This is a genomic window from Pseudomonas sp. PvP089 (genome assembly GCF_017875165.1).
GTDB lineage: Bacteria > Pseudomonadota > Gammaproteobacteria > Pseudomonadales > Pseudomonadaceae > Aquipseudomonas > Aquipseudomonas fortuita.
On record NZ_JAGGME010000001.1, the window covers coordinates 1,193,716 to 1,249,587 of the forward strand.

53 protein-coding genes and 1 pseudogene (2 of these 54 cut by a window edge) are annotated in these 55,872 nt (G+C 62.1%); 30 read left to right on the forward strand and 24 right to left on the reverse strand.

Translation table 11 applies throughout. The features are described from left to right. Nucleotides 1-752: the 3' portion of a UDP-3-O-acyl-N-acetylglucosamine deacetylase gene (gene lpxC / locus J3A71_RS05495; RefSeq protein WP_016488957.1), read on the forward strand. 160 nt of this gene lie to the left of the window's left edge; the window shows 752 of its 912 coding nt (coding positions 161-912); its start codon lies off the left edge, out of view; its stop codon occupies nt 750-752. Between the two features lie 80 nt (nt 753-832). On the opposite strand, the gene J3A71_RS05500 is transcribed toward lpxC, so the two are convergent. Continuing rightward, the gene (locus J3A71_RS05500; RefSeq protein ID WP_016488956.1) at nt 833-1,789 is read right to left on the reverse strand and encodes a hypothetical protein; all 957 of its coding nucleotides are present in this window, start codon (nt 1,787-1,789) and stop codon (nt 833-835) included. Between the two features lie 90 nt (nt 1,790-1,879). Continuing rightward, a complete protein-coding gene (locus J3A71_RS05505; RefSeq protein WP_096426725.1) occupies nt 1,880-2,356 on the reverse strand; it encodes a DciA family protein in 477 nt (158 codons plus the stop codon). A 331-nt stretch (nt 2,357-2,687) separates the two neighbouring features. Here J3A71_RS05505 and secA point away from each other — a divergent pair, with 331 nt between their 5' ends. The 4 genes from secA to J3A71_RS05525 all read left to right on the forward strand — a co-directional run bounded on the left by secA (nt 2,688) and on the right by J3A71_RS05525 (nt 8,563). Then, nucleotides 2,688-5,423, forward strand: a complete 2,736-nt coding sequence (gene secA / locus J3A71_RS05510) for a preprotein translocase subunit SecA (RefSeq protein WP_016488953.1) — start codon at nt 2,688-2,690, stop codon at nt 5,421-5,423. A gap of 193 nt (nt 5,424-5,616) precedes the next feature. Beyond that, entirely contained in the window at nt 5,617-6,834 is a 1,218-nt protein-coding gene (argJ, locus tag J3A71_RS05515) for a bifunctional glutamate N-acetyltransferase/amino-acid acetyltransferase ArgJ (RefSeq protein WP_096426724.1), read from the forward strand. Between the two features lie 155 nt (nt 6,835-6,989). Then, nucleotides 6,990-7,622, forward strand: a complete 633-nt coding sequence (locus J3A71_RS05520; RefSeq protein ID WP_209952699.1) for a glutathione S-transferase family protein — start codon at nt 6,990-6,992, stop codon at nt 7,620-7,622. After that, nucleotides 7,619-8,563 (forward strand): Nudix family hydrolase, encoded by a 945-nt coding sequence (locus J3A71_RS05525; RefSeq protein ID WP_016488950.1) that lies wholly within the window; start codon nt 7,619-7,621, stop codon nt 8,561-8,563. Before J3A71_RS05520 ends, J3A71_RS05525 begins: the two co-directional genes overlap by 4 nt. Before the next feature lie 141 nt (nt 8,564-8,704). Here J3A71_RS05525 and J3A71_RS05530 read toward each other — a convergent pair whose 3' ends face one another. The 3 genes from J3A71_RS05530 to J3A71_RS05540 are packed head-to-tail and all read right to left on the reverse strand — an operon-like array spanning nt 8,705 to nt 12,253. After that, nucleotides 8,705-9,271: a cob(I)yrinic acid a,c-diamide adenosyltransferase gene (locus J3A71_RS05530; RefSeq protein WP_016488949.1), complete on the reverse strand. Its 567-nt coding sequence runs from the start codon at nt 9,269-9,271 to the stop codon at nt 8,705-8,707. A 1-nt stretch (nt 9,272) separates the two neighbouring features. Further along, nucleotides 9,273-11,297 (reverse strand): ATP-binding protein, encoded by a 2,025-nt coding sequence (locus tag J3A71_RS05535; RefSeq protein ID WP_016488948.1) that lies wholly within the window; start codon nt 11,295-11,297, stop codon nt 9,273-9,275. Nucleotides 11,298-11,335: 38 nt separating this feature from the next. Beyond that, entirely contained in the window at nt 11,336-12,253 is a 918-nt protein-coding gene (locus J3A71_RS05540) for a putative 2-dehydropantoate 2-reductase (RefSeq protein ID WP_209952700.1), read from the reverse strand. A 100-nt stretch (nt 12,254-12,353) separates the two neighbouring features. Between J3A71_RS05540 and J3A71_RS05545 the strand changes: the two genes are divergently transcribed. From J3A71_RS05545 to J3A71_RS05555, 3 genes are all read left to right on the forward strand, one after another. After that, nucleotides 12,354-12,839, forward strand: a complete 486-nt coding sequence (locus J3A71_RS05545; RefSeq protein WP_016488946.1) for a YajQ family cyclic di-GMP-binding protein — start codon at nt 12,354-12,356, stop codon at nt 12,837-12,839. A gap of 114 nt (nt 12,840-12,953) precedes the next feature. After that, on the forward strand, nt 12,954-13,796 hold the full coding sequence (locus J3A71_RS05550; RefSeq protein WP_016488945.1) for a mechanosensitive ion channel family protein: 843 nt from the start codon (nt 12,954-12,956) through the stop codon (nt 13,794-13,796). 188 nt (nt 13,797-13,984) lie between these two features. After that, nucleotides 13,985-15,229, forward strand: coding sequence for an MFS transporter (locus tag J3A71_RS05555; protein WP_096426722.1), 1,245 nt, complete (start codon nt 13,985-13,987; stop codon nt 15,227-15,229). Between the two features lie 131 nt (nt 15,230-15,360). Here the strand turns inward: J3A71_RS05555 and J3A71_RS05560 are convergent, their stop codons facing one another. Together J3A71_RS05560 and J3A71_RS05565 are read right to left on the reverse strand one after the other, a co-directional pair. Continuing rightward, nucleotides 15,361-16,908, reverse strand: a complete 1,548-nt coding sequence (locus tag J3A71_RS05560; protein WP_016488943.1) for an AmpG family muropeptide MFS transporter — start codon at nt 16,906-16,908, stop codon at nt 15,361-15,363. Between the two features lie 43 nt (nt 16,909-16,951). After that, nucleotides 16,952-17,305, reverse strand: a complete 354-nt coding sequence (locus J3A71_RS05565; RefSeq protein WP_016488942.1) for an MGMT family protein — start codon at nt 17,303-17,305, stop codon at nt 16,952-16,954. Between the two features lie 151 nt (nt 17,306-17,456). Here J3A71_RS05565 and J3A71_RS05570 point away from each other — a divergent pair, with 151 nt between their 5' ends. The 5 genes from J3A71_RS05570 to groL all read left to right on the forward strand — a co-directional run bounded on the left by J3A71_RS05570 (nt 17,457) and on the right by groL (nt 22,049). After that, complete coding sequence (locus J3A71_RS05570; protein ID WP_016488941.1) at nt 17,457-18,467, forward strand: DUF481 domain-containing protein; 1,011 nt, start codon at nt 17,457-17,459, stop codon at nt 18,465-18,467. Nucleotides 18,468-18,558: 91 nt separating this feature from the next. After that, entirely contained in the window at nt 18,559-19,290 is a 732-nt protein-coding gene (locus J3A71_RS05575) for a HugZ family protein (RefSeq protein ID WP_023047346.1), read from the forward strand. A 67-nt stretch (nt 19,291-19,357) separates the two neighbouring features. Continuing rightward, nucleotides 19,358-19,819, forward strand: a complete 462-nt coding sequence (locus tag J3A71_RS05580) for an FxsA family protein (protein WP_096426721.1) — start codon at nt 19,358-19,360, stop codon at nt 19,817-19,819. Nucleotides 19,820-20,063: 244 nt separating this feature from the next. Beyond that, the gene (locus J3A71_RS05585) at nt 20,064-20,357 is read left to right on the forward strand and encodes a co-chaperone GroES (RefSeq protein ID WP_016488938.1); all 294 of its coding nucleotides are present in this window, start codon (nt 20,064-20,066) and stop codon (nt 20,355-20,357) included. Nucleotides 20,358-20,405: 48 nt separating this feature from the next. Then, the gene (gene groL / locus J3A71_RS05590; RefSeq protein WP_016488937.1) at nt 20,406-22,049 is read left to right on the forward strand and encodes a chaperonin GroEL; all 1,644 of its coding nucleotides are present in this window, start codon (nt 20,406-20,408) and stop codon (nt 22,047-22,049) included. Nucleotides 22,050-22,234: 185 nt separating this feature from the next. Here groL and J3A71_RS05595 read toward each other — a convergent pair whose 3' ends face one another. Further along, nucleotides 22,235-22,963, reverse strand: a complete 729-nt coding sequence (locus J3A71_RS05595) for a phosphatase PAP2 family protein (protein WP_096426720.1) — start codon at nt 22,961-22,963, stop codon at nt 22,235-22,237. 183 nt (nt 22,964-23,146) lie between these two features. On the opposite strand from J3A71_RS05595, the gene colR reads away from it, so the two are divergent. From colR to J3A71_RS05620, 5 genes are all read left to right on the forward strand, one after another. Beyond that, complete coding sequence (gene colR, locus J3A71_RS05600; RefSeq protein WP_016488935.1) at nt 23,147-23,830, forward strand: two-component system response regulator ColR; 684 nt, start codon at nt 23,147-23,149, stop codon at nt 23,828-23,830. Beyond that, nucleotides 23,820-25,130 carry a HAMP domain-containing sensor histidine kinase gene (locus tag J3A71_RS05605; protein ID WP_016488934.1) on the forward strand — a complete coding sequence of 437 codons (1,311 nt, stop codon included), beginning with the start codon at nt 23,820-23,822 and terminating at the stop codon, nt 25,128-25,130. Before colR ends, J3A71_RS05605 begins: the two co-directional genes overlap by 11 nt. A gap of 108 nt (nt 25,131-25,238) precedes the next feature. After that, entirely contained in the window at nt 25,239-25,919 is a 681-nt protein-coding gene (locus J3A71_RS05610) for a class I SAM-dependent methyltransferase (protein ID WP_016488933.1), read from the forward strand. Nucleotides 25,920-25,925: 6 nt separating this feature from the next. Further along, the gene (locus tag J3A71_RS05615; RefSeq protein WP_016488932.1) at nt 25,926-26,624 is read left to right on the forward strand and encodes a lipopolysaccharide kinase InaA family protein; all 699 of its coding nucleotides are present in this window, start codon (nt 25,926-25,928) and stop codon (nt 26,622-26,624) included. Beyond that, a complete protein-coding gene (locus tag J3A71_RS05620; protein ID WP_023047343.1) occupies nt 26,624-26,857 on the forward strand; it encodes a hypothetical protein in 234 nt (77 codons plus the stop codon). The genes J3A71_RS05615 and J3A71_RS05620 overlap by 1 nt, the downstream gene beginning before the upstream one ends. Before the next feature lie 89 nt (nt 26,858-26,946). Here the strand turns inward: J3A71_RS05620 and J3A71_RS05625 are convergent, their stop codons facing one another. The 12 genes from J3A71_RS05625 to J3A71_RS05680 all read right to left on the reverse strand — a co-directional run bounded on the left by J3A71_RS05625 (nt 26,947) and on the right by J3A71_RS05680 (nt 43,136). Next, the gene (locus J3A71_RS05625) at nt 26,947-28,134 is read right to left on the reverse strand and encodes an MFS transporter (RefSeq protein WP_095116036.1); all 1,188 of its coding nucleotides are present in this window, start codon (nt 28,132-28,134) and stop codon (nt 26,947-26,949) included. A 619-nt stretch (nt 28,135-28,753) separates the two neighbouring features. Next, the gene (locus J3A71_RS05630) at nt 28,754-31,798 is read right to left on the reverse strand and encodes a multidrug efflux RND transporter permease subunit (protein WP_016488929.1); all 3,045 of its coding nucleotides are present in this window, start codon (nt 31,796-31,798) and stop codon (nt 28,754-28,756) included. Between the two features lie 12 nt (nt 31,799-31,810). Continuing rightward, nucleotides 31,811-32,959: an efflux RND transporter periplasmic adaptor subunit gene (locus J3A71_RS05635; protein ID WP_016488928.1), complete on the reverse strand. Its 1,149-nt coding sequence runs from the start codon at nt 32,957-32,959 to the stop codon at nt 31,811-31,813. Nucleotides 32,960-33,194: 235 nt separating this feature from the next. Next, a complete protein-coding gene (locus J3A71_RS05640) occupies nt 33,195-34,292 on the reverse strand; it encodes a DUF1513 domain-containing protein (protein ID WP_016488927.1) in 1,098 nt (365 codons plus the stop codon). Nucleotides 34,293-34,294: 2 nt separating this feature from the next. Then, nucleotides 34,295-35,359 (reverse strand): imelysin family protein, encoded by a 1,065-nt coding sequence (locus J3A71_RS05645; RefSeq protein WP_096426719.1) that lies wholly within the window; start codon nt 35,357-35,359, stop codon nt 34,295-34,297. Between the two features lie 20 nt (nt 35,360-35,379). Next, nucleotides 35,380-36,807 (reverse strand): di-heme oxidoredictase family protein, encoded by a 1,428-nt coding sequence (locus J3A71_RS05650; protein WP_096426718.1) that lies wholly within the window; start codon nt 36,805-36,807, stop codon nt 35,380-35,382. Between the two features lie 110 nt (nt 36,808-36,917). Further along, the gene (locus J3A71_RS05655) at nt 36,918-37,304 is read right to left on the reverse strand and encodes a hypothetical protein (protein WP_096426717.1); all 387 of its coding nucleotides are present in this window, start codon (nt 37,302-37,304) and stop codon (nt 36,918-36,920) included. 13 nt (nt 37,305-37,317) lie between these two features. Further along, complete coding sequence (locus tag J3A71_RS05660) at nt 37,318-37,800, reverse strand: hypothetical protein (RefSeq protein ID WP_024717456.1); 483 nt, start codon at nt 37,798-37,800, stop codon at nt 37,318-37,320. Between the two features lie 142 nt (nt 37,801-37,942). Further along, nucleotides 37,943-39,280, reverse strand: coding sequence for an imelysin family protein (locus J3A71_RS05665; protein WP_016488921.1), 1,338 nt, complete (start codon nt 39,278-39,280; stop codon nt 37,943-37,945). Between the two features lie 158 nt (nt 39,281-39,438). Beyond that, nucleotides 39,439-41,493, reverse strand: a complete 2,055-nt coding sequence (locus J3A71_RS05670; protein ID WP_016488920.1) for a GGDEF domain-containing phosphodiesterase — start codon at nt 41,491-41,493, stop codon at nt 39,439-39,441. A gap of 250 nt (nt 41,494-41,743) precedes the next feature. After that, complete coding sequence (locus J3A71_RS05675; protein WP_016488919.1) at nt 41,744-42,340, reverse strand: Fe-Mn family superoxide dismutase; 597 nt, start codon at nt 42,338-42,340, stop codon at nt 41,744-41,746. 196 nt (nt 42,341-42,536) lie between these two features. Further along, a complete protein-coding gene (locus tag J3A71_RS05680) occupies nt 42,537-43,136 on the reverse strand; it encodes a LysE/ArgO family amino acid transporter (RefSeq protein WP_096426716.1) in 600 nt (199 codons plus the stop codon). 103 nt (nt 43,137-43,239) lie between these two features. Between J3A71_RS05680 and J3A71_RS05685 the strand changes: the two genes are divergently transcribed. The 4 genes and pseudogenes from J3A71_RS05685 to J3A71_RS05700 all read left to right on the forward strand — a co-directional run. Next, nucleotides 43,240-44,130 carry a LysR family transcriptional regulator ArgP gene (locus tag J3A71_RS05685; RefSeq protein ID WP_016488917.1) on the forward strand — a complete coding sequence of 297 codons (891 nt, stop codon included), beginning with the start codon at nt 43,240-43,242 and terminating at the stop codon, nt 44,128-44,130. 49 nt (nt 44,131-44,179) lie between these two features. Further along, the gene (locus J3A71_RS05690; RefSeq protein ID WP_060517495.1) at nt 44,180-45,175 is read left to right on the forward strand and encodes an NAD(P)-dependent oxidoreductase; all 996 of its coding nucleotides are present in this window, start codon (nt 44,180-44,182) and stop codon (nt 45,173-45,175) included. Between the two features lie 87 nt (nt 45,176-45,262). After that, nucleotides 45,263-46,132 carry a hypothetical protein gene (locus tag J3A71_RS05695; protein ID WP_016488915.1) on the forward strand — a complete coding sequence of 290 codons (870 nt, stop codon included), beginning with the start codon at nt 45,263-45,265 and terminating at the stop codon, nt 46,130-46,132. A gap of 89 nt (nt 46,133-46,221) precedes the next feature. Further along, nucleotides 46,222-46,455: pseudogene (locus tag J3A71_RS05700) on the forward strand (ATPase); the annotation flags it as partial. 140 nt (nt 46,456-46,595) lie between these two features. Here J3A71_RS05700 and J3A71_RS05705 read toward each other — a convergent pair. Continuing rightward, on the reverse strand, nt 46,596-47,645 hold the full coding sequence (locus J3A71_RS05705) for an alkene reductase (RefSeq protein ID WP_209952703.1): 1,050 nt from the start codon (nt 47,643-47,645) through the stop codon (nt 46,596-46,598). A 17-nt stretch (nt 47,646-47,662) separates the two neighbouring features. Next, the gene (locus tag J3A71_RS05710) at nt 47,663-47,965 is read right to left on the reverse strand and encodes a helix-turn-helix transcriptional regulator (protein ID WP_016488913.1); all 303 of its coding nucleotides are present in this window, start codon (nt 47,963-47,965) and stop codon (nt 47,663-47,665) included. A gap of 150 nt (nt 47,966-48,115) precedes the next feature. Between J3A71_RS05710 and J3A71_RS05715 the strand changes: the two genes are divergently transcribed. Continuing rightward, nucleotides 48,116-48,703 (forward strand): ACP phosphodiesterase, encoded by a 588-nt coding sequence (locus J3A71_RS05715; RefSeq protein WP_095116029.1) that lies wholly within the window; start codon nt 48,116-48,118, stop codon nt 48,701-48,703. 68 nt (nt 48,704-48,771) lie between these two features. Here the strand turns inward: J3A71_RS05715 and J3A71_RS05720 are convergent, their stop codons facing one another. Then, nucleotides 48,772-49,560 carry a lysophospholipid acyltransferase family protein gene (locus tag J3A71_RS05720; protein ID WP_016488911.1) on the reverse strand — a complete coding sequence of 263 codons (789 nt, stop codon included), beginning with the start codon at nt 49,558-49,560 and terminating at the stop codon, nt 48,772-48,774. Further along, nucleotides 49,560-50,315, reverse strand: a complete 756-nt coding sequence (gene olsB / locus J3A71_RS05725) for an L-ornithine N(alpha)-acyltransferase (protein WP_016488910.1) — start codon at nt 50,313-50,315, stop codon at nt 49,560-49,562. The genes J3A71_RS05720 and olsB overlap by 1 nt, the downstream gene beginning before the upstream one ends. Before the next feature lie 159 nt (nt 50,316-50,474). Here olsB and J3A71_RS05730 point away from each other — a divergent pair, with 159 nt between their 5' ends. From J3A71_RS05730 to J3A71_RS05760, 7 genes are all read left to right on the forward strand, one after another. Next, nucleotides 50,475-51,362, forward strand: a complete 888-nt coding sequence (locus J3A71_RS05730; protein ID WP_095116027.1) for an acyl-CoA dehydrogenase — start codon at nt 50,475-50,477, stop codon at nt 51,360-51,362. 75 nt (nt 51,363-51,437) lie between these two features. After that, a complete protein-coding gene (locus tag J3A71_RS05735; protein WP_096426715.1) occupies nt 51,438-52,520 on the forward strand; it encodes a serine hydrolase in 1,083 nt (360 codons plus the stop codon). Then, on the forward strand, nt 52,517-52,813 hold the full coding sequence (locus J3A71_RS05740; RefSeq protein WP_016488907.1) for a hypothetical protein: 297 nt from the start codon (nt 52,517-52,519) through the stop codon (nt 52,811-52,813). Before J3A71_RS05735 ends, J3A71_RS05740 begins: the two co-directional genes overlap by 4 nt. A gap of 44 nt (nt 52,814-52,857) precedes the next feature. Further along, nucleotides 52,858-53,439 (forward strand): YceI family protein, encoded by a 582-nt coding sequence (locus tag J3A71_RS05745; RefSeq protein ID WP_016488906.1) that lies wholly within the window; start codon nt 52,858-52,860, stop codon nt 53,437-53,439. A 1-nt stretch (nt 53,440) separates the two neighbouring features. Beyond that, nucleotides 53,441-54,598 carry a phosphatidylserine/phosphatidylglycerophosphate/cardiolipin synthase family protein gene (locus tag J3A71_RS05750; protein ID WP_209952705.1) on the forward strand — a complete coding sequence of 386 codons (1,158 nt, stop codon included), beginning with the start codon at nt 53,441-53,443 and terminating at the stop codon, nt 54,596-54,598. Between the two features lie 51 nt (nt 54,599-54,649). Continuing rightward, nucleotides 54,650-55,228: a DJ-1/PfpI family protein gene (locus J3A71_RS05755; protein WP_016488904.1), complete on the forward strand. Its 579-nt coding sequence runs from the start codon at nt 54,650-54,652 to the stop codon at nt 55,226-55,228. 233 nt (nt 55,229-55,461) lie between these two features. Continuing rightward, a protein-coding gene (locus tag J3A71_RS05760) for a GNAT family N-acetyltransferase (RefSeq protein WP_016488903.1) crosses the window boundary here: on the forward strand, nt 55,462-55,872 show its 5' portion. 180 nt of this gene lie beyond the right edge of the window; only the first 411 of its 591 coding nucleotides appear in the window; it begins with the start codon at nt 55,462-55,464; its stop codon lies beyond the right edge, outside the window.

Below are 55,872 nucleotides of genomic sequence, written 5' to 3' on the forward strand. Positions count from 1 at the left end.
CGGCCAACGTCGGCGAGACAACCATGTCGACGACGCTGGTCAACGGTGACGTCAAGGTCGATACGGTCGAGCACCTGCTCTCCGCCATGGCGGGCCTGGGCATCGATAACGCCTACGTCGAGCTCTCCGCCTCGGAAGTGCCGATCATGGATGGCAGCGCCGGACCCTTTGTATTCCTGATTCAGTCTGCCGGCCTGGAAGAGCAGGACGCAGCCAAGAAGTTCATCCGCATCCTGCGTGAGGTAACCGTGGAAGAGGGCGACAAGCGCGCCACGTTCCTGCCTTTCGAAGGGTTCAAGGTGAGCTTCGAGATCGACTTCGATCACCCGGTGCTTCGCAACCGGACCCAGAGCGCCAGCGTCGACTTCTCCAGCACCTCGTTTGTGAAGGAAGTCAGCCGCGCGCGTACTTTCGGCTTCATGCGTGACATCGAGTACCTGCGCAAGCACAACCTTGCATTGGGTGGCAGTGTCGAGAACGCCATCGTGGTCGATGAGGACGGCGTGCTCAACGAGGACGGCCTTCGTTACGAAGACGAATTCGTAAAGCACAAGATCCTCGACGCCATTGGCGACCTTTACCTGCTGGGCAACAGCCTGATTGGCGAGTTCAAGGGCTTCAAGTCCGGCCACGCGCTGAACAACCAGCTGTTGCGCAAGCTGATTGCTGAAACCGATGCCTGGGAAGTGGTCACGTTCGAAGATGCCAGCACGGCACCGATCTCTTATATGCGCCCTGTTGCGGCCGTGTAAGTTCGAGCACTCTCTCTAGTGATTAAGGCCACCCTCGGGTGGCCTTTTTTATTCGCTGAGTTCCCCAAGCGTGCTTGGGGTTATGCGTCGTGGCTATCTCTGTCGTAGGCACTCAGGACAGCATGGGTTTTCAGCAGGATGAAATCGATGTAACTGTGGTCTGTCGAGGTGCACTCCACGCGTGTGATTGGCTTGCCGTACGGCGACCGGAAACTCACCAGAAAGTGCTTGGGTGTGCCGTCGCTCGCCAAGTTGATCGTTTTCAGCGGGTCTGGCTCAGTCGAGGTGAAGAAACTCACGGACCCCTCGTAATGAATCAGGCTCCAGGCGAACTGCATGTACCCGTACTCACCGTTCAGATCCAGTGCGATTTTATTGCTGTCGGAACTTTGGCCTTTGGAAAGTACAATTGCCTTTCCCTCAGCCATGTTTTCGACGGTTTCATTGACTTTCTCAATGCCTGTTTTAGAGCCATAATTGCTACTAAGATGGTGCAGCGTAAAATGCGGAAGTACGAGTGATTGCCCGGGTAGAATGAGCTGCTCGCCAGGTTGCTCCTCGAAATTGATATGCAGTACGTGCGGGTAAATGCGGATATCGTCGAAAGCGAAATGCACATGCGTATTGTCAGGCTCGAAACTGCCAAGTGTCAGGGTATGAGTCGGGGATGTCGCTCGGAAGTCGACAACGAAACGTTGCCAGTCCTGGTGGTTTTCAAGCTTTGAGCGATGCTGGACAGTATCGTCTATGTACCAGGTGAGGTGTGGGACGGGGTCCTTGGGGAATCGCTTGACACGCAAGCTGATAGAGTAGAGGTGTCCCTGGACCAGACCGCTTATCGTCTTCTGGATCAGCAGCACGCCATCGTGTCGGGGAAGCGGTGGGAGGTTTGGCGGCGAGTCATATTCAACATAAATGTTGCTTTGATTTGCGGTGTTGAATGTTAATGAGTGTCCGCTGCGTATTGCGTTCCAGCCGTTGTATGCCTTGTCAGTGAAAGTTGTATGTTCGCTATAGTCAGTCGTGGGCAGGGTCATGATGCAGTTCCTGGGTTAAGAACGCTCAATAAACCATCTCCAAAATCTACCGGCTACTGGTAAAATTGTCAGTCTTAAAGTGCAGGTTTTTTAGCTTGTTTTATTCTGAAGGCTTTTTTTGCGCGAAGCATTGTTAGCCAAACGCTCCAATGCGGCGCGCAGCTTCTCGTCGGTAATGCCTTCAGCGGAACCGCGAATACTCTGCGCGGCATTGGCCGACAGCTCGGTGGTGTTTAGGCCACGCTTGGTCGGCACCAGCGGTGGCTGCACCTTGAACAGGATGCGCCTGAGGTTGCCGAACGCCTCCATGGCCTGCAATGCCGCCAGCAGGCGCTTCTGCTGGTAGCGCAGGCGGGTTGCCCAATGGCCGTCGGTCACAACCAGCAGCAAGGTGCCATCGCGCCATGACGCGACATGGCAGTGCTCGCGGGCAGCGGGTTGCAGCTGGCTTTCCAGCAGGCGTTGCAGGTGCTCCAGGCGCTCGGCCTGGTTCAGCAGCAGGCGCAGCGGGCGGACCTGGCGCAGCAGTGCGGAGGGCGGCTGGGCAGGGGAGGGTTTGTAGGCCATGGGACTGTGCATGAGGTTCAAGGTCAGCAGTTTAACACCTCTGTAGCCGGTGCCGGCCTCTTCACGGGCTTGCCCGCTATTACAGGCATTCCCCAGTGCAGGCCAGATAAGACCAATTCTCGATAGCTTTCATGTTGCCAAGCCTTGAACTCACGGAGAATGCCCCTATCTAAGACAAGCCCCTGCCAAAACGCTGTAATAGCATCGTGGAAATCCACCACTTTCCTCACCATCGTTTCCGGGTAGAATGCTCGTTCGCATGCGGCCTCAGGGCTGCACGGGCGACTCATGGGGCCGCCCTCCATCCCTACGTGTGGAAGATCCTGCCGATATGTTTGCGCCTTTGTTAAAAAAACTTTTTGGAAGCAAGAACGAGCGTGAAGTGAAACGCATGCTCAAGACGGTGAGTATCGTCAATGCCTTCGAAGAGAAGATGGTGGCCCTCTCCGACGAGCAACTGCGGGGCAAGACCGCAGAGTTCAAGGAGCGCCTGGCCAAAGGCGAGACACTGGACCAATTGCTGCCTGAAGCTTTCGCCGTGGCCCGAGAGGCCGGCAAGCGTGTGATGGGCATGCGCCACTTCGATGTGCAGCTCATCGGTGGCATGACCCTGCACGAGGGCATGATCGCAGAAATGCGCACCGGTGAAGGCAAGACCTTGGTCGGTACCCTGGCCGTGTACCTGAACGCACTGTCCGGCAAGGGCGTGCACGTGGTCACCGTCAACGACTACCTGGCCCGCCGTGACGCCAACTGGATGCGTCCGCTGTACGAGTTCCTCGGCCTGTCGGTCGGTATCGTCTCGGCCTTCCAGCCGCCAGAAGAAAAGCGTGCCGCCTATGCGTCCGACATTACCTACGGCACCAACAACGAATTCGGGTTTGACTACCTGCGCGACAACATGGCGTTCAGCCAGGAAGAGAAGTTCCAGCGTGAGCTGAACTTCGCCGTGATCGACGAAGTCGACTCCATCCTCATCGACGAAGCACGCACCCCGCTGATCATCTCCGGCCAGGCTGAGGACAGCTCCAAGCTGTACATCGAGATCAACCGCCTGATCCCGCGCCTGACCCAGCACATCGAAGAAGTGGAAGGCCAGGTCACCCAGGAAGGCCACTTCACCATCGACGAGAAGAGCCGCCAGGTCGAGCTCAACGAAGCCGGTCACCAGTTCATCGAAGAAATGCTCACCCAGGCCGGCCTGCTGGCCGAGGGCGAGAGCCTGTACTCCGCGCACAACCTGGGCCTGCTGACCCACGTTTACGCTGGCCTGCGCGCGCACAAGCTGTTCCACCGCAACGTCGAGTACATCGTCCAGGACGGCCAGGTCCTGCTGATTGACGAGCACACCGGCCGCACCATGCCGGGCCGTCGCCTGTCCGAGGGCCTGCACCAGGCCATCGAGGCAAAAGAAAACCTGAATATCCAGGCCGAGAGCCAGACCCTGGCTTCGACCACCTTCCAGAACTACTTCCGCCTGTACACCAAGCTGTCCGGCATGACCGGTACCGCCGACACCGAAGCGTTCGAGTTCCAGTCCATCTACGGCCTCAACGTGATGGTGATCCCGCCGAACAAGCCGCTGGCACGTAAAGACTTCAACGACCTGGTGTACCTGACCGCCGACGAGAAATACGCCGCGATCATTGCCGACATCAAGGAAAGCATGACCCAGGGCCGCCCGGTGTTGGTGGGTACTGCGACCATCGAAACCTCCGAGCACATGTCGAACCTGTTGCTCAAGGAAGGTATCGAGCACAAGGTCCTGAACGCCAAGTACCACGAGAAGGAAGCCGAGATCATCGCGCAGGCTGGTGCTCCAGGCGCACTGACCATCGCCACCAACATGGCCGGCCGTGGTACCGACATCCTGTTGGGTGGTAACTGGGAAGCCGAAGTGGCCACCCTGGAAAACCCGACCGCCGAACAGATCGCCCAGATCAAGTCCGACTGGCAGAAGCGTCACCAGCAAGTGATCGAGTCGGGCGGCTTGCACGTGATCGCCTCCGAGCGCCATGAGTCGCGCCGTATCGACAACCAGCTGCGTGGCCGTTCGGGCCGTCAGGGTGACCCGGGCTCCAGCCGCTTCTACCTGTCGCTGGAAGACAGCCTGATGCGCATCTTCGCCTCTGACCGGGTGAAGAACTTCATGAAGGCACTGGGCATGCAGTCGGGCGAGGCCATCGAACACCGCATGGTCACCAACGCGATCGAGAAAGCCCAGCGCAAGGTTGAAGGCCGCAACTTCGACATCCGTAAGCAATTGCTCGAATACGACGACGTGGCCAACGAACAGCGCAAGGTGATCTACCACATGCGCAACAGCCTGCTGGCCGCCGAGAACATCGGCGACACCATCGTCGAATTCCGCAAGGAAGTGCTGGACGCTACCATCAGCCAGCACATCCCGCCGCAGTCGCTGCCAGAGCAGTGGGATGTGGCCGGTCTGGAAGCCTCGCTGGCCAGCGATTTCGCCATGAAACTGCCGATCCAGCAGTGGCTCGACGAGGACGATCACCTCTACGAGGAAACCCTGCGCGAGAAGCTGCTGAACGAGATCACCACTGCCTACACCGAGAAGGAAGACCAGGCCGGTATCGAAGCCCTGCGTACCTTCGAGAAGCAGATCCTGCTGCGCGTGCTGGACGACCTGTGGAAAGACCACCTGTCGACCATGGACCACCTGCGCCACGGTATTCACCTGCGTGGCTATGCGCAGAAGAACCCGAAGCAGGAGTACAAGCGCGAGTCGTTCAGCCTGTTCCAGGAGCTGCTCGAGTCGATCAAGCGCGACACCATCCGCGTGCTGTCGCACGTTCAGGTTCGCCGCGAAGATCCGATCGAGGAGGAAGCACGCCTTCGCCGCGAGGCCGAGGAACTGGCCAGCCGCATGCAGTTCCAGCATGCCCCTGCCCCAGGGTTGGAAAGCGAGCAACTGAGCGAGGAGGGCGCCGAAGTGGCGGTGGCCGCAGCGCCAGTGCGTAACGACCAGAAACTGGGCCGCAACGAGCCGTGCTGGTGTGGTTCGGGCAAGAAGTTCAAGCATTGCCACGGGCAGATCGAGTGATCTGATTCATTGCTGTAACGTGACAAACCGGGGCCGCTTTGCGGCCCATTCGCGGCACAAGGCCGCTCCTGCAGGGACCGCGCCCGACCGGAAGGCTGCGATGCCCTTGTGGGAGCGGCCTTGTGCCGCGAATGGGGCGCGAAGCGGCCCCGCTCTTCCATCATCACTTCACCGTTTTTCTAGGAGCGCTCTAATGGCTGTTGGTCTTGGTCCTTTGCCCACCCTGCACCCGGTACCGGGTTTTGAACTCGGCATCGCTTCTGCCGGCATCAAGCGCCCGGGGCGCAAGGATGTGGTGGTCATGCGCTGTGCCGAAGGCTCCAGCGTGGCTGGTGTGTTTACCCTCAACGCCTTCTGCGCAGCACCGGTGATCCTAGCCAAGCAGCGTGTACAGGGCACCGTGCGCTACCTGCTGACCAACACCGGTAACGCCAACGCAGGCACGGGCGCGCCAGGCTTGGCCGCAGCCGAACGTACCTGCGCCAAGCTGGCCGAGCTGGCTGGCGTGCCGGCCGAGTCTGTACTGCCGTTTTCCACCGGCGTGATCGGCGAGCCACTGCCGGTCGAGAAGATCGAAGGTGCACTGCAGGCTGCCCTCGACAACTTGTCGGAAAACCACTGGGCGGAAGCTGCCACCGGCATCATGACTACCGATACCCTGCCCAAGGGTGCCAGCCGCCAGTTCCAGCACGATGGCGTGACCGTTACCGTCACCGGCATCAGCAAGGGTGCAGGCATGATCCGCCCGAACATGGCCACCATGCTCGGCTACATCGCTACCGACGCCAAGGTTGCCCCGGCGGTACTCAAGAACCTGATGCTGGACGGCGCCAACAAGTCGTTCAACCGCATTACCATCGATGGCGACACCTCGACCAACGATTGCTGCATGTTGATTGCCACCGGCAAGGCCAACCTGCCAGAGGTCACCGAAGCCAGCGGCGCGCTGTTCGAAGCCCTGAAAAAGGCGGTGTTCGAAGTGTGCATGGAAGTGGCCCAGGCCATCGTCCGTGACGGCGAAGGCGCCACCAAGTTCGTGACCGTGCAGGTCAACGGTGGTGGCAACCACCAGGAATGCCTGGATGTCGGCTATGCCGTGGCCCACTCGCCATTGATCAAGACCGCCCTGTTCGCCTCCGACCCGAACTGGGGCCGCATCCTGGCCGCCGTTGGCCGTGCTGGCGTGCCGGAGCTGGATGTAAGCCTGATCGACGTGTACCTGGACAGCGTGTGCATCGCCAGCAAAGGTGGCCGCGACCCGAGCTACACCGAAGCACAGGGTTCGGCAGTGATGGCCCAGGAAGAGATCACCATCCGTATCGAACTGGGCCGCGGCCAGTGCAGCGAAACCATCTGGACCACCGACCTGTCCCACGAGTACGTGAAGATCAACGCTGAATACCGTACTTGATCTACTGATCCGAAGGCCTCTTCGCGGGCAAGCCCGCTCCCACAGGTTTTGCAAGGCCTGTAGGAGCGGTGCGGTCCTTGTAGGAGCGGGCTTGCCCGCGAAAGGCTGCGCAGCAGCCTGCGGGTTTTGCAATACAAACCTGATGGAGCCGAACCATGAGCTATCACCTGATCATCGGCGACAAGCTGTATTCCTCCTGGTCGCTGCGTGGCGCCCTGGCCCTCGAGCTGGCCGGCGTGCCCTACGAAGAAACTGTGATCAAGCTGAACCAGCCTGATACTCGTCAGCGTATCCTTGCATTTTCCTCCACTGGCAAGGTGCCGTTGCTCAAGAGCGAGCACGGTGTGATCGCCGATTCTCTGGCCATCGCCGAATACCTCAACGAACAGCACCCCGACGCTCAACTGTGGCCTGCTGACGCAGCCGCCCGCGCCCAGGCCCGTTCGGCTTGCGCGCAGATGCACAGCGGTTTCTTTGCCCTGCGCGCGGCCATGCCGTTCGACCTGTCGCGTGACCAGGCCCTCGACACTGTGCCGCTGGACGTGCAGGTCGACATCGACCGTATCGTCGCGCTGTGGTCCGAATGCCGCGTGGTGGCCAAGGACAGCGGCCCGTTCCTGTTCGGCAAGCCGACCCTGGCCGACGCCTTCTTCGCCCCGGTGGCCGTGCGCCTGCGCAGCTACCGCGTGGAGGTGCCGGCAGAGGCGGCAGCCTATATCGAAACCATTTATCAGTGGCCAGCCTTCCAGGCGTGGCAGCAGGCCGGCCTGGCGGAGCGTGAAGGGTGAAACGGATACATGTTGTAGCGGCGGTCATTCGAGGTACTGACGGCCGCATTCTGATTGCACGCAGGGCCGATACCCAGCACCAGGGCGGCCTGTGGGAGTTTCCCGGCGGCAAGGTGGAAGAGGGCGAAGGCGTTGAAGCGGCCCTGGCCCGTGAGCTGCGCGAAGAGTTGGGCATCGAGGTGACCCGTTCGCGTGCACTGATCAAGGTCAGCCATGACTACCCGGACAAACAGGTGCTGCTGGACGTGCGCGAGGTCGAAGCGTTCACGGGCGCACCTCATGGCGCAGAAGGGCAGCCGCTGGAGTGGGTGGCCCCGCGGGATCTGTCGCACTATGAATTTCCTGAAGCCAACAAGCCCATCGTTGCTGCGGCGCGGCTGCCGGATCAGTACCTGATTACCCCGGATGGCCTGGAAGTGCCACAGATGCTCAAGGGCATCCAGAAGGCGGTGGCCAACGGTACTCGCCTGATCCAGCTGCGGGCGCCGGACATGTACGACCCCAAGTATCGCGATGTCGCGGTGGATGCAGTCGGGCTGTGTGCAGGCAAGGCACAGCTGATGCTCAAGGGGCCACTGGAGTGGCTGGGTGACTTCCCTGCGGCCGGCTGGCACCTGACGGCCGCGCAACTGCGCAAGTACGCGGCCAAGGGCCGGCCATTTCCCAATGAGCGCTGGCTGGCAGCGTCCTGCCATAGCGCCGAGGAGCTGGCGCTGGCGGAGCAGATGGGCGTGGACTTTGTCACCTTGTCGCCGGTGCAGGCGACCCAGACCCACCCTGAGGCAGTGCCGCTAGGGTGGGATGAGGCGCAGCGGTTGATAGCCGGGTTCAACAAACCGGTCTACCTGCTGGGTGGGGTAGGGCCTGATCAGCGCGAGCAAGCCTGGGAAGCCGGGGCACAGGGTGTTGCCGGGATCCGGGCGTTCTGGCCCGAGAGGTGAGTTGCCTGTAACAGGGGCGGCTGCGCGGCCCATTCGCGGGGCAAGCCCGCTCCCACAGGTAATGCGCCGAACCTCAGGGCAGTGAGATACCTGTGGGAGCGGGCTTGTCCCGCGAATGGGCTGAAAGCAGCCCCAGAAATATCAGCCTTTGGGTTTCTCGGCAGGCTGCCACAAAACCTCATCCACCCCCTGGCGCCGCCCGATGATCCGCGCCGCCACGAACAACAGATCGGAAAGCCGGTTGATATACGCCAACCCAACGCCTTCCAGTGGCTCCACGGCATTCAACTGCTGACAACGTCGCTCTGCACTGCGCGCCAGGCTGCGGCACACATGCGCTTGCGCCACCAGCGCCGAACCACTGGGTAAAATGAAGTTCTTCAACGGCCCCAGCTCTTCGTTCCACACATCGATGGCTGCTTCCAGGCGTTCCACCTCCGCCAGGGTCAATGCCTGGTAGCTCGGCATCGCCAGCTCACCGCCCAGGTCGAACAAGCGGTGCTGACACGGCATCAGTACGGCGCTCACCTCGTCCAGGCCTTGCTCGTCCAGCCCCGCAAGCAGCAAGCCCAACTGGCTGTTCAGGCTGTCCACCTCGCCAATTGCCTCGATCCGCGGGTGGTCTTTGGGCACCCGGCGTCCGTCGCCCAGGCCGGTTTCGCCCGTGTCGCCGGTGCGTGTGTAGATCTTCGACAGGCGGTAGCCCATGTCACTTCTCCGTGTTGGCCGGTGTCGCCGGCTGGCCAAGGGGCAGGCGCAGGGTAAAGCAGGTGCCCTGGCCGGGCGTGGACTGCACTTCCATCTGCCCCTTGTGGTTGTTGGTGATGATGAAATACGAAACCGACAGGCCCAGGCCGGTGCCTTGGCCGATTTCCTTGGTGGTGAAGAACGGCTCGAAGGTGCGTTTGCGCACCGCCTCGGGCATGCCGACGCCATTGTCCTCGACCTGGATTTCCGCCCATGGCGGGTTCAGCCGGGTGCGCAGGGTGATGCGCCCGGGCTCGCTGGGCTGTGGCCGCACGTGGATGGCCTGAGCCGCATTTTTCAGCAGGTTGAGCAGTACCTGTTCCAGTTCGTTGGCGGTGCATGGCACAGGGCCCAACTCCGGGTCGAATTGGCGCACGATGGCCTGGCCCTTGAAGTCGAAGCCGATGGCCAGGTCAAAGTCATTGCCAGCAATTTCCACCGCCTGGTCGATCAGTGCCGGCAGGTCGCACGGCGCCAACTGGCGGTTGCTGCGGCGGCTGAAGCTGAGCATGTGGGTAACGATCTTCGCTGCCCTGGCACCGGCCTGCTGAATGCCATCGAGCAACTGTGGCACCTCACGGCTGTCCAGGTAGCGGTTGACCGTGGCCAGGTCGATGCCCAGCTCTTCGGCCTGCTCCTGGTTGCGCGGCAGCTCGGACGACAGGCGCCGGCGAATGTTTTGCACGTTGTGCAGGATGGCGCCCAGCGGGTTGTTGATCTCGTGGGCCATGCCCGCCGCCAGTCCACCGACCGAGAGCATCTTTTCGGATTGCACCATCATCTCTTCCAGCGACAGGCGCTGGGTAATGTCATCGATACGGATCACCACGCCGCGCCCACCGCCGCCGGTCAGGGGGTAGAAGGTCAAAGCGTAGTGGCGCAGGTCATCGCCTTTGGGCCAGGTGACCCGCTCGATTTTCGCGACGCGGTGCTTTTCCACGGTTTCCTTCAACTGTGGCAAGAACGGCTTGAGCGGCTCGAAGGCAATGAATACTGGCTGGTTCAGCGCTTCGTCCAGTGGCGTACCGGAAAGCACCGTGGCTTCGTGGTTCCACTGGGTCACGTAGAGCTGTTCGTCGAGGGCGATCAGCGCCGAGGGCATCGAGTCGATGATGCTGTTGAGGTAGTTCTGGAAGCCTGTGAGTTTTTTCTCGATCTTGCTGCGCACCTGCACTTCCAACTCAAGTTTGCGGTTGGTATGGCGGGTTTCCTCGGCCAGGCCCTGGGCCTGGTCGTAGGCGCTCTGGAATTCGTCTCGTGCGCGTTTTAGCTGCTGCTCGCGGCCTTCGATGCGCGAGAGCATGGTGTTGAAGGCTTCGGCCAGGCTGCCGATTTCGTCGTCGTTGCCGCGCTTGGCCCGCAAGGCGTAGCTCTCTTCGCGGGTGACCTGGCGGCTGAGCTCTTCGAGCTGGTTGATCGGCTGGGTGATCAGGCGTTTTATCTGCCGGGCGACCACAATCCACAGCAGGATGCTGAACACCAGTATGCCCAGGCTGGCGCTCAGTGTGCCGGTGTAGAACGCCATGGGCAGCTCGCTGCTGGCCACCAGCAGCAGGTGTGCAGGCGGGTTGGCGTCGCGCGGTATGCGGATCAGCTGGGTGCTGCGAAACTCCATCAGGCGCCAGCCGTCTATGTTGCGAAAACGCTTGGGCAGGGCCAGCGGCTCGCCATGCTGCAGCTGTGCCAGCATACGCCCGTCGCCGCCGTAGACAGCGGCGGCGCGTAGCGGCGTGTAGCTGTCCAGTTCCTTGAGCAGGGCACTGGCGGTTTCCGGGGTGTCGCCAGCGCGGGCCGCCAGCTGCGGGTTGGCCACCAGCCGGCCGATGGTCTGCAGTGCCTGCGGCGCCATGCTTTCCTGGGTGATCCAGTAGGCGGCGCTAATGAAGGTGAGGTTGGCCACCAGCAGGATGGTCACCAGCAATACCAGCAGGGCCGCCAGCAGCTTCTGCCCGACCGGGAGGTTTTCCAGGCGTTGGCGCAAGGTCATGGGCTAGGCAATGTCCGTATCCGGTTGAAAGGGGCGCGTCAGTCGCAGGGCAAGCCACGCATGCGCAAGTTATCGACCAGGCGCTGCAGCAAGTGTTCAAGCTGTGGCAGTTGCAGGCCGTGGCGCCCGGCCGCCCGACAGGCATGGCCGAGCAGGTAGTGCACCTCGGTGCGTCGGCCCGCGCGCACATCCTGATACATGGAAGAGTAGTTGGCTGCGGTGGCAAGGATCACCCGCTGCACTTCTTCGCTGAGCTCATCTGCCGCTTGCGGCTGGCCGCAGCGCCGCAGCAACTGGACCAGTTCGGCGCACAGCGCATCGACTTCAGCCAGGTGCCCAAGCAACCCGCCGTTCTGGCATTCGTGTAGCACGGTCAGCGGGTTGATGGCGCAGTTGAGCGCCAGCTTGCGCCACAGGCGGGTGAGGATATCGACCGTCCACTCGGCGGGTATGCCGGCTTGGTGCAGGTCATCGAACCAGGCGGGTTTTGTCGGGTTGCGTGGGTCGCCCAGCCAGTTGAAACCGTGGCCGGCAAAGCGCACCTGCCAGTCCCCCTCGCGAAAGGCCCCTTCAGTGCTGGAGGCGAAGATGCAGCGTGCGTGGGGCACCAGGTCGGCCACTTCGTCCTGGCTGCCCAGGCCGTTTTGCAGCAACAGTACTTCGGCCCCCTCGGCCAGACGCGCTGCCACACTGGCGATCGCCGGGGCTGCGTCGTAGGCCTTGCAGGCCACCAGCAGGGGGTGGATGGGGCCCTGTGCCTGCGCGGTTTCGGCAGGGATGGCGTAGTGCTGGGAGTGGTCCTGTTCGACCAGTGTCAGGCCGCCAGCCTGCTGATAAGCCTGCAGCCGTTGCCCGTCACGCAGGATCAGGCGCACTGCCTTGCCTGTGCGCGCCAGGCGGCAGGCCCATAGGCTGCCCAGGCTACCGGCGCCGAGAATATGCCAGGTGCTGCTCATATGCGTTTCGCAACCCGTTATAATGAGTCCGCATTTTAACCGTCAAACCCAGCGCGCTCCATCTTCAGCCTGAGCGCGCTTTTATTTTGGGAGAACAACCATGCCTTCGTTCGACGTGGTATCGGAACTGGACAAGCACGAAGTGCAGAACGCCGTTGATAACGCCATCAAGGAACTTGATCGCCGTTACGACCTGAAAGGCAAGGGCACCTTTGAGTTCAAGGACAAAGATCAGACCGTGATGCTCACCGCCGAGGAAGAATTCCAGCTCGAAGCGATGCTGGAAATCCTGCGCCTTGCATTGGTCAAGCGCAAGATCGACGTGAAGTGCCTGGAAACCAAGGACCCGTACCCTTCCGGCAAGGAAAAGAAGCAGGAAGCCAAATTCCGCGAAGGCATCGACAAAGACCTGGCGAAGAAGATCGTTGCCACCATCAAGGATGGCAAGCTGAAAGTGCAAGCCGCCATCCAGGGTGAGCAGGTGCGGGTCACCGGCAAGAAGCGTGACGACCTGCAGGAAGCCATTGCGCTGCTGCGCACCAAGGAATTCGACATGCCGCTGCAGTTCAACAACTTCCGCGATTGATGCGGTTGCGGGCCGGAACCCCGATGGCGCAATGATGTCCATGGGGGCCGGGGCTGTGTGAATGCGCGCAGCCTGTTCTACCGTGTACTTGCCGCTCGGCATCAGGAGATGAATATGGATTTGAACGCTGAAGTCGATCAGCTCGTCCGCCAATCCCAGACCTGGATCCCCTTGATCATGGAGTACGGCAGCCGTGTGCTGCTGGCACTGCTGACCCTGGCGGTGGGCTGGTGGATCATCAACAAAGTCAGCGCACGCCTCGGCAAGCTGGTGGGCTTGCGCAACGCCGACCTGGCGCTGCAGGGTTTCATCAGCACCCTGGCGAACATCGTGCTGAAGGTGCTGCTGTTGGTCAGCGTGGCCTCGATGATTGGCATCGAGACCACCTCGTTCGTGGCCGCTATCGGTGCTGCGGGCCTGGCTATCGGCCTGGCCTTGCAGGGCAGCCTGGCGAACTTTGCCGGTGGTGTGCTGATCCTGATGTTCCGCCCCTTCCGCATCGGTGACTGGATCGAGGCGCAGGGCGTTGCCGGGACAGTCGACAGCATCCAGATCTTCCACACCGTGTTGCGTACCGGTGACAACAAGACTGTGATCATGCCTAACGGCAGCCTGTCCAACGGCATCATTACCAACACCAACCGCCAGCCTACCCGCAAGGTGGTATTCGATGTGGGTGTGGACTACGAGGCCGATCTGCAGAAGGCCCGCAACGTGCTGCTGGAGCTGGCAAAGGACCCGCGTGTTCTGCCCGACCCGGCACCGCAGGCAGTAGTGGCGACGCTGGGCGACAGCTCGATTACCGTCTCGCTGCGCTTGTGGACCAAGACGTCCGATTACTGGGACGTGATGTTCATGCTCAACGAGCAGGCGCGTGACCGCCTGAAAGCCGAGGGGATCGACATTCCGTTTCCGCAGCGGGTGATTCGTGTGGTGCAGGAAACGGCCACGCAGTAGTACCGCGTTGTCATCAAAGGGGCCGCTGCGTGCCCCTTTCGCGGGCTTGCCCGCTCTCACAGGGATTGCTTGACCTCTGTGGAAGCGGGCAAGCCCCGAAGCGGCCCCGGTTTTACACTTGTTCACAGCAATTGCTCGACTTTTCTGGCATATACCCTGGCCCCACCTGCCACACCCGATATGCCATCATGAAACCACTGCTGTACATCACCCCGCTGCGCGCCTTGTTGTTCGGCCTGACCCTGGCCTTGTTCGAGCTGCTGACTTATTTGGCCAGCGACGCCGTCATGCCGGCCATGCCGGTGGTGGTGGGCGACCTGAACGCCAGCCCCGACTACATCCCCCATGCCCTGAACCTCTATCTGTTGGGGGGCGTGGTGCTGCAATGGCTGATCGGTCCACTGGCCGACCGTTATGGCCGGCGTCCGCTGCTTCTGGTTGGCTGCGCGTTTTTCGGCCTGGCCTGTCTGGCCACCTTCTGGGTTCACGACATTGGCCTATTCAACTTGCTGCGCCTGTTGCAGGGCATCGGCCTCGGCTTTGTCGTCACAGTCAGCTACCCGGCCCTGAACGAAGCCTTCAGCGAGGCTGACGCTGTGCGCATGATGGCCTTGCTGGCCAACATCGCCTTGCTGTCACCCCTGCTTGGGCCATTGGTGGGAACCCTGCTGCTGCAGTGGCTGGACTGGCGCTGGCTGTTCGTGGCCTTTGCCATTGGCGCGGTGCTGGTGTGGGGGCTGTTGTACCGCCTGATGCCGGAGACTCTCGGTGTGGAACGCCGCGACGGCTCGCGCCTGGCGTTCACGCCGATTCACCTGCTGCCACTGCTGGCGGGCTACGGTCAGTTGCTGACGAACCGGCGCTTTGTCGCTGGCAGCGCTGCGTTGGGCCTGGTCGGTTTGCCGCTGATTGGCTGGATCGGCCTGTCGCCGGTGCTGCTCATCCACGATGAGGGGCTGAGCACGATGGAATATGCGTTGTGGCAGCTGCCGGTGTTTGGCGGGCTGATCCTCGGTAACCTGATCATCAACCGCATCGCCGATCGCTACCCACTCCCGGCCCTGGTGCGTGGCGCGCTATGGCCTTACCTGGCCGGCTTGTGCCTGATGGTGCTGGCGACCTGGTACTGGCCGAGCGTTACCAGTGTGGTGGCGGGCATGTCGCTGTACGCGCTGGGGCTGGGTGTGGCCAACGCTGTGCTGTACCGCATGACATTGTTCTCCAGCGAACAGAGCAAAGGCCTGGTCTCGGCCATGCTGGGGATGATCACCATTGCCCTGCTGGGGTTGGGCGGTGCGGTGCTGGCGATGATCGGCGCCGGGGCCAGCTTGTTGCACTTTGCCATGGCGGCGGGTGTGGCGGGGGCATTGGCGTTGTGGCCGCTGTGCTTTGTCGTCGGTGGGCGGCCTGGGGAAGGGGCTGTTGCTCAGTAAATTCAGTTGGCTGTACCGGCCCTTTCGCGGGTAAACCCGCTCCCACAGGTACGGCACCGTCTTTGAGCGCTGTGCAGTACCTGTGGGAGCGGGTTTACCCGCGAAAGGGCCGGTACAGGGATAGAGTTCTTTCAGGGCCGCTCAGCGGCTGAACCTTCCTCTGCCACCGGCTTGCCTCGCCCGGCTTCCTGGCGCCACTGCAGGGCGATCAGAATCAGCGTAGGCACACCCAGCAATGCGGTGATCAGGAAGAAGTCGTGGTAGCCGAACTTCTCCACCATAACCCCTGAATACCCGCCGATCAGCCGCGGCAACAGCAGCATGATCGAGCTGAGCAGCGCGTACTGCGTCGCCGAGAACTTCAGGTTGGTCAGGCTCGACAGGTAGGCAACAAAGGCCGAGGTGGCCATGCCGGAGCTGAAGTTGTCCAGCGAGATGGTCACCACCAGCATTTCCAGGTTCGGCCCCATGTCGGCCAGCATCAGGAACAGGATGTTGGTGCCGGCCGAGGCTATACCGCCGATGAACAGGATCGGCATGATGCCAAAACGCACGATCAGCAGGCCGCCAACCCCGGCGCCGACCAAGGTCATGATCAGGCCGAAGATCTTGCTGACACTGGCGATCTGGTCCTTGGTGAAGCCCATGTCGATGTAGAACACGTTGGCCATCACGCCCATCACGGTATCCGACATGCGATACGTGGCGATCAGACCAAGCAGCAGCAGGGCCTGCCAGCGATAGCGGGTGATGAAGTCGTTGACCGGGGTCAGCACCGGCGCCAGGCCCCGGCGGCCCAGGCTGGACAGGCACGCCCAGCTCAGCAGCACATAGAGGATCAGGCGCAGGAAAGCGCGGTCTTCCAGCAACAGGTCGAGCGGCGTGGCATCACCGGAAATGACGCTGGACCAGCCGGTATTGAACATCTGGGTAAAGCTGGCGGGTACCGACACCAGCAGGATGATCAGTACGAACACCGACGCCAGCTGGTGCATCAGCCCATAGCGCGCTGCCGACAATTGGGTACGCATGGGCACTGGCGGCTCGCGCATGACCAGCGTGGTGAACAGGGCGGGCAGCATCATCACCCCGAACATCACATACGTGCCGGCCCAGGCCTTGTGCAAATAGCTGAAACCCGTGGAGCCGAACCATTCGGCGAAGAACAGTGCGCCTGCCGTGGCGAGCAATGCGGCCACCCGGTAACCGGCCATGTAGCTGGCGGCGAGTGCGGCCTGGCGTTGGTCGTCGGCGATTTCCAGGCGATAGGCGTCGACGGCGATATCTTGTGTGGCAGAGGCGAACGCTACCAGCACCGCCATGGCAATCAACCACGACAGGTGTTGTTGCGGGTCGCACAGGCTCATGCCAACCAGCCCGACCACCACCAGCGCTTGCGACAGCAGCAACCACGAGCGCCGGCGCCCCAGGCCGCCGAGTAGCGGCAGGCGCCATTGGTCCAGCAGCGGCGACCACACCCATTTGAAGGCGTAGGCCAAGCCGATCAGGCTGGCGTAACCAATGGTTTCGCGGGCAACGCCGGCTTCACGCAACCACACGGACAGGGTCGAGAACACCAGCATGTAGGGCAGGCCGGCGGCGAAACCGAGCAGCAAAAGTACCAAGGTTGACGGGCTGGCATAGGCAGCAAGCGCAGCGCGCCAGGTTTTACGGGGCATGGGCCAACATCTGCCTCAAGTTTACGAAAACAAAGCGCGCACTCTAACCGCTGTGCTCCATTGGGCGCCAGCCATGGCGCGACATATCCACACGATTGTTGGCTACATTCACACCCTCTGCGCGTAATCGCGCCCGCTGTTCATCCCCTGATGGCGTACCCAATGCCAGGCTCAGCCGGCCACCTGCGCCGAGTACCCGGTGCCAGGGCAGCCGGGTGTCTGCCGGCAGCTGCCCAAGGGTGCGCCCGACCCAACGTGCCGCGCGGCCAAGCCCCGCCAGCTCGGCCAGTTGGCCGTAGCTCACCACCTTGCCGGGCGGCACTTGGCCGAGTACCGAGTACAACACCGTTCGTCGGCCCTCGGCACTCCCCAGTGCGTGCTCATATCCATCAGACATCACGCCCCCCTTGGGCTGCAGATGAAACTGGACCGGTGGTCCGGCAAATGAGAGTTGAACTCAACGCCATGTGCTCGGTCTGTCCTTGCTCTGGCCGTCGGTATCTGGATAATGCCCGGCTTTTTTGTCAAATCGAACCCATAGCCCGCTTATGTATTCTAGATCGTTGTTGTGCCTGCTAGCTGCCTCCTTGTGCGCCTCTCCGGTGTTGGCCGACACCGTATGGATGAAGAACGGTGACCGGCTCAGTGGCAAGATCAAAGTCTTCGACGGCGGCAAGCTGCTGCTGGAAACCCCATACGGTGGGTCCATTGCGCTGGACTGGAAACAAGTCCAGACCTTGGAAAGCGACCAGGAAATGCTGGTCAAGCAAGACGCCTACACCGGTGAAAAAGCCAAGTCGCTGAAAGCCGCAGAGCCCGGCAAGGTGACCTTGGCCAACGGCGAGGCGCCGAAGACTGTGGAACTGGCCAGCATCGAGCAGATCATGAAGCCCAAACCGCTGGTCGAGGACTTCGTGTGGAAAGGCAACGTCGATGTGGCGCTAGACTACAAGCGCGCCGAGAACGACACCGACGATTACGACGTAGGCTTCAAGACCACCGCTCGCCATGGCCGCTGGCGGCACAATGCCGAAGGCGAATACAACCGCGAGACCAAGGACGACGTCACCACTACCGACAACTGGAGCGCCGAGTACGCACTGGACCGTTTCATTACCGAGAAGTGGTTCTGGCAGGGGCGTGCGGAATACAAGCGTGACCGCATCGAAGACCTGGCCCGTCAGCGCACTGTCGGTACCGGCCCGGGTTACCAGTTCTGGGACGATGAACTGGGGGCGTTCTCGCTGGGTTCACTGATCAACCGCACCGACTTCGAGTACCAGGACGGCGGCAAGGACAACTTCTATTCCGCAGCGGTAAAGTGGGACTACACCCGCTACCTGATCGGCAAGAACGTGCAGCTGTTTACCAACGGCGAGTTCGCCAAGCCGCTGGGTGGCGTGGCCGACTACTCGCTGGATGCCGAAGTTGGCCTGCGCTACAAGGTCACCGAGTGGGCCTCGCTCAACCTCAAGGCTGAAAAGGACATTATCACCGGCACGCGTGAAAGTGACCTGGACAAGACCCGCTATACCGCTGGCTTCGGCGTTACCTGGTAAATCGCCGGGGGCTGCACAGCAGCCCCATTGGCAGCATTGGGTGATAATGCTTATCTTGTCCCCCTCCCAGTCCGCCAGGAGCTGCCCTCAAGTGAGTACCAACGCCATCCGCCCAGCCCGGGAACTGCTGCTCAAGGAGTACCGCGGCGTGCTCTCGACCCATTCCAAGTCAATGCCGGGCTACCCGTTCGGCTCGGTCGTGCCGTATTGCCTTGACGCCGACGGTAACCCGTTGATCCTGATCAGCCGCATCGCCCAGCACACCCACAACCTGCAGAAAGACCCCAAGTGCTCGCTGCTGGTGGGTGAGCGCGAGGCCGAGGATGTGCAGGCAGTAGGGCGCCTGACCGTGATGGCCGAGGCGCACAAGCTGGTCGACGAGGCCACTGTGGAAGCGGCTGCCGAGCGCTACTACCGCTATTTCCCGGACGCGGCCAACTACCACAAGGCCCACGACTTCGACTTCTGGGTATTGCAGCCCGTGCGTCACCGCTACATTGGCGGCTTTGGCGCGATCCACTGGCTCGACCAGGTGACCTTGCCCAACCCGTTCGCCGGCAAAGCCGAGGCGAGCATGGTCGAGCACATGAACAGCGATCATGCCAACGCCATCGCCCACTATGTAGCGCTGACCGACCTGCCACAGCATGTGCCGGCGCAGATGGCCGGGGTGGACAGCGAGGGCATGCACCTGCGCATTGGCCAGGCGGTGCACTGGTTGCCTTTTCCCAGTATTTGCAATACGCCGACACAAGTCCGCGAAGCCCTTGTTTTGCTGGCGCGCGCTGACCAGTGGCCCACTGCGGCGCAGGTCGAGGGTTGAAAAACCGAGCATCTGCATCCATCTGTAGGTCTTACAGGAAGGTTGTCTTCCAACGAGGATTGCTTTGATGCGTGCTTTTCTACTGTTGTTTCTGCTGTTTCCCGTGCTGGAGCTGTTCGTCTTCGTGAAGGTCAGTGCCGCGATCGGGTTCTTCCCGGCGCTGCTGCTGATCATCGCCGGCTCCGCCTTGGGCGTGCTGGTGATGCGGGTGGCCGGGCTGGCCACCGCATTGCGTGCCCGTGAGAGCCTGCAGCGCGGTGAACTGCCCGCCGAAGACATGTTCCAGGGCATGATGTTGGCCGTTGGTGGCGGCCTGCTGCTGTTGCCAGGCTTCATCAGCGACGTGCTCGGCCTGCTGTGCCTCCTGCCGTTCACCCGTCATCTGGCTGCGCGCAAGATGCGCGAGCGTGCCGAGGCCCAGGCCATGCGCCAGCGAGCGTTCCAGGACGACCCGTTCCAGGCGCAGCCGCGTGAGGGCGGCCATCGCCCGAACGTGATCGAAGGCGAGTACGAGCGCCGCGACAAGTAGAACGCACCGGGGCCGCAAAAGCGGCCCCGGTCTTTTTCGGCCTGATGAAAAATTTTGTGTACCTAGCCTTGTAATTGATTATGGCGGCCTCATGTATGTGGTCACCGCAAGGTTTCTGGTGGCAACACCAGACATTACACAAGTGGTTCGCCCAACGCGGGCCACTTCCCGGCAACGCCGGACAGCATCAACCCGCCGGTGTCGATACCGGCCGATGAAAACCACAATTTGGGAGAGATCGACAATGAAGCTTCGTCCTCTGCATGACCGCGTAGTCATCCGTCGCAGCGAAGAAGAATCGAAAACCGCTGGCGGTATCGTCCTGCCGGGTTCGGCCGCTGAAAAACCAAACCGCGGCGAAGTTGTAGCCGTCGGCACCGGTCGCATCCTGGACAACGGCGAAGTTCGCGCGCTGGCCGTGAAAGTGGGTGACAAAGTGGTCTTCGGCCCTTACTCGGGCAGCAACACCGTGAAAGTCGATGGCGAAGACCTGCTGGTCATGGCCGAGAACGAAATCCTCGCCGTTGTCGAAGGCTGATTTCCCCGACTTCCCGTTACTCCAAAGAATTTCAAGGATTAAACGATCATGGCTGCTAAAGACGTAAAGTTTGGCGATTCCGCTCGTAAGAAAATGCTGGTTGGTGTCAACGTACTGGCTGACGCTGTAAAAGCGACCCTGGGCCCGAAAGGCCGTAACGTGGTACTGGCCAAGAGCTTCGGCGCGCCAACCATCACCAAGGACGGCGTTTCCGTCGCCAAAGAAATCGAGCTGAAAGACGCCTTCGAAAACATGGGCGCCCAGCTGGTCAAGGAAGTTGCTTCCAAGGCCAACGACGCTGCCGGTGACGGCACCACCACCGCTACCGTTCTGGCTCAGGCCATCGTCAACGAAGGCCTGAAAGCCGTCGCTGCCGGCATGAACCCGATGGACCTGAAGCGCGGCATCGACAAGGCGACCGCCGCCGTTGTTGCCGAGCTGAAAAACCTGTCCAAGCCATGCGCCGATTCCAAGGCCATTGCTCAGGTAGGCACCATCTCCGCCAACTCTGACGACTCCATCGGCAACATCATTGCCGAAGCCATGGAAAAAGTCGGTAAAGAAGGCGTGATCACCGTTGAAGAAGGCTCGGGCCTGGATAACGAACTGTCTGTTGTAGAAGGCATGCAGTTCGACCGCGGCTACCTGTCGCCGTACTTCGTCAACAAGCCGGACACCATGGTTGCCGAGCTGGAAGGCCCACTGCTGCTGCTGGTCGACAAGAAGATCTCCAACATCCGTGAGCTGCTGCCAGTTCTGGAAGCCGTTGCCAAGGCCGGCCGCCCTCTGCTGATCGTTGCCGAGGACGTTGAAGGTGAAGCGCTGGCTACCCTGGTAGTCAACAACATGCGCGGCATCGTCAAGGTTGCTGCTGTCAAGGCTCCGGGCTTCGGCGACCGTCGCAAGGCCATGCTGCAGGACATCGCTGTCCTGACCGGCGGCCAGGTCATCTCCGAAGAAATCGGCCTGTCCCTGGAAACCGCTACCCTGGAGCACCTGGGTAACGCCAAGCGCGTCATCCTGTCCAAGGAAAACACCACCATCATCGACGGCGCTGGCGTTGAAGATGACATCCAGGCACGCGTCAAGCAGATCCGTGCCCAGATCGAAGAGACTTCCTCGGACTACGACCGTGAGAAGCTGCAAGAGCGTCTGGCCAAGCTGGCTGGCGGTGTTGCCGTGATCAAGGTCGGTGCCGGCACCGAAGTTGAAATGAAAGAGAAGAAAGCCCGCGTTGAAGACGCCCTGCACGCTACCCGTGCAGCCGTTGAAGAAGGCGTAGTGCCTGGCGGTGGTGTTGCCCTGGTTCGCGCCCTGAACGCAATCGTTGACCTGAAAGGCGACAACGAAGACCAGAACGTCGGTATCGCCCTGCTGCGTCGCGCTGTTGAAGCGCCGCTGCGCCAGATCACTGCCAACGCCGGCGACGAGCCAAGCGTTGTCGCTGACAAGGTCAAGCAAGGTTCCGGCAACTACGGTTACAACGCTGCTACCGGCGAATACGGCGACATGATCGAGATGGGTATCCTGGACCCAGCAAAGGTCACCCGTTCGGCCCTGCAAGCTGCTGCTTCGATCGGCGGTCTGATGATCACCACCGAAGCCATGATTGCTGACGCTCCGAGCGAAGCCCCAGCTGGCGGCGGCATGCCAGATATGGGCGGCATGGGTGGCATGGGCGGCATGATGTAAGCCAGCCTTACCCCCTGCACCATTAAAAAGCCCCGGTTCGTGAGAACCGGGGCTTTTCATTTTCCTGTGAGGGCCTCTTCGCAGCACAAGGCTGCTCCTACAGGTATCGCGTACAGTCCGGCACCGACGCGTAACCTTGTAGGAGCAGCCTTGTGCTGCGAATGGGCCGCAAAGCGGCCCCTCTGTCAGGCGACGCTAGGTTCGACAGATGGCGCTTCCACCACGCCCCGCCGATACAGAACCAGGTAATACGACCCTAACCCGATCAACCAGCAGAACACGGCCGTCCACACGTTGTGCGACAAAAAGTGCGCCCCCTGCATCATCCGCCCCACACCCAGCACTGATCCGGCTATCAGCGCCACTACGAACGCCACCCGTGCCAACCGCGGCTTGCGATCACGCAGCATGAAGAACACACCAAACAGGCAGAACCCGGTAGCTGCATGCCCACCCGGCCAGCACAGCCCAGGCTTGTCGGTGGCCGGACGCGGCTCCAGCAGCTTGCTGTAGGTTTCCGTGCCGCCAAACTGGGTCAGGCTCCACGGGCACTGCACCTGGGTCACCTTTTTCAGCGGCGTGACAAAGGCTGTGGACAGGCCCAGGGCCAGCACCAGGCAGCCCAGTTCGCGGCGCCAGCCGAACAGGCGCTTCCAGAAGAAACTGGCGGCAAACGTCAGCAGCGACAACACACCCAGCAAGATCACCAGTTGCTTGACCCGGTCGTGCAGGATGTTTTCCAGCAGATAACTGTGGCGGCCAATGAACTGCCGGGCAGCGGGATCGAAGAACAGGTTGGCCACATCCATGTCGACCGAAGTCAGCTCCAGCAGGATCAAGGCCAGCGCAGTCGCCAAGGGTATGCCGAGGTACAGCCAGTAATTGATCGGGCGAGGGCGGGTTCGTTGCTGCATGACGGCTCCAGGGCACGAAAAAGATCGGGCATTGTCGGCCGCCCGCTATCCTGTGTCCGTGAAGGATCAGTGAAAAAACCGTCAAGTGCTGTGAATTTTGCTTGGGGCTGGCACCATGCAGGCATTGGCCTTAAGCTGCGCCTGCCGCGCACCACAGCGAGAAGCGCCGCACAGGAGAAACCGATGCGCATTCTTTTGGTTGAAGACAACCGCGATATCCTGGCCAACCTGGCCGATTATCTGGGCATGAAGGGCTATACCGTCGACTGCGCCCAGGACGGCCTGTCCGGCCTGCACCTGGCGGCCACCGAACACTACGACCTGATCGTGCTGGACATCATGCTGCCCGGCATCGATGGCTACACCCTGTGCAAGCGCTTGCGTGAGGACGCCCGCCGCGACACGCCGGTGATCATGCTTACCGCCCGCGACCAGCTGGACGACCGCCTGCAAGGCTTCCGCTCCGGTGCCGACGACTACCTGCTCAAGCCGTTCGCCCTGTCGGAGCTGGCGGCCCGCATCGAAGCGGTGCTGCGCCGTGCCCAGGGCGGTGGGCGCCGCACGCTGCAGGTGTCCGACCTCAGCTACGACCTCGACACCCTGGAGGTTACCCGTCAGGGGCGCTTGCTCAAGCTCAACCCGGTCGGTCTCAAGCTGCTGGCAGTGCTGATGCAGAAAAGCCCGCACGTACTGCGCCGCGAAGTGCTGGAAGAGGCTTTGTGGGGCGACGACTGCCCTGACAGCGACAGCCTGCGCAGCCATGTACACCAGCTGCGTCAGGTGATCGACAAACCGTTTGAAAAACCGTTGCTGCATACCGTCCATGGCGTCGGCTATCGCCTCGCCGAGGGTCGCGATGGAGTTTAAGCAAAGCCTTGCCCAGCGCATCATCATCGCCTTTGCCTTGATGAGCGCGCTGGTGGCCGGGGCGTTCGCCTTCGGCATCGTTGCCACTGTGCACCTGGTCGAAGAGCGGTTGATTTCCTCGGTATTGGGCGGTGACCTGCAGCGCCTGCTGCGCATGGACAGCGTCAGCGACTGGAGCCACCGGCCACGCCCCGATCAGCTGTTCTACTTCAGCGGCGGGCGTGACGACTTCGAGCTGCCCAAAGACCTGCGCCACCTCGACCGGGGCTTTCACGAGGTGTTTCGCGACCAGCTGTCGTACCACGCCATGGTCGAGATCGTCGATGGCCGCCGTTATGTGCTGCTGCAGGACCAGAGCGACTTCGAAGAACGCGAGCGCGTGCTGTTCGCGGTGGTGGTGGTGGGCTTCGTGCTCAGCCTGGTGCTGGCCGTTATCCTCGGCTGGCTGGTGGCGCGCCGGGTGATGGCGCCGGTGATCCGCCTGGCTCGCCAGGTACGCCACCGTGACCAGCTGCTGGGCCTGGCCCCGCCGCTGGCACCGGACTATGCCGCGGACGAAGTTGGCCAGTTGGCAGTGGCTTTCGATGACACCCTGGGCCGTCTGCGCGACGCACTGACCCGCGAACGGCTGTTCACCAGTGACGTCAGCCACGAACTGCGTACGCCTTTGATGGTGTTGGCCACGTCCTGCGAACTGCTGATGGAGAACCCCAACCTCGACGCCCGCGCGCGTAGCCAGGTGGAGCGCGTGGCGCGGGCCACCGAAGAAATGCGCGAACTGGTCAAGACCTTCCTGATGCTGGCGCGGGCGCAGCGTGACGAGGGGGCGGTGGCTTCGCAGGCGACCCTTCGCGAAGTGGCCGACGAGCTTATCGGCGTGTGGCGCGATACCATCGAGCAGAAGGGCCTTACCCTGTACTTCGATGGCCGCGTCAGCGCAAGCCCGGTGCTGTACAACGCCACTTTCCTGCAGTCAGTGATGGGTAACCTGTTGCGTAATGCTGCGCACTACACCGACAGCGGCTACATCCGCCTGAGCCTGGAAGCCAACGGTTTCAGTGTGGAGGACAGCGGTGTGGGCATTCCCGAAGAGCAGCGCGAGGCCATGTTCAAGCCGTTCGTACGCGGCGATGAGCGGCGCGGCGAGGGCCTGGGGCTGGGGCTTTCGCTGGTACAGCGGATCTGTGATGACCAAGGCTGGCGTGTCACCCTGACATCCACCTTGCCGCATGGTTGCCGTTTCCAGGTAGACCTGAGCAGTACCACGGGCAAAGGCGACCTGAACGCCATGGCCGAGTAATGGCTTGTAACAGGTCAAAGGGAGGGCAACATTTTTTTCACATTGGCGTGACCTGATTCCAACGCTTGCTTGCCTAAGGTGAGCGGCACTGGAGTCAGGAGATGCCCAATGCGTAGCCCCATCAAGCTTGAATTTTCCGAGAAGTACGACAAAGACCATGCGCGTGAGTACTTTCTCAAGCACCAGGACGGCCTGGCGCGACGCCTTTCCCACAAGCGAGATGAGCAACTGGCGCGCCGCGCCCTGGCATTGGCAGGTGAGCCTGGCCTGGTACTGGACCTGCCGTGCGGTGCGGGCCGCTTCTGGCCGCTGTTGGCAGAAAAGCCCAACAGGGTGATTATTGGTGCCGACAATTCCGAAGCGATGATCGAGACAGCGTGCGCCGCGCAACCGCCAGAAGTGGTGGCGCGGGTACGTCCTTTGCAGACGTCAGCGTTTGCCATTGACCTGCCGGATAACGCGGTGGACAGCATTTTCTGCATGCGCCTGTTCCATCACATTGGCGAATCTGCCCACCGAAAGACCATTCTTTCGGAATTTCAGCGGGTTAGCCGTGATAGTGTGATCCTTTCACTGTGGGTGGATGGCAATTTCAAGGCCTGGCGCCGGAAAAAACTGGAACACCGCCGCAGTGCCAAGGCCGAGCAGGACAATTACCAGAACCGTTTCGTGTTACCTGCCGAAACGGTTGAAGAAGAATTCAGGGCCGCCGGCTTCAGAATCCAGGAACGCCTCGACTTCCTGCCGTTCTATGCCATGTGGCGGGTCTATGTATTGCGTAAGGGGTAGTGTTTGATGGCTGTAGCCCAGAACGGGGAGTCGCGGTTCGATTTTTACTGGCGCCAACAGGGCGAGTGGGTCGAGGAGCCTAACCAGCGCCGCGGCGGCGAGAGTGGTGTGCAACGCCTCAACGATGCCAGCGGCAAGCTGCTGTATGCCAAGCGCCAGGTCGGGCATATCTATCGCAGCCTGCTGCACCCTTTCGGCCGGCCGACCGTATTGCGTGAACTCGATGCGTTGAACAGTTTCGAGCAACTGGGTGTGCGTGTACCCCGCATTGTCTTCTGTGGCGCCGAACGCGATGCCGACCACCAGTGGCGTGCGCTGCTGGTGAGCGAAGCGCTGGATGGTTTTGTCGAGCTAGACACCTGGCATGCCGAAGGTGCCCGCGAGCGCTACCCGCAGGTGGTGCATGAGCGCATGCTCAAGGACCTGGCGGATAACCTGGCGCGTATGCACCTGGGGCACTGGCAGCACGGCTGCCTGTATGGCAAGCACGTATTCATCAAGGTAATTGGCGAAAGCGAGCAAGCGCGCGTCGAAGTGGCGCTGCTGGACCTTGAGAAGTGCAGGCGGCGCATCAGTTGTCAGCGTGCGGCTGGCAACGACCTGCGCCAACTGCGCCGCCATTCGTCGCTCAATGACGCGGAATGGCAGACGCTGCTCTACTTTTACCAGATGGCGTTTGGCAGCGCTGTCAAAGGGTTAGGGTAATGAAACTAGAAATAGCTCGAGCTTTGTTCCTGGTAGCTGGCCTGGCGGTCACCACCGTGGCGGTGGCTGCCTGGGAAGAGCCCAGGCCGACCGTGTTCAGCAAGGCTGAAATGGCCGACCAGTGCGCGTTGCCGCGGGAAGCGAAACAGCAGCAGCAGGCACAGGTTGCGCCGGACCAGGACCTTTTGCTGTTCCTGTTTGGCCTGCGTCAGGGGTTACGGCCATTTGGTTGAACCCTGCGGTAGCTAGAAATGCCAGAGGCCTCGCGATTGCGGGGCCTCTGGCATTTTTGTGTCGGGCTTTCTGGCCTCTTCTGCAAAAGTTAGCAGTGCTGCAGGCTATTGCCTTTGAGGCGCGTGAGCAGCAGGAAACCGCCAAGGGCGCTGCTCAAGAACAGAATCCCCAGGCTCAATGGAAGCAGCTGTTCAGCTGACGCAATCACAGTGCCTGCGAAACCACCCCCGGCAAATAGCACTGTTGTGTTGAGCGACGCTGCTGCCCCTGCCTGCTGCGGATAGCGGGCTAATGCTTGCGTAGCCGCAGCGGGGCGTACCAACGTCGTTCCTGCTGTACATAAAATCATCGGTATCATGAGGCCTATTACTGTCAGCCCTGCTACCCACTGCCAAATCAATAGGGCCGCACCTGCGGAGCCTATCAGTAGAAATCCCGCGCAGATCTGAGCTTGTGCGCTGATGCGATTGTTCAAGAAAGTCGCGATGGCACCACCAACGACATACGCCAGCCCGTAGGCGATGAATACAACGGAAAACTGATACGGCGTAAGGCCTAGCTGCTCCATCAGTACCAGTGGTGCAACGACGATGAAGGAAAAATGGCAGGCGAACGCTAAAGTGGCCTGTAGGGAATAGGTTACATAGAAGGCGTCGCGCAACATCACAATATAACTTTGAACACCTGAATTACCCGCGCATAAAACAGGTGTTTCGTTCAGCAGAACCCATGCAAGCACGATGACTGAGATGGCTATTCCAATAAATACAGTAAAGCTGCCTGTCCAGCCGATTGATTGTTGGATAGCTGCACCGGCGACGGGCGAGATGGATATGAATAAACCACTTGCACTCGTCAACAAGATGCGCATGGTGTTGCGCTGCTTTCCACTATACAGGTCCTGTACAAGTGCTTGGCCAAGAACCAAGCTGCCACAGCCGGCGGCTTGCAACAACCGAAATGCCAAAAAAATCTCATAGTCAGTTGAAATTAGGCAGCCAATAGCCCCAGCAATGGATACCCCCAAACCAACGATTAATAGCCTTTTACGCCCAGTTCGGTCAGACAGAGGGCCAATAAATATTTGCGCCACAGCTACGCCAAACGCGAATAAGCTTACAGAGTAAGCTATTTGCTTTGGTTCTACTTGAAAGGCTTCTGAAAGCGCAGGGAACGAAGGAAGGATGACGTCCAGAGGAAAAACGCCTAATAGACATAAAAGAATCAAAAGCAATGGGCGAAGAATGGTGATTTTAAAGTTTTTGGCCTGACTCATAGAGAGACGATTCCCGCTGCCCTGAACTGTAACGTATAGCCTGAATCTTTCAATACATCGGTGCGTTTAATTGCCAACATCGTGATTTTGGATATTGCGGATATCCGAAGCATGCAATTGTCTTTTAGAGGGTCAATAACCACCTTGCCGGTAGAGGGATGGTTTTTGAAAATTATTGATTTATCCATGTGTGCGTCGCGTCATTGCGACGTTTTTGATAATAGCGTTAAGCCCAAGATGTACAAGCCGAAGAGGGTGGCGAAACTTCTGATCAAGGCGTAGGATTTTTTACCGAAGCCATTTCCAGGAGTGTTTGAATTTTGCTGGAAGACGTCTGGCTCGCGGGTAGCCTGCCATTCTGAGTCTAATAGTTACCGGGCAGAGTGGATGAGACAGTTGTTCAGTCTTTCACTGGCGAGCAGGAAGATCAGCCGTGAATCTGAATGATGTGGGAGCTTGTGAGCGGTAATTATTAGATTGTGTTGCGTAGCAGTGATTTTCTATCGGCCTTCTGTACCCATACTGCCTCTTCGCGGGCTTGCCCGCTCCCACAGGTACTGCACCCATGTCAGGCCCGATGCCCTGTCTGCGGGAGCGGGCAAGCCCGCGAAGAGGCCGGTCAGGCTATTGCAGGTTCCTTGGCATTCGTCTTGTGCGCCAACAAGGTGTAGATACAAGGCAGCACAAACAAGGTAAACAGTGTGCCAATCGACATCCCGGTGGCGATCACCGTCCCGATGTCAAAACGGCTGACCGCCCCGGCGCCGGTCGCCAGAATCAGCGGCACCATGCCGAACACCATCGCCGCCGTAGTCATCAGCACCGGCCGCAGGCGAATGGCCGCCGCTTCTTCGATGGCCTCGCGCACGCTCAGGCCGCGCTCCTCACGCAGCTGGTTGGCGAACTCGACGATGAGAATGCCGTGCTTGCTGATCAGCCCGATCAAGGTCACCAGCCCCACCTGGGTGTAGATGTTCATGCTCGATATACCCAGGAACAGCGGCAGCAGCGCCCCGCAGATGGATAACGGCACCGTCACCAGGATTACCAGCGGGTCGCGGAAGCTTTCGAATTGCGCTGCCAGCACCAGGAAGATGATCGCCAGTGCCAGGCCGAAGGTCACCCACAGCGCGCTGCCTTCCTGCACGTATTGGCGGGCCACGCCGGCATAGTCGAAGGCGAAGCCTTCGGGGGCCTCTTCGCGGGCAATGTCCTGCACGGTCTTCAGCGCTTCGCCCAGGCTGACCATGGGCACGCCCTGGATGATCGCCGAGTTCAACTGCTGAAACTGGTTGAGCTGGCGCGGGCGGGCGCGGTCGGTGAGGGTGATCAGGGTCGAGAGTGGCAGCAGTTGGCCCTGGTCGTTCTTCACGTAGTAGTTGTTCAGCCAGCCGGGGTTGTCGCGGTATGGCCGCTCGACCTGGGCAATTACCTTGTAGCTGCGTCCTTCCAGCGTGAAGCGGTTGATTTCCGCCTCGCCCAGCAAGGTGGCCAGTGTGCCGCCCAACGTGTCCATCGACACCCCCATCTGCGCCGCCTTGGCCCGGTCGATGTCGACCACCACTTCAGGCTTGTCGAAGGCCAGGTCGATGTCGAGGAAGGCGAACTTGCCAGATGCCTGGGCGCGCGTCTTGATGCGCTGGGCCACCTCCAGCAGCGCCGGGTAGTCGCCAGCGGTATTGATCACGAACTGGAACGGCAGGCCCTCGCCAGTGCCGGGCAACGAGGGCAGGTTGAAGCCGAAAATCTGCAGGCCGCCGACTTCCTCAAGTTTGGCCTGCACCAGCGGCAGCAGCTCCATCTGTGTACGTTCGCGCTCGTTCCAGGGCTTGAGCAAAAAACCACCAATGCCGCTCTGCACACCATTGAAACCATTGATCTGGAACGACGAGTAATACTCGGGGAAGGTTTTGAACAGGGGTGTGAACTGGTCGGTGTAGGCGTTGAGGTAATCGAGGTTGGCCGGCTGCGGCGAGCTGCTGATCATGAAGATCACCCCCTGGTCCTCGTTGGGTGCCAGTTCGTTCTGGGTGAACTTGAGCAGCACCGGGATCAGGCACAGCACGATCACGGCAAACACCAGCACCACCGGCCGACTGTCGAGGGTGGCGTGCAGCAGGCGCTGGTAGCGTACCTTCAGGCGTTCGAACAGCTGGTCAAGGCGATGGGCCAGGCCGCTGGGGTTCTGCTCCCGGCGCAGCAGCAGGGCGCACATCATCGGTGAAAGGGTCAGGGCCACGATGCCGGAAATGATCACCGCCCCGGCCAGGGTCAGGGCGAACTCCTTGAACAAGGCCCCTGTAAGCCCGGTGAGGAAGCCGATCGGCGCATAGACGGCAGCCAGGGTGATGGTCATCGACACCACTGGCATGGCAATTTCCCGGGCGCCCTCAAGTGCCGCGTCGAACGGCGACTTGCCTTCCTCCATGTGCCGGTGGATGTTCTCCACCACGACAATGGCATCGTCCACCACCAGGCCGATGGCCAACACCATGGCCAGCAGGGTCAGCAGGTTGAGCGAGTAGCCCATCATTTGCATGAAGAACAGCACGCCGATCATCGACAGGGGAATGGTCACCACCGGGATCAGTACCGAGCGCAGGGCGCCGAGGAACAGGAACACCACCACGATGACGATCAGCACCGCTTCACCGAGGGTTTTGACCACTTCGTCGATGGAGGCCTGGATGAACAGGGTGGCGTCGTAGGCGATCGACACCTTGAGCGCCGAGGGCAGCTGGCTTTCCAGCTCGGGCATGATGCGCCGAACTTCCTTGATCACATCCAGCGGGTTGGCTGCCGGGGTGGCCTTGATGCCGATATACACCGACGGAGTACCGTCGAACGAACTGACCGTGTCGTAGTTTTCTGCCCCCATCTCGACCCGCGCCACATCGCCCAGCAGCACACGGCTGTCACCGCTGGTCTTGACCGGCAAGGCGGCGAATGCCTCGGCCGATTTCAGCTCGGTACTGGCGTTGATACTGGTGACCACGTACTCGCCCTTCACCTCACCGGCGGCAGACAGGAAGTTGTAGCGGCGTACCGCATTGGTCACGTCAGTGGCAGACAGGCCGAAGCCGGCCAGCTTCACCGGGTCGATCCAGATCCGCATGGCAAACACCTGGTTGCCGAGAATCTCCGCCTCGGCCATGCCTGGCAACGTGGCCAGCTTGGGCTGGATGACCCGCGACAGGTAGTCGGTGATCTGCGGGTTGCTCATTTCCTTGCTGTAGAAGCTGACGTACATCAGCGCCGAGGCATCGGCGGCTTCCTTGCTGAGCACCGGGTCTTCGGAGTCCTGAGGGAGTTTGTTGCGCACTTCGTTGGCCTTGGCCAGCAGCTCGGTGAACAACCGGTCGCTGTCGGCGCCGATACGCGCGTAGATGGAAATGATCGAGAAGTTCTGCCGGCTCACCGAAGTCATGTAGTCGATGCCTTCGGCGCTGGCCAGGCTTTGCTGCAGCGGCTGGGTGATGTAGCCCTGGATGGTCTCGGCGTTGGCCCCGGGGTAGGCGGTGGTCACCGTGATCAGGGCGTTTTCCATTTGTGGGTACTGGCGGATCTGCAGCTTGTTCCAGGCCTGGAAGCCCAGCAGCAGGATCAGCAGGCTAACCACGCTGGCCAGCACCGGGCGACGGATGAACGGATCGGTAAACGCCATGCCAGCCTCCTGTCAGTCCTTGCCCGGGACGCCCTGTTCGGGCTTGAGGGCTTGGTCCTGGCCGATGCGGATCGCGGCGCCCGGGGTGAGCTTCAGTTGCCCGGCGGTGACCACCTGTTCGCCGGCCTGCAGGCCCTTGCTGACCACCACCACACCGTCGCGGCGCTCGCCGGTTTGAACCGTGCGTTGTTCGGCGACCAGCCTGGGTTGGCCCTTGTCGTCGGTTTCGGGCTGGCCATCCTTGTCCTTCTTTGGCGTGGCGACGTACACCGAGTTGCCATACAGGGTGTAGGTGATCGCGCTTTCCGGCACCACCACTTGTGATTGAGGGTTGGGCAACAAGATCAGCAGGTTGGCGAACATGCCTGGCAGCAGCTTGCCGTCGGGGTTGGCCAGGACGGCACGGACCAGCAGGTTGCGTGTGGTTTCTTCCACCTTGGGGTTGATGGCGCTGAGGCTGGCGGGGAAGGTCTGGCCCGGGTAGGCGGCCACCTGTAACAGCACCTGCTGGCCCAGGCTCAGCTTCGGCAGGGCCTGTTCCGGTACGTTGAAGTCGACGTACAGGCTGGACGTATCCTGCAGGGTGGCGATCATCGTGCCGGCGGCGAGGTATTGGCCGATGTCTACCTGGCGGATGCCGATGGTGCCGCTGAACGGGGCGTTGATGCTCTTCTTGATCTTCTGCGCCTTGAGCTGCTCGACCACCGCCTGGTTTCGGCGGTACTGGGAGCTTAGGCGATCAAACTCGCCACGGGAGATGGCCGAGTCACCGACCAGCTGGCTGCCCCGGCCAAAATCGACCTTGGCCAGGCCCAGGTCAGCCTGGGCGGTGCCGAGCAGGGCCGTTTCCTGGTCGTCGTTGAGTTGCAGCAGCAGTTGCCCGGCCTTGACCTGCTGGCCCGAGTCGAAGTGCAGGGATTTGACGATCCCTTCTACCTCCAGGCTCAGTTCCACACCCTGCAGGGCCTTGAGGCTGCCGACGGCGGGCAGGCGCTCCTGCCACTGGCGCTGTTCGGCCAAGGCTGCCGCTACGGTGATGGGCGGCTTGGGGGCAGTGAACATCTGGATCTGCTGGTAGATGGAGAAAGCCTTGTAGCCCCCCAAGGCCAGCACGATCAGCAGAACCACGGCCAACATGATCAGCATGCGGCGGCGCAGCATAGGTCCGGTTCCCTGGATACGGTTGTTATTAGCCTGGACACGACAACGGGCGATCCTGCCCACGTGTGGATGGGGGAAGTATTGACTGTTTTTTGATTGAAGGGGAGTGAATTGTCTGCACCGGCCCTATCGCCGGCAAGCCAGCTCCCACAGGTACACCGTAGGTTTCAGGACCTGTGGTGTACCTGTGGGAGCTGGCTTGCCGGCGATAGGGCCGGTGCAGGCAGCGGATCAATCAGACAAGATGCAGGTGATTGTCCCAGAAACCGGACGGCAGGTTCATCGGCTGCCCGACCAGCTCGGCCTTGCGGCAATCGTAGAAGCGGCAACGGCCCTGCCCGGAGGTGACGACAAAGCCGTCTTTCACCGCGCCAACCCCCGCGCAATCGGGCATGGGCGCGTCCAGCCGCACCGCGCCGCTGTCCAGGTCCCAGACGAACAGGCGGTTGGCCCTTGGCGCAGTCAGCGCCACCAGTCGCAGTTCGCTGTGGATGGCGACACTGGCAGTGTACTGGGCCATGGCCTGCAACTGGCGTTCCGGCACCGGGAAGGCCTTGAACGGCTCGCCCGGGCGTTTGATCGCCAACAGCTCGGCAGTTTCGTCGGCATCGCCCATGAACTGCTGGCAGGCAGCAATGGTGCCATCGCTGCCCACCGCCAGGTGGCGCACGCTGTTCATCTGCTGGGCCAAGGTTTCCTTGCTCAGCAGGGTACCGTCGCGCTGCATCAGCACCAGGCTTGGCTGCATGGCGTCGAGGTTCATCTCTACCCGGCTTTCGGCTTCGGTACGGATACCGCCATTGGCCACGATCAGTGTTTCACCATCGGGCAGCCAGGCGACCTCATGCGGGCCAATGCCGTGGGTCGGGATCTCGCCGGTGTGCACCAGGCGTTCGCCCTCGAAACGGTATACGCCAAGCACGCCGCGCCCCGGGTCGGTGGTGTCGTTCTCGGTGGCATACAGCCATTCGCCGCCCTTGTGTACCACCGCGTGGCCGTAGAAGTGCCGGTTAGGCTGCGAAACCACCGTTTGCAGCAGGCGCCCGTCGCGCAAGTCGACCAGGTAGCTTTCGGTACCGGGGCGGCGGGCGACGAACAAGGCGATCGGCTGCTCGGGGTGGTGGACGATGGCATGGCAACGCTGGGCGACCTGGGTGCTGAACACCTGGGTGCCGTCCAGGCGAAAACCGACGGCATAGTGCTTGCCGTCGCCATCGTCACGCGCCGAGAGCAGCAAAGGTTCGCTGCCTTTGTTGCGGAACAGGCTCCAGCCGCCCAAGGTGAGGGCGCTGAGCAATACGCTACCGAGTTTGAGTGCCTGGCGTCGCAGCATGATCAGTCACCGTCGTTGGCATTGAAGCCCAGCTGGATGTTCAGCGCCTTGGCCAGCTCGCCTTCGTGCAGGCGATGGACGGCGTTGAGGCTGTCGTAGAGCTGGTTGAGGGTTTGCTGGCCTGCGTCGTTGGCCAGCAGCTCACCGAGCGTTTTCTGGTTGTCGGCCAGCAGTTTGAGCGAGGTAGCGTAGGCGGCGTCGATCTTGTCTGCCAGCGCTTTCTGATCGCTGGGCAGGAGGCCGCGCAGGCCCTGGTTGTCGACCCCGACCCAAACGGTTTCGGCGGCCTTGAGGGTGGCCTCCAGGCTCTTCAGCGAATTGTGGCTGCGCCAGGCTTCGGCTTGCAGCGGCTGCGGGATGCCCTTGCTCTGGCGACCCATCGGCGCACCCAGCTTCTTCTTCAGGGTATCCAGGGCGGTGACCTGGGAGCGCAGCAGGTCTGCGATTGCCTCGTGAGAGTCTGCGTAGCGCTGGTTCGGGAACTTGGTCATCTGCGAAAGCATGCCGTCGGTGCTGTTCCAGCCCTTGAGGATCTCCTCGGCCAGGACCTTCTGGTGTTCACCGATGGCCACCAGCAGCGGGCAGTAGCGGGCTTTCTGCTCGGCAGTGGCGATGTCCGGCTTGCTGTCGAACAGGATGTACTCGTAGGCTGACAAGCCACGTACCACCACGCTGGCCTTGCCCAGAGTCGCGGCATTGACCGGCTTGTCGCCATTGACGAGCTGTTCGACCTGGCGGCCGACCAGGTTCTTCTTGTCGGGCCAGAACTGCACCTGCCAGGCGCGGTTGCCTTCGGCCAACGGGCCGACCAGCAGCGGCTGCAGCTCGGCCCAGGCCTTCTGCGCGTTGAGGAAGTCGGCGCGGGCCTTGGCCAGGTCTTCCTTGCCTTCGCAGTAGGCCAGGGCGCTGGCGGCCAGCGTGCGGTCGGCTTCGACCCAGCGGCTGTAGGTGGGCAGGATCACTTGCTTGGCGATGGCGGCGGAGGTCACGGCTTGCGGGTCCTGCGGCGAGCAGGCGCCGAGGGCGAGTGCGGCGAGGCTGGTGAACAACAGTTTGGGTCGGAACATGCCCGGCTCCTTAGCGCGTTTTAAAGTGAGTTCAGGAACGCCAGCAACGCAGTGCGTTGCTCGGCATTGAAAGTGAGTACGAAGTTGCGTGCCGCCTCGGCTTCACCACCATGCCAGAGCACGGCTTCAAGCAGGTTGCGGGCGCGGCCGTCATGCAGGAACTGGCTGTGGCCTGCCACTGTTTCGCTCAGCCCGATGCCCCACAGTGGCGCGGTACGCCAGTCTTGGCCGTTGGCGGCGAATTCGGTGCGTTCGTCGGCCAGGCCTGGGCCCATGTCATGCAGCAACAGGTCGCTGTAGGGGCGGATGACCTGGTTGGCCAGTTCTGGTTCGGTAGTCTCGGCAGCCGTGGTGAACTGCGGTGTGTGGCAACCCTGGCAGCCAGCCTGGTAGAACAGGTTCTTGCCCGCCAGCACCTGCGGCGCGCCCACAACGCGGCGGGCCGGCACGGCCAGGTTGCGGGTGTAGAAGGTCACCAGGCGCAGGATGTTGTCGCTGACTTCTTTCTCGCCGTTGGCGCCGTCGCCGTTGGGTGCGGCCAGGCAGTCGGCCTGGGCCGGGGTGCAATCATCGTGTGGCTGCAGGGTGCTGGTCAGGCCCATGTCACCGGCAAAGGCATGCACGTTCTGCTGGTTGACGTTGGGCTGACCGGCTTTCCAGCCGAAGCGGCCGATCACGGTCTTGCCCTGGGCATCGTCCCACACCCGGTTGGCCCGCCCGCGGATGCCATCGTGGTTGCGGTCGTCCGGGTCTTCGTTGGCCAGCAGGTCGGCTTCGGGAATGGCTTCGAGCAGGCCCAGGCCGATCATGGGCGGGGCGACCCGCGCCGAAAACCGCGTGTCGGGGTGCATCACGCCATAGCCGAGCTGGGTGATCTGCAGGGCAGGTTTGCGCAGTTCGACCTGGTGGCCGTCCTTGAACGACACGGTTTGCTGTGTATAGCTGACCCGCACCTTGCCTTCAGGCGCCACGCCGGGGATGGCCATGTCCTGCAGCTGGGTGCCGTACACCGGCTCCGGTACCACGCCGAGGCGCTCGATCACTTTGGCCAGGTAGGGCTGGTCGGGGATCGACAGGCGTACCAGCATGCCCACCGCGTTGCTGTCACCCGGCGCTGGCGGGTGGCCACGGCCATCGCGAACATGGCAGTTCTGGCAGGCATTGGTGTTGAACAGCGGGCCCAGCCCGTCGCGGGCGGTGGTGGTGGACGGCGCGATGACCCAGGGGTTGCGGAAGAAACTGTTGCCCACGGCGAAGTCCACGCGGCGCTCGGGCGAGAGGTTGGCCGAAGGCAGGGAATAGGCGTTGCGGTCAGCGCGCTGCACGGTCGCCTTGCCGGCCGACAATGCTTCGCCAGGCTCGGCCTGGGTGAAACGCGGGGCGTCGTCACAGGCGGCGAGGGCAAAGGCCAGCAGCAGAGGAGAGAGTCGGAACAGCGACGAGGACATCAAGGATCCTGGGCGTGAGCGAAAAACCGGCGTGCAAGCTTAGCAGGCCCAGGATCATTGAATAAGAGCAATTTGCGTTTGCTTGATGAAATCGTCGCTGCCGAGGGGGCTCAGGCCATCAACATTTTGAACTCTCTGTTGACCAGGCTGATGATCAGGTTCTTGCTACCGCCATCACGGTTGTCGCCTGGGACCTCGATGACTTCTTCGCTGGCGTACTCCATGGATGAGGCGGTGAGGCACTTGATTGCATCCTTGTGCGCGGGCTGCCAGTAATCCTGAAATACCCAGATGTTGGTCTCGGCATTCGGGCCGAGGATCAAGCGCAAGGCCTTGTGGTTTTCACTCGATTTGCCGATCCAGGGCACGGCGAGCGAGCCATTCCATGCTTGCTGGGCGCCTATTGCCAGGCTCTGGCTGCGGTTTTCACCGTCGATCAGGGTCAGGGTATAGGGCGTGTTGTTGGCGATGGAGTGCAGGTAGGTGAGGCTGGCCATTTGGCGTTTCCTTCTAGTGTTGGATTTCCGGGCGTGGCAACGGGGCCGTCGGGGTGCGGTAGACGTAGGCTGCGAGCAGGGTGATCTCGTTGAAAGGGGGCGCGAGTTCAGCGGGCACGAAGCGGCCCATTGGCTGCAGCCCCTGGGCGAAGGCAACGGCCTCGAACATTTTGCGGTCGGTTTCGTTGGGGTCGTACAGGTAAACCTTGCCGGGGCGAGCAACGACCCGGCAGATTTCCTCGGCCACATGGTGGGTGATCGGAGCGCCCATCAGCGTTACGTGAGGGACTGCGTGATCGTCGAGGGGAAAGTCCGGAGCATCGTATTCGTATACGACAATCAGGTTGGGAATATGCCTACCCGTAAACGGCCCGTTGGAGATGAGCTGGCCCGCCTTGTTCAGGTTGTAGGCATGGGTGAATCCGGTAACAAGGTTCCTCCCATTTACACGCTGGACGATTCGGCCTTCGCCCCAGACATCAAGAATCTGCAGCACTTTGCCTCCTGTTTGGGTTGCTTGAAGGGCTACAGGATGGGCACTTGCGTGTACCTCAGGCAGCAGGAAGCGCTTTACCAGGCCTACAAATGAAAACGCCCGGCACTAGGCCGGGCGTTTGCGATGAGGCGCTACAGCAGGATCAGAACTCGTGGTCCGCAGTGTCCGGGTTCAGATTGGCAATGCCCAGCTTGCCAGCGGCCTGTTCAATCGAGCCGGTCTGTTTGACCAGGGCCGCGATGGCATCACGCACGATCTGGTTGCCGGCAGCATTGTCAGCTGCAATCAACTGGTCGTAGTGCTCGCCTTTAAGGGCGTGGTCGACCATCACCTGGATCTTGGCTTCAGTGGCTTCCAGGTCGGCCTTCAGGGTGGCGTCGGCAGCAGGATCGGCTTTGGCCACCAGCGACGACAGGCTCGGGCCGCTGACCTTGGTGCCGTCCGGGCGGGTGTACTCGCCCAGGTAGACATTGCGGATGCCCTTGGCGTCGTAGAAGTGCGAGTAGTGAGTGTTGTCGCTGAAGCAGTCCTGCTCGTCTTCCGGCGAGTTGGCTTCCAGCGAAACCTTCATGCGCTCACCCGCCAGTTCACCCAGCGACAGGCTCCCCATGCCGAACAGCATCTTGCGCAGGCCGTCGTTGACAGGCTCGGCTTCCAGCTTGGCGCGGTAGTTGTCGGCCACGTTCGGTGCCCAGTTGCCGACCATCTCTTCGAGGTCGGTGACCAGCAGGTCGGTGACCGCTTTCAGGTAGGTACGGCGGCGGTCGTTGTGGCCACCGGTAGCGCCTTGGCCTTCCAGGTAGTCGGACGCCGGGCGGTTGCCAGCGCCTGGACCGGTACCGTTCAGGTCCTGGCCCCAGAGCAGGAACTCGATGGCGTGATAGCCGGTGGCAACGTTGGCCTCGGAGCCAGCCAGCTCGTTCAGGCTGGCCAGTTTTTCAGGGGTAATGTCCTTGACGTCGACCTTCTCTTCGCCCACCTGGATCTCGGTGTTGGCGATGATGTTGGCACCAGCAGCCGGGTTGCCCAGGGCGTGCTCGTAGCTCTTGTCGACGTAGTCGATCAGGCCTTCGTCCAGCGGCCAGGCGTTCACCTGGCCTTCCCAGTCGTCGATGATGGTGTTACCGAAGCGGAAGGCCTCGGTCTGCAGGTACGGTACGCGCGCGGCGACCCAGGCTTGCTTGGCGGCTTTCAGGGTTTCGTCGTTGGGCTTGGCCAGGAACGCATCGACTGCGCTCTGCAGGGTCTTGGCGGTGCTCAGCGAGTCGCTGTACACGGCGTAGACCATTTCGGCGTAGTGCTTGACCACGGCTTTGCCGGCGGCTTCGTCAACAGCCCCAGGCGCAGCAGCGGTGGTGCTGGCGGCGGCAGGTGCCTGAGCTTGCGGCGCGGCGGCTTTGTCGTCCTTGCCTTCACCGCAACCGGCGAGAGCGATGGCAATGGCCAGCAGACTGGCGGAGGCCAGAGGCATTCGAATCATTGTTGGTTTTCCTGCGTCGTGTGGTTGGACCAAGGGGTGGGCCGTGCGCCGTGGCACGCGAAAGCGCAACATCATGCGAAAGATTTGCATTTGCTGTAAAGGGGCGGGCGCGCAATTCATGTAAATGCGGGTCACAGCCTGTAACCAGGCCTGCCAGCTCAGAGCATCGAAACCTGATTGCGCTGCGCCTGCTTGAGGAAGTGGGTCAGTTCACGGGCTGACAGCGGCTTGCTGTAGTGATAGCCCTGGCCCTCGTGGCAGCCTTGGGCAATGATGTAGGTTTCCTGTTCGGCGGTTTCCACGCCTTCGGCGATCACCTGCATGCCCAGGCTCTTGCCCAGCTGGATGATGGCGCGAACGATGGTGGCGTCGTCATCGTCGTCCAGCAGGTCCTGGACGAAGCTCTTGTCGATCTTGATCTTGTCCAGCGGCAGCGATTTCAGGTAGCTGAGCGACGAATAGCCGGTGCCGAAGTCGTCGATGGCAATCAGCGCCCCGGAGCGGCGCAGGCTCAGCAGGTGCTGGGCGGCAGTGCTGATGTCTTCCATCAGGCCGGTTTCGGTGACTTCCAGCTCCAGGCTGCGTGGCGGCAGACGGTAGGCCTGCAGCAGGTTGTTGACCACCCGTGGCAGTTCACTGTGGTGCAGCTGCACGGTGGACAGGTTGACCGCCATGCGCAGCTCGCTGAAGCCCTGGTCGTGCCATTCGCGCAGTTGCCGGCAAGCCTGGTCCAGTACCCATTCGCCAATGCTGATGATGCTGCCGTTCTGTTCGGCCAGCGGAATGAACTGGTCCGGTGGCACCATGCCCAGCTCTGGATGCTGCCAGCGCAGCAGCGCCTCGACGCCGACCACACGGTGGTCGCGGTAGCTGATCTGTGGTTGGTACACAAGGTACAGCTGGTTGCGCGGAAGGGCTTCGCGCAGGTCCTTTTCCAGCTCGCGGCGGCGGCGCATCTCGCTGTCGACGCTGGCAATGTAGAACTGGTAGCGGTTGCGCGAACGGGCCTTGGCCAGGGTCATGGTCTGTTCGGCTTTCTGCAGCAGCTTCTCGGTGCTGTCGCCGTCTTCGGGGAACAGGGTGATGCCGATGGTGGCGCGCAGACGGATCTGCTGGTGGTGGTCGAGGTCGAACGGCACTTCCAGGTCGTCGAGGATGCTCTGCGCCAGTTCGGCCGCCTCGTAGGGCTGCTCGATATTGGCCTGTACCAAGGCAAACTGGTCACCACCCAGCCGCGCCAGGGCGCCCAGGCGGCCGCTGTGGGCGCGCAGGCGGTCGGCCAAGGCCAGTAGCAGTTGGTCACCAACCTGGTAGCTGAACTGTTCGTTGATGCCCTTGAAATCGTCCAGGCCCACGCACAACACTGCCACACGGTGTTGCAGGCGACCGCCATCGACGAGGATCTTGTCCAGTTGCTGCTGCAGTTGCTGGCGGTTGGGCAGGCCTGTGAGGAAATCGTACTGGGCCATGCGCTGCAGGCTGTTTTCGGCTTCATGGCGTAGGTGAGTGTTGCGCTCGATCGACGCCAGCAACTGGTTGGCCGTGTTGACCCAGAGACCCAGTTCGTTCTTCTCGTGGCCCTTGAGCAGCGGGATCTGGTGCTGGCTCGGGCGGTCGGGGTTGATCTGGGTGAGGTGCTCGATGATCTTGGACAGCGGTTTGGTCAGCAGCCAGTGGTAGACCAGGTACAACACCAGGCCCATGGCCAAGGCCCGCAGTACGCCGGAAATGAAGATGATCACCGCGTTGATCAGGAAGTCTTCGCCGTAGGACGAGGTGTCGAGGGTAATGCTCAGGTCGCCGTAGTATTCGCTATAGGGGCCGCGGCCGACCAGTTGCGTGGTGTAGGTGCGTTCCTGGCCGAGGATCGGGTCGGTCAGCCAGCGCATGGGCATGTCCTGCAGCGGGCGGGACTTTTCGGCCAGCATGGTTTCGTTGGGGTGGCCGATGGACGCCATGCGCACCGATTCGTCCTGGAACAGGCCTTCCATCACCTGCATGCCCATTTCGCGGTCGAGGCTGTATACCGCCTGGGTGGAGGGGTCGCGGAACATGTCGAGGATGCGCTGGGCATCGTTGTTCACGGCCTGGCGGGTCTTGTAGGTGTCGTAGACAATTTGCGCACAGCTGAGCACGACGCCAACCGCCAACGCCGACAGCAGCACGACCCTGAGCAACTTGACCGACAAGCTGTTCCGCAATTCCAGCTTCAATGGGGTTTCCTTAATCCATGCGCATGGCATCATTTTGCCATCAACGATGACGATACACTATCGGCCGATCATGAGCAGTGTATCGGTTGCCTGCCCCCGCAACTTGAGTGCGCTGTGTCAATCTTCCAGAGGTTTGATGTTAGCGCGCTATGCAGGCTGAGCAAGCAAAACCGTGCAGGCCTCTTCGCGTCTGATACAGGCACAAAAAAACCCGGCACATGGCCGGGTTTTTTGATCAAGGCTGGATGACTCAGGCCTTGAAGGTCTTGCCTTCGAACTGCTCGGCAACGAAGGCCCAGTTGACCAGGTTCCAGAACGCCTCGACGTACTTCGGACGCAGGTTGCGGTAGTCGATGTAGTAGGCGTGTTCCCAGACGTCGCAGGTCAGCAGCGGGGTGTCGCCGCTGGTCAGCGGGCAGCCGGCGCCGATGGTGCTGGCCAGGGCCAGGGAACCGTCAGCTTTCTTCACCAGCCAGCCCCAGCCGGAACCGAAGGTGCCAACCGAAGTCTTGGTGAACTCTTCCTTGAACTTGTCGAAGGAACCGAAAGCGGTGTTGATGGCCTCAGCCAGGGCACCGGTAGGCTGGCCGCCGCCGTTTGGCGACAGGCAGTTCCAGTAGAAGGTGTGGTTCCAGACCTGAGCGGCGTTGTTGAAGATGCCGCCCGAAGAGCTCTTGACGATCTCTTCCAGGGTCTTGCCTTCGAATTCGGTGCCTGGGACCAGGTTGTTCAGGTTCACGACATAGGTGTTGTGGTGCTTGTCGTGGTGAAACTCCAGGGTTTCCTTGGAGATGTGCGGCTGCAGGGCATCGTGGGCGTACGGCAGCGGCGGCAATTCAAAAGCCATGGTGGATCTCCTGATTCAGGTCTAGTTCGCGGTTTGCGCAGGGCCGATCACGGGCGGCCCTATGAGCGTCGGCGAGTTTGTACTCTTTGCGACGCAAGGGGCCGATCATAGCACCAGCCCCGGCGCATAACCACGCAACAAAGATAGGGAATAGAGGTTCCAGAGCGGTTACACGATACCGACCGGTGGTGTCTGTTCAGGAAAAGATCAGTTGCGCCGCCACTGCGAACATCATCACCGCCACCATGAGGTCGAGCATGCGCCAGGTCGCCGGCCGTGCCAGCCACGGTGCCAGCCAGGCCGCGCCAATCGCCAGGGTCGAGAACCACAGCAGCGAGGCACTGGCCGCCCCGGCCACATAGGCGCCAGGCTCAGTCTGCTGGGCGCCCAGCGAACCGATCAGCAACACCGTATCGAGGTAGACGTGCGGGTTCAGCAGCGTCACCGCCAGGGCACTGAGCAGCACCGCACGGCGCGAGCGTACGCCCTGGCCCTGCTGATGCTTCAGGCTCTGGCTGGCACAGGCGCTGCGCAGCGCCTTGGCGCCGTACCAGACCAGGAACACGGCGCCGCCCCAACGCGCCACCGCCAGCAAGGTCGGGTTGTGGGCCAGCACCGTGGCCAGGCCGAATACCCCGGCAGCCACCAGGAGGGCATCGCAGACGATGCACAATGCTGCTACCGGCAAGTGATGCTCACGGCGCAGGCTCTGGGCGAGGACGAAGGCGTTCTGTGCGCCAATGGCCATGATAAGGCCGAAGGCCACCAGCATGCCGTTGAGATAGCTTTGCCACATGGCGTGCTCTCCATATAGAAGGAACCTTAAAGATGCTGGCCATTGTGGTGGGTTGCGCTGTATAAGAAAAACAAATAAAGCTGATCCGGCATTAGGAAAATCGATGTTCGACTACAAGTTGCTGGCCGCCCTGGCGGCGGTGATCGAACAGGGTGGTTTCGAGCGTGCCGCGCAAGTGCTGGGCTTGTCGCAGTCGGCCATCTCCCAGCGCATCAAGCTGCTCGAAGCGCGGGTCGGGCAGCCCGTGCTGGTGCGTGCCGCGCCGCCCAGCCCAACCGAAGTCGGCCGTCAGTTGCTCAACCATGTGCAGCAGGTGCGCCTGCTGGAACGTGACTTGCAGCGCCAGGTGCCGGCGCTGGACGAGGAGGGCATGCCGGAACGCCTGCGCATTGCGCTCAACGCCGATAGCCTGGCCACCTGGTGGGCCGGTGCGGTGGGCAACTTCTGTGCGCAGCAGAACGTATTGACCGACCTGGTCGTAGAAGACCAGGAAGTGGGCCTGAAACGCATGCGTGCTGGCGAAGTGGCGGCCTGCCTGTGTGGCAGTGAACGCCCGGTAGCCGGGGCGCGAAGCCTGCTGCTGGGGGCCATGCGCTACCGGGCATTGGCCAGCCCCGGGTTCATGGCGCGGCATTTCCCCCAAGGCTTTGTCGCCAGCCGCCTGGCCCGCACCCCGGCGATCGTGTACGGCCCGGATGATTTCCTGCAGCATCGCTATCTGGCCTCACTGGGCATCGAGGATGGTTTCCTGCACCACCTGTGCCCGTCATCCGAAGGCTTCCTGCGCATGACCGAGGCCGGGCTGGGCTGGGGGCTGGTGCCCGAATTGCAGGCCCGTGAGCAACTGGCCAACGGGCAGTTGGTGGAAATCTGCAGCGATACCCCCATCGACGTGCCGCTGTACTGGCATCATTGGCGCAATGGCGGGCAATTGCTCGCGCAACTGACCGACCACCTGCGGCACACCGCACGGCAATGGCTGGTGCCCTTGTAGCCACGGCTGGCGTCAGTTGCATCTGAAATCTGGCAAGACGGAGTCTTACATGCGAATTCTGGTCACCGGCGCGAGTGGCTTCATTGGCGGGCGCTTTGCGCGCTACGCCCTGGAGCAGGGCCTGGACGTGCGGGTCAGCGGCCGCCGCGCCGAAGGGGTCGAGCACCTGGTCAAGCGCGGCGCCCAGTTCATCCCTGGCGACCTGGGCGACCCCGAGTTGGCCCGCCGCCTGTGCCAAGGCATCGAGGCGGTGGTGCACTGCGCCGGCGCAGTGGGCAACTGGGGGCGCTACCAGGACTTCTACCAAGGCAATGTGGTCGTCACCGAAAACGTGGTCGAGGGCTGCCTGAAGGAACATGTGCGGCGCCTGGTGCACCTGTCGTCGCCTTCGATCTATTTCAATGGCCGTTCGCGCCTGGACATCCGTGAAGAGCAAGTGCCGCGCCGTTTTCACGACCATTATGGGCAAACCAAGCACCTGGCCGAGCAAAAAGTGTTCGGGGCCCAGGAGTTCGGCCTCGAAGTACTGGCGCTGCGCCCGCGCTTTGTCACCGGTGCCGGCGATGCCAGCATTTTTCCGCGGCTGATGCAGATGCAGCGCAAAGGCCGCATGGCGATCATCGGCAACGGTTTGAACAAAGTCGATTTCACCAGCGTGCACAACCTCAACGAAGCACTGCTCAGCGCGTTGTTCGCCGACGAGCGTGCGCTGGGCCAGGCCTACAACATCAGCAACGGCCAGCCGCTGCCGCTGTGGGACGTGGTCAACTACGTGATGCGCCAGATGCAACTGCCACAGGTGACCCGCTACCGCTCCTACGGCCTGGCCTATAGCCTGGCCGCGCTGAATGAGGCCGCTTGCATGTTGTGGCCGGGGCGCCCGCAACCGACCTTGTCGCGCCTGGGGATGCAGGTGATGAGCCGTGACTTCACCCTGGATATCAGCCGCGCCCGGCAGTACCTGGACTACCAGCCCAAGGTCAGCCTGTGGACGGCACTGGATGAATTCTGCGGCTGGTGGAAGCATTTGCCGCCTGCGCAGTGAGGCCGTCTGGCTGACAATGGTCATCAATGCGCCGCGCTTGCGGTTTATACTCGTGCCTCTGTGCGACTACCGCGGTTGAATGTATCCATGCGTAACCATGCTCACGATGACTACGATGATGTGCCTACCTTGCGGGCGGGCACCGTTGATGATGACGAACTGATACCGGCGCACGTGGTGCGCAGCCGGCAGAAAGCCGCCCGTGGTGCCAGCACGGGGCCGTTGTGGGCGCTGCTGTGCGCTTCGTTCATCGCGTTGGCGGGCCTGGGCTGGTGGAGCTTCCAGCAGATCTCGCTGATGGAGCAGCAACTGGTGGCGACCCAGGAGAGCTTTGCCCGCATCAGTGAAGAAGCAGCCGGGCGCTTGCAGGCGATCAGTGGCAAGGTAGAGGCCAGCGAGTCCGGTGTTAATACCAGCAGCGAGGCGCTGAAGCTGCAGTTGCGCCAGTTGCAGCAAGGCGTAGCCGGGCAGACCGGCGACCTGGGTAAGCGCCTGGAGCAGGTGCTGGCCGATACCCGTGAACAGCAGAAGGCTGTGACCGAGCTGCAAAGCCAGCTGCAGGCGCAGTTGAAGCTGGTGAATGGCGAGCTGGCCGCGTTGCGTTCAGGGCAGGTTGATGGCGGCAAGCTGGATGCCCAGTTGAAGGGCCTGAACGAGCAGGTTGCCGCGCTGAAGGCCGCGCAGGTTGATGGCGGCACGCTGGACGGGCAGCTCAAGAGCCTGGGCAGCGATGTGGCGGCGCTGAAGAAGCAGGGCAACCCGAGCGCGGCAATCCAGGGCCTGGAACAGGATATTTTGGTGTTGAAGAGCCAGATCGACAACCGCCCGGCTGCGGCAGCGTCCGGTGGTGCGTCGGTGCAGGAATTCGATGCCTTCCGTGCGCAGACGACGCGCAACCTGAATACGCTGCAGAGCCAGATTCAGAACCTGCAGCAGCAGATCAACGCCCGGCCGTAACAGAGCGCGGGAGGGCTTTGCCCTCCTTTCGCGACACAAGGCCGCTCCCACAAGTTCGACGCTACCTTGAGGGCTGTGCTTATCCCTGTGGGAGCGATGTGGCGGCGCTGAGGAAGCAGGGCAACCCGAGCGCGGCAATCCAGGGCCTGGAACAGGATATTTTGGTGTTGAAGAGCCAGATCGACAACCGCCCGGCTGCGGCAGCGTCCGGTGGTGCGTCGGTGCAGGAATTCGATGCCTTCCGTGCGCAGACGACGCGCAACCTGAATACGCTGCAGAGCCAGATTCAGAACCTGCAGCAGCAGATCAACGCTCGGCCGTAACAGAGCGCGGGAGGGCTTTGCCCTCCTTTCGCGACACAAGGCCGCTCCCACAAGTTCGGCGCTACCTTGAGGGCTGTGCTTATCCCTGTGGGAGCGGCCTTGTGTCGCGATGGGCCGCAAAGCGGCCCCGGCAATCGTGATTACAACCGCGGATAATCGATGTACCCCACCGGCCCCTTGCCATAGAAAGTCTCTGGCCGCGCCTCGTTCAATGGCGCATCCGCCGCCAGCCGCGCCGGCAGGTCGGGGTTGGCGATTAACGGCACGCCAAACGCCACTGCATCGGCTTTGCCACTGGCCAGGGCCGCATTGGCGCTGGCCTTGTCAAACCGCTCGTTGACGATGTACGGGCCGCCGAATGCCTCTTTGATCAATGGGCCGATGCTGTCATCGGCTTCCCGCTCCCGCGAGCAGATAAAGGCAATGCCTCGCTTGCCCAGCTCGCGAGCCACGTAGGTGAAGGTTTCGGCGCGGTGGGCATCACCCATGTCGTGAGCATCGGCACGCGGCGCCAGGTGCACGCCTACGCGGTTTGCGCCCCACACTTCGATGGCCGCATCGGTCACCTCCAGCAGCAGGCGTGCACGGTTTTCCAGCGACCCTCCGTAGAGGTCAGTGCGCTGGTTGGTGCTGCTTTGCAGGAACTGGTCAAGCAGGTAACCGTTGGCGCCGTGAATCTCTACACCATCGAAACCGGCAGCCTTGGCGTTTTCGGCACCGCTGCGGTAGGCCTCGACGATGTCGTTGATTTCCTCGGTTTCCAGCGCGCGCGGGGTGGGGTAGTCACTTAGCGGGCGCACCAGGCTTACATGGCCCTTGGGCTGGATTGCGCTGGGGGCCACCGGCAGCTCGCCGTTCAGGTAGCTGGGGTGGGAAATACGGCCAACGTGCCACAGCTGCAGGAAGATGCGCCCGCCGGCGGCGTGCACGGCCTTGGTGACGTTGTTCCAGCCACGCACCTGCTCATCGTTCCAGATACCGGGGGTATCCGGGTAGCCGACGCCCATGGCAGTGACCGAAGTCGCTTCGCTGAGGATCAGCCCGGCGCTGGCGCGCTGTACATAGTATTCGGCCATCAGCGCATTGGGCACGCGGCCTTCGTCGGCACGGCAGCGGGTGAGCGGGGCCATGATGATGCGGTTGGGCAGTTGCAGGTCGCCCAGGGTGATCGGATCGAAAAGCGTGGTCATAGCGGTTACCTGCCTTGTCAAAGTGTTTGGCGCAGTTGTTCGAGGAATGCCTCAATGGTGGCTTCGTTGCGTTTGAAGAAGTGCCATTGGCCAATCTTCTGGCTGCTGATGAGCCCGGCGCGCTGCAAGGTGGCCAGGTGGGCGGAGACGGTCGACTGCGACAGGCCGCAGCGTTGGTCGATCTGCCCGGCACACACACCGTTTTCGGTGCTGTGGTACTGGTCGGGGAATTGCGTTGCCGGGTCTTTCAGCCAGCTGAGGATTTCTCGCCTGACCGGATGGGCCAGCGCTTTTATGATTTCGTCGAGATCAAGAGGCATGGGTGGAGGCTCGTTGTAGCGGTATATCGCGATAGAGCGAAATGTAAATCGGCTGTTCCCGATATCCAAATACCAAGAGGTTCTGAGCTGAGCGCGAATCGGTATATCGCGTTATAACGATATAAGGCGGAGCGGTGGTAGACTGCGCCCATGAACTACCTCGCACACCTGCACCTGGGCGGCCCGGCGCCGCAACAACTGCTTGGCAGCCTGTATGGCGATTTTGTCAAAGGCTCGCTGGAAGGGCGCTTCCCTCCTGCGCTGGAGGCGGCTATCCGGCTGCACCGGCATATCGACAGCTACACCGATCAGCATCCGCTGGTGCTGGCGGCACTGGCGCGCTTTCCGCGCGAGCGGCGGCGCTTTGCCGGCATCGTGCTGGATGTCTTCTTCGACCATTGCCTGGCGCGGCATTGGGGCCACTACGCCGAGCAGCCACTGGCGCAGTTTACTGGCGCGTTTTACAGGGTGCTGCTGGCGGAGCCCGAGCTGCCGGGGCGATTGGCGCGGATTGCGCCGTTCATGGCAGCGGATGACTGGCTAGGGGCTTATGGCGATTTTGCCACGCTGGAACAGGTGTTCAACGGCATTGCCCGACGCTTGTCGCGGCCTGAGGGGATGGCCGGGGTAATGGTGGAACTGGAGCGGCTGTATGAGCCGCTGCTGGCGGATTTTCGCGAGTTCTATCCCCAGTTACAGGCTTTTGCGGCGGCGCAGCGTAGGGCTGAGGACTTGTAGCGCCTGTGAGATCGAGCGCCGCCCGCGCGGCGCTCGATCTCGCAGGCGCCAGCTTGCCCACGCCAGGCTCAGGCAGCCCGCGCCGGCCGCCTTGGCACTGCTTCAACTTCTTCAACCCCGAACAAAGCCAGGTGAATCGCCTGCTGTGCTTGCAACGCCAGCACCGCACGCTCCTTGCCCACGCTGCCGATAGGTGGCAGCAAGTGAATGCACACCTCGCCTCGCGGCTGGGCAAACAGGCGCATCAGGTGCGACACCAGATCATCGTCGCCAATGAACGGCGCAATCGGATCGATCTGGCCATCACGCAGATACTGGATAGCCACCGGCTGCACCGCCGCGCCCCGGTCGATGGCACCTGCCAACAGGCGGCCATGGAAGGTGCGCAAGTTGCGACCGCAGGTAGTGGTGCCTTCGGGGAAGATCAGCAGGGGGCGCGCCAGCCCCAGTTGCCCGGCGATCTGTTCGTGCAGGCGCTGGCTGTCGCCACCACCACGGCGAATGAACAGTGTGCCGGCTTTTTCCGCCAGCCAACCCGCCACCGGCCAATGACGCACTTCAGCCTTGGACAGGAACGACAGGGGCAGCAGCATGCCGAGCAGGGGGATGTCGGTCCACGAAACGTGGTTGCTGACCCACAGCATCGGCCGCTGCGGCAGTTCGCCGACTACACGCACGTTGAAGGGCAGGGCGGCGACCAGGCGTTTCATGAACAGGCAGGTCCAGCGCTGGCGGCGCTCAAGGGGAGCCTTGAAACCGAGGCGTTCGCCGAGGGCAATAAGACTGGCCATGAACATACCCAGCAACAGCACGAGCAGCAGTCGGGTCAGGCGGGCTACTACCCGCAGCTTCTGCATCAGACCGCCGCCTTGAAGTGCCGGGCGTAGCGCGGGCAGAGATTATCGCGCTTGAGCAGGATGAATACGTCGGCCACCTGGAAGTCCTCGTCCCAGCAAGGCTCGCCGCAAATCTTTGCGCCCAGGCGCATGTAGGCCTTGAGCAGCGGTGGCATTTCGGCGATGACGTTGCCCGGCAACGCCAGGCTTGGCAGCGGGTTCTTTGGCTCGGCCCGCAGGTGCTCGTTGCACAGGTAGCGATCACGCAGGCGCTGCATCACGGCATGGGCCTGCACGCCGCCGTCCTGCATCGGGATGCTGGCACAGCCCATCAGGTAGCTGTAGCGGCCCTCGTTGAGCACCTCGGCCAGTTCACCCCACAGCACGGCGATGGTGCCGCCGTTGCGGTAGTCGGGGGCTACGCAGGTGCGGCCCAGTTCGAGGATCGGGCCCTGCAGCTGCAACAGGCCGTGCAGGCGGAATTCTTCTTCACTGTAGAAGCGGCCCAGGCTGCTGGCGGCCTGGTGGTCGAGCAGGCGGGTGGTGGCCACCAGCTCGCCTGTGCTCAGGTCGCGTACACCAATGTGGCGGCAGTGCACGTCGTAGTCGTCCATGTCCAGGCCGTGCTCGGCACCCTTGAGCTTGGCCTTGAATTCTGCGCTGAACACTTTGAAGCGCAGGGCCTGGGCCTCTTGCAGCGCCGCGGCGCCAACCAGGCGTTCGGCTTGCAGACGGCGTTCAGTGCTGTTGTCGCCAGAATGAGCGATCCGAGTCATTACGAGTCTCCATAAGCCAGCCATGAAGGGTTGCGGCCGGTCGGCTTTGTTGTGCAAAGTCAGCCTAGGTAGACGCGGTGTCACCCCTGTGAATCTTTGGTGATGCTTGCGTGACACCCCCCAAACCTTGACCAGAAAGCCCCAGCAAGGAGCCGTCCCATGGCCTGGTTGCAACGATTGAACGACCCGCTTCGCCACGCGCCGGCGGGCACTCTGGGCGAAACCTATGCCGCGCTGCTCGAGCGCCTCGGCCCGGTTGTCCCCTTCGAACTGGCGGCACTGGGCGGGCGCGCGATGGCCACGCCGGGCCTGGCTTTTCTGGTGGGTTACCAGGCCGCCTTGCGCGTGCTGTGGCCCAGTGCACCGTCCAGCCTCGGCGCGCTGTGCGCGACCGAGCGGCGCAGCGTGCGGCCGGCGGACATGCACACGCGCCTGGACGGCTTGCGCCTGACCGGCAGCAAGGACTTCGTCACCGCCGGGCTGGAGGCGGAGTGGCTGCTGGTGGCGGCGCGCAGCGAAACCGCAGGCGCGGCGCCACAATTGAACCTGGCGGTGGTGTACCCCGGGGAGCCCGGCGTGACCCTGGAGCCATTGCCGACCTTGCCGTTGATGCCGGAGGTGGGCCATGGGCGCTTGCTGCTGGAACAGGCGGCGTGCGAGCTGCTGGCCGGTGACGGCTGGGATGCTTATGTGAAGCCGTTTCGCTCGCTGGAGGACTTGTATGTGCTCACGGCACTGACGGCCTGGTTGTATGGCGTGGGGCAGGAAAGCGCCTGGCCGCAGGCTTTACGCCTGCAACTGCTTGGGCTGCTGGCCGGGTGTGCCGAGGGTAGCCGGCAGTGTGCCGACTGCACGGATGGCCATTTGCTGTTGGGTGGTTTGTTTGCGCAGTTCCAGGCGTTGCGGGGGGCGATCGACGCAGCATTGGCGGCAGGGCCGGTGCATTGGGCGCAAATCTGGCAGCGTGACCAAGGGGTGATGGCGTTGGCTGCGGCGGCGCGCGAGCAGCGCCTGAACAAGGCTTGGGCGGCTGCGGGATTGTCATGAAGGCCTGATAGGTTTTTGTGAACCGATGATCCCGGGGGGCCGCAAGGCGGCCCCAAAATTTCGAGCTGAAACACAATGCTGAAAGGTCTGCTATTGGTTCTTTGCCTGGCCTTGGCAACCGCCGAAGCCGAGGACTGGCCTGACCCTGACTGGCAGAACGATCCTGCCCGTTTCGACTGGCAAGCCGTCGACGCCTACGCCTTCCCCCCTCGCACTGCCCCCGACCGCAGCGGCATCCGCACCGACGCGCTGCTGATCATCCGCGATGGCCGTATCCTCCACGAGCGCTACACCGCCCCCACCACTGCCGCCACCGCGCACCTGACCTGGTCGGTAAGCAAGAGCGTACTCGCCACGCTGATGGGCGTGGCCCAAGGCGAAGGGCGCTTCCAGCTGGAAGATCCGGTCACCCGTTTCTATCCTGCCATGCGCGGCCATCCCGGCATACGCATGGCCGATCTGCTGCACTGGGCCAGTGGCCTGGACTGGCAGGAAGACTACGAATACGCCCCCCTCAAGTCATCAGTGGTGGCCATGCTATACACCCGTGGCCGCGAGGACATGGCGGCCTATACGGCGGCGCGGGGTGCGGCGGCCAGCCCCGGTGAGCGTTTTCTCTATTCCAGTGGTGACAGCATCCTGCTGGCGGCTGCACTGCGCGGCATGCTCGATGCCGGGCAGTACCCCGATTACCCCTGGCACGCGCTGTTCAGCCCGTTAGGTATCGACAGCGCGGTGTGGGAGCGTGACGGAGCGGGCACCTACGTGGGCTCTTCCTATCTGTACCTCAGCGCCCGCGACCTGGCGCGAATCGGCTTGCTGATGCAGCGTGACGGGCGCTGGCAAGGCCGGCAACTGCTGCCCACGGCCTGGGTGGCCTTCAACCGAACAGCGTTTACCCATGCCGAACCTGTGCCCGGTGAGGCCAACCCTGGCGGCCACTGGTGGCTCAACCGGCCGTTGGCCGGCGCCCAACGGCCTTGGCCGAGTGCACCCGAAGACGCCTACGCCGCCCTTGGCCACTGGGGCCAGGCGCTGTACGTGCTGCCCGCGCAAAAGCTGGTGATCGTGCGCTATGCCGATGACCGCGACGGCAGCTACCAGCACGACGAACTGCTCAAGCGGGTACTGGCGGCAGTGCCCCGGGAGGGCACATGAAGCGGGCCTTGTTGCTGGTGTTGCTGGGCCTTGTGTTCTGGGCCTGGCAGGAGCGTCAGGCGTTGGCTGATTTCCCCGGCATCCTCTCGGCCTACTCGGCCAAGGAATACTGCTCGTGCCGCTTCGTCATGGGCTTCGGGCAGGCCTACTGCCAAGGCTATGTAAAGCAATGGCTGCCGCTGAGCCTGCTGGAGGAAAACAGCCCGCAGCGACGAGTCACTGCCGAGGGGTTGGGGCGGCGCAATCAGGCTAGCTGGCAGGGCCCGCACGAGGGCTGCCGCTTGCTGCCATGAAGGCGGGCGGGTAAGGTTGGCGGCCTGGTTTCACGAGATCTGTCATGTTCAAGCTGCCCCGTCTGCTGCCCGCCTTGTTGCTGGCTTTGTGCCTGCCTGCCCACGCCAATTGGCACCTCGATGGCGAATCGTCGCGCCTGTCGTTCATTACCGGCAAAAACGGTGACACTGCCGAAGTGCACCGCTTTCTGGTGCTGCATGGCACGGTCGACCGCAAAGGCGTGGCGGGGCTGAGCATCGAGATGGATTCGGTGAGCAGTGGCATTGCACTGCGTGACGAGCGCATGCGTGAGGACCTGTTCGAGGTCGAGCGTTTTGCCGAAGCCAAGGTGCGGGCGCAGCTGGACCTGCGGCCGATCAACGACTTGGCCAACGGTGCCCAGATCGAACTGCGCCTGCCGCTCACCGTTACCCTGCATGGCCAGTCGCACAGCTACAACGCCCTGTTGTTGGCCACCCGCCTGGACGAGCGGCGCTTTCAGGTCGTGACACTCGAACCCCTGGTGTTGCGTGCCGAGGATTTCGGGCTGCTGCCAGGGCTGCAAACCTTGCGCAAGTTTGCCGGGCTCACGTCCATCAACCCGTCGGTGCCGGTTAGCGCGGTGCTGATTTTCACCGCCCGCTGACATGCCGGGCCCGGTCTTCCCCTGGCGGGATGGCAACCAGTTCGAACTGCTGATCGACGGCCCCGAGTTCTTTCCGCGCATGCTCGCAGCCATCGTGCGTGCCGAGTTCCAGGTTGACCTGGAGCTGTACCTGGTCGAGGCTGGCGCCTGTGCCGAGGCGGTGGTCGAGGCGCTGGAGCAGGCCGCACGGCGTGGCGTGCGGGTGCGCTGCCTGTTCGATGATTATGGCTCGCTGGCCTTCAACAGCGCCCTGCGCCAACGCTTGCTGGAGGCTGGTGTGTACCTGCGCTGGTATAACCGTCTGCGCTGGAAGCGCGGCTTGCGCAACCTGTACCGCGACCACCGCAAGCTGCTGCTGGTGGACGAACGCTGGGCGGTGGTGGGCGGCACAGGGGTTACCGACGAGTTCTGGACCCCGGGCGACGCGACCAGCGAATGGCATGAGGTGATGGTGCAGATTCAGGGGCCGGTGGTAACCGACTGGCAGTTGCTGTTCGACCGCCAGTGGGGCGCCAACAACCGCCGCACCGCCTGGCGCCCTGCCGAGGGCTTCGGCCTGCCCCGTTTGCCCAAGGTGCCTGCGCAGGGCCAGGGCATGGGGCGGGTAGCTTATGCCGACGCCCGCCAGCATCAGGACATCCTGCATTCGCTGGGGCGGGCGCTGAACAGTGGCAAGCAGCGGGTATGGCTGGCCACGCCATACTTTCTGCCGACCTGGAGCGTGCGCCGTTCTTTGCGCCGTGCTGCCAGCAAGGGGCTTGACGTGCGGCTGTTGCTGACCGGCCCACGCACTGACCACCCGTCGGTCCGCTACGCCGGGCACCGCTACTACCCCCGCCTGCTGCGCGCCGGTGTGCGGATTTTCGAGTATCAACCGTGCTTCCTGCACCTGAAGATGGTTGTAGTGGACGACTGGGTCAGCGTCGGTTCGTGCAACTTCGACCACTGGAACCTGCGGTTCAACCTTGAGGCCAACATTGAGGCGCTGGACCCGCCGTTGACGGCCGCGGTGGTGGCCAGCTTCGAGCGCGACTTTGCCTTGAGCGAGGAAGTCGACCTCGACCACTGGCATGCCCGCCCCCTGTGGCGCCGGGTTAAACAACGAATCTGGGGCTGGATCGACCGACTGGTAGTCAACGTGCTCGACCGCCGTGACTGACAGCGGCTATCGTGCATTGACTGTTTACGGTTAACCGAAGGAGTGGGTGCGATGACGGCGAAGAAGATTCTTATGCTGGTAGGCGACTACGTCGAGGATTACGAGGCGATGGTGCCGTTTCAGGCCTTGAGCATGGTGGGCCACACGGTGCACGCGGTGTGCCCGGAGAAACTGGCGGGGCAGACCGTGCGCACTGCCATCCATGATTTTGAGGGTGAGCAGACCTACAGCGAAAAGCCGGGGCACAACTTTGCCTTGAATTATGACTTTGTGCGGGTGCGGCCCGAGAGTTACGACGCCCTGCTGATCCCGGGTGGCCGTGCGCCGGAGTATTTGCGCCTGGATGAAAAAGTGCTGGCGCTGGTGCGGGCATTTGACCAGGCTGGCAAGCCGATTGCGGCGGTGTGCCATGGTGCCCAGCTGCTGGCGGCGGCGGGTGTGCTGGAGGGGCGCGAATGCAGCGCGTATCCGGCGTGTGCCCCGGAAGTGCGTCTGGCGGGCGGCACGTTCATCGATATCGCCGTGGACCAGGCCCATGTGGATGGCAACCTGGTGACCGCACCGGCGTGGCCAGCGCACCCGGCTTGGCTGGCGGCATTTCTGAAGGTGCTGGGCACCCGTATTGCCTGATACGGCGTCTTCGCGGGGGAACCCGGTATTCGCCATGCACGGTGAACGCCGCCACCGCGCGACTGCCGCCGGCGTTGAACGCGGCCTAGTAGGCGTTTACCCGCTCGGTAGCGGTCATGGAACAGTACCTGTCGTGTATGGAAAAGGCGGGTCGTTGCCTCGGATGATAGGGTTTCCCCTCAAGCCCGGCTTAGCCGAGCGCGTCATCCACATCGACAAAACGACCGCCAAGCATGGAAATACGCCTGTTGCACGGCGCCGCTATCGCGCCATACATCGATGACCTCGCTCGCCTGCGCCTGGCCGTAATGCGCGAATTTCCCTACCTGTACGACGGCAGCCCGGACTCTGACGTCGACTATCTGGCCAGCCATGTCCGCTCCGGGCGCAGCCTGGTCGTGCTGGCCGTGGACGACGGCCAGGTAGTCGGAGCCTCAACCGCTTTGCCGCTGATGGATGGAGCTCCTGAATTCCTTCAGCTGTTCCGGGCTCAGGGCCGCGATCCTGCGAGCGTCTATCTGTTCGGTGAGTCGTTTGTCCTGCCGCAGTACCGCGGGCAAGGCCTCGGGGTGCGTTTTTTTATCGAGCGTGAATCCTATGCGCACACACTTGCCGCGTTCGATTACTGCGTTTTCTGTGCCGTC

Bases quoted from the DNA above. Each gene is read 5' to 3' on its own strand.
- J3A71_RS05595 (WP_096426720.1), bottom strand. From the start codon at position 22,963: ATGCAGCAACGAACCCGCCCTCGCCCGATCAATTACTGGCTGTACCTC.
- J3A71_RS05755 (WP_016488904.1), top strand. From the start codon at position 54,650: ATGACGGCGAAGAAGATTCTTATGCTGGTAGGCGACTACGTCGAGGAT.
- groL (WP_016488937.1), top strand. From the start codon at position 20,406: ATGGCTGCTAAAGACGTAAAGTTTGGCGATTCCGCTCGTAAGAAAATG.
- J3A71_RS05615 (WP_016488932.1), top strand. From the start codon at position 25,926: ATGGCTGTAGCCCAGAACGGGGAGTCGCGGTTCGATTTTTACTGGCGC.
- J3A71_RS05520 (WP_209952699.1), top strand. From the start codon at position 6,990: ATGAGCTATCACCTGATCATCGGCGACAAGCTGTATTCCTCCTGGTCG.
- J3A71_RS05635 (WP_016488928.1), bottom strand. From the start codon at position 32,959: ATGCTGCGCCGCCGCATGCTGATCATGTTGGCCGTGGTTCTGCTGATC.
- J3A71_RS05545 (WP_016488946.1), top strand. From the start codon at position 12,354: ATGCCTTCGTTCGACGTGGTATCGGAACTGGACAAGCACGAAGTGCAG.
- secA (WP_016488953.1), top strand. From the start codon at position 2,688: ATGTTTGCGCCTTTGTTAAAAAAACTTTTTGGAAGCAAGAACGAGCGT.
- J3A71_RS05620 (WP_023047343.1), top strand. From the start codon at position 26,624: ATGAAACTAGAAATAGCTCGAGCTTTGTTCCTGGTAGCTGGCCTGGCG.
- J3A71_RS05750 (WP_209952705.1), top strand. From the start codon at position 53,441: ATGCCGGGCCCGGTCTTCCCCTGGCGGGATGGCAACCAGTTCGAACTG.
- J3A71_RS05710 (WP_016488913.1), bottom strand. From the start codon at position 47,965: ATGCCTCTTGATCTCGACGAAATCATAAAAGCGCTGGCCCATCCGGTC.
- J3A71_RS05695 (WP_016488915.1), top strand. From the start codon at position 45,263: ATGCGTAACCATGCTCACGATGACTACGATGATGTGCCTACCTTGCGG.
- J3A71_RS05625 (WP_095116036.1), bottom strand. From the start codon at position 28,134: ATGAGTCAGGCCAAAAACTTTAAAATCACCATTCTTCGCCCATTGCTT.
- olsB (WP_016488910.1), bottom strand. From the start codon at position 50,315: ATGACTCGGATCGCTCATTCTGGCGACAACAGCACTGAACGCCGTCTG.
- J3A71_RS05655 (WP_096426717.1), bottom strand. From the start codon at position 37,304: ATGGCCAGCCTCACCTACCTGCACTCCATCGCCAACAACACGCCCTAT.
- J3A71_RS05645 (WP_096426719.1), bottom strand. From the start codon at position 35,359: ATGTTCCGACCCAAACTGTTGTTCACCAGCCTCGCCGCACTCGCCCTC.
- J3A71_RS05555 (WP_096426722.1), top strand. From the start codon at position 13,985: ATGAAACCACTGCTGTACATCACCCCGCTGCGCGCCTTGTTGTTCGGC.
- J3A71_RS05630 (WP_016488929.1), bottom strand. From the start codon at position 31,798: ATGGCGTTTACCGATCCGTTCATCCGTCGCCCGGTGCTGGCCAGCGTG.
- J3A71_RS05540 (WP_209952700.1), bottom strand. From the start codon at position 12,253: ATGAGCAGCACCTGGCATATTCTCGGCGCCGGTAGCCTGGGCAGCCTA.
- J3A71_RS05585 (WP_016488938.1), top strand. From the start codon at position 20,064: ATGAAGCTTCGTCCTCTGCATGACCGCGTAGTCATCCGTCGCAGCGAA.
- J3A71_RS05690 (WP_060517495.1), top strand. From the start codon at position 44,180: ATGCGAATTCTGGTCACCGGCGCGAGTGGCTTCATTGGCGGGCGCTTT.
- J3A71_RS05530 (WP_016488949.1), bottom strand. From the start codon at position 9,271: ATGGGCTACCGCCTGTCGAAGATCTACACACGCACCGGCGACACGGGC.
- argJ (WP_096426724.1), top strand. From the start codon at position 5,617: ATGGCTGTTGGTCTTGGTCCTTTGCCCACCCTGCACCCGGTACCGGGT.
- J3A71_RS05500 (WP_016488956.1), bottom strand. From the start codon at position 1,789: ATGACCCTGCCCACGACTGACTATAGCGAACATACAACTTTCACTGAC.
- J3A71_RS05580 (WP_096426721.1), top strand. From the start codon at position 19,358: ATGCGTGCTTTTCTACTGTTGTTTCTGCTGTTTCCCGTGCTGGAGCTG.
- J3A71_RS05650 (WP_096426718.1), bottom strand. From the start codon at position 36,807: ATGTCCTCGTCGCTGTTCCGACTCTCTCCTCTGCTGCTGGCCTTTGCC.
- J3A71_RS05550 (WP_016488945.1), top strand. From the start codon at position 12,954: ATGGATTTGAACGCTGAAGTCGATCAGCTCGTCCGCCAATCCCAGACC.
- J3A71_RS05565 (WP_016488942.1), bottom strand. From the start codon at position 17,305: ATGTCTGATGGATATGAGCACGCACTGGGGAGTGCCGAGGGCCGACGA.
- J3A71_RS05605 (WP_016488934.1), top strand. From the start codon at position 23,820: ATGGAGTTTAAGCAAAGCCTTGCCCAGCGCATCATCATCGCCTTTGCC.
- J3A71_RS05665 (WP_016488921.1), bottom strand. From the start codon at position 39,280: ATGATTCGAATGCCTCTGGCCTCCGCCAGTCTGCTGGCCATTGCCATC.
- J3A71_RS05610 (WP_016488933.1), top strand. From the start codon at position 25,239: ATGCGTAGCCCCATCAAGCTTGAATTTTCCGAGAAGTACGACAAAGAC.
- colR (WP_016488935.1), top strand. From the start codon at position 23,147: ATGCGCATTCTTTTGGTTGAAGACAACCGCGATATCCTGGCCAACCTG.
- J3A71_RS05570 (WP_016488941.1), top strand. From the start codon at position 17,457: ATGTATTCTAGATCGTTGTTGTGCCTGCTAGCTGCCTCCTTGTGCGCC.
- J3A71_RS05730 (WP_095116027.1), top strand. From the start codon at position 50,475: ATGGCCTGGTTGCAACGATTGAACGACCCGCTTCGCCACGCGCCGGCG.
- J3A71_RS05685 (WP_016488917.1), top strand. From the start codon at position 43,240: ATGTTCGACTACAAGTTGCTGGCCGCCCTGGCGGCGGTGATCGAACAG.
- J3A71_RS05680 (WP_096426716.1), bottom strand. From the start codon at position 43,136: ATGTGGCAAAGCTATCTCAACGGCATGCTGGTGGCCTTCGGCCTTATC.
- J3A71_RS05715 (WP_095116029.1), top strand. From the start codon at position 48,116: ATGAACTACCTCGCACACCTGCACCTGGGCGGCCCGGCGCCGCAACAA.
- J3A71_RS05505 (WP_096426725.1), bottom strand. From the start codon at position 2,356: ATGGCCTACAAACCCTCCCCTGCCCAGCCGCCCTCCGCACTGCTGCGC.
- J3A71_RS05735 (WP_096426715.1), top strand. From the start codon at position 51,438: ATGCTGAAAGGTCTGCTATTGGTTCTTTGCCTGGCCTTGGCAACCGCC.
- J3A71_RS05720 (WP_016488911.1), bottom strand. From the start codon at position 49,560: ATGCAGAAGCTGCGGGTAGTAGCCCGCCTGACCCGACTGCTGCTCGTG.
- J3A71_RS05560 (WP_016488943.1), bottom strand. From the start codon at position 16,908: ATGCCCCGTAAAACCTGGCGCGCTGCGCTTGCTGCCTATGCCAGCCCG.
- J3A71_RS05740 (WP_016488907.1), top strand. From the start codon at position 52,517: ATGAAGCGGGCCTTGTTGCTGGTGTTGCTGGGCCTTGTGTTCTGGGCC.
- J3A71_RS05640 (WP_016488927.1), bottom strand. From the start codon at position 34,292: ATGCTGCGACGCCAGGCACTCAAACTCGGTAGCGTATTGCTCAGCGCC.
- J3A71_RS05535 (WP_016488948.1), bottom strand. From the start codon at position 11,297: ATGACCTTGCGCCAACGCCTGGAAAACCTCCCGGTCGGGCAGAAGCTG.
- J3A71_RS05675 (WP_016488919.1), bottom strand. From the start codon at position 42,340: ATGGCTTTTGAATTGCCGCCGCTGCCGTACGCCCACGATGCCCTGCAG.
- J3A71_RS05745 (WP_016488906.1), top strand. From the start codon at position 52,858: ATGTTCAAGCTGCCCCGTCTGCTGCCCGCCTTGTTGCTGGCTTTGTGC.
- J3A71_RS05705 (WP_209952703.1), bottom strand. From the start codon at position 47,645: ATGACCACGCTTTTCGATCCGATCACCCTGGGCGACCTGCAACTGCCC.